The sequence below is a fragment of the Chitinophagaceae bacterium genome (assembly GCA_016717285.1).
Taxonomy (GTDB): domain Bacteria; phylum Bacteroidota; class Bacteroidia; order Chitinophagales; family UBA10324; genus JACCZZ01.
Genome location: JADKFU010000002.1, coordinates 115,343 through 173,013, shown reverse-complemented (window position 1 = coordinate 173,013; position 57,671 = coordinate 115,343). Strand labels below are relative to the sequence as shown.

Genomic DNA, 57,671 nt, shown 5'->3' with positions numbered 1-57,671 from the left:
AAAGATGCTTCCTCACAACCAGACACAGTCACAGCAATTACAAAGAATCCATTGAAGGATTGTTATTTCGGTGATCTGCATTTGCATACTGCTTATTCGCCTGACGCGAATTTCTTCGGTACCACATTGTTGCCTGAAGATGCTTACAAATACGCAATGGGTGAGGAAGTAATTTACTTCGGTAAAAAAGTAAAACGCATAGCACCACTTGACTTCCTTGCAGTTACTGACCACTCTGAATACCTTGGTGCAATTGCGGCAGTAAAAGATCCGAATGGACCGTATAAGGGAACGGAATTGTATAAGCAATTTACCAGCACAGATCAAAAGGATGTAGCAAAATCATTTGCTGATTTTTGCACTGATATGTCTGCTAACAAGCCCAATCCTGAATTAAATAAACCAGAAGTAATTAAAGGTGCGTGGCAGCATGTAATTAATGCAGCCAATACATACAACAAGCCCGGAAAGTTTACAACATTTGTTGGTTATGAATGGACTTCCGCTCCCAATGACGTAAACATGCATGCTCAGAATTTACATCGTTGTGTAATCTTCAAAGGTGACAAAGTACCTGAATTACCTTTTTCTTCATTCGATTCCCAGGATCCGGAAGACCTTTGGAAGTACATGGAAAACGCACGCAAGACCGGAAGTGATGTGTTGGCTGTACCACACAACGGCAATATCAGCAATGGGTTGATGTTTGATACTAAAACCTTATCGGGTAAACCGTTGACAAAGGAATATGCAGATGCAAGAATGAATAATGAGCCATTGGCAGAAATGAACCAGGGAAAAGGACAAAGTGAAACACGTCCTGAAGTTTCGCCCAATGATGAGTTTGCAAATTTCGAAGTGTTTGAAATTTTGTTGAGCAGCACAGCCAAAGCAAAAGATAAAACCGGTAGTTATATCCGTCAGGCCTTTGGTGTCGGACAGGAACTTCAGACAAAGATTGGAACCAACCCATTTAAATACGGACTGGAAGGTGGTACCGACTATCATTCGGCAATTTCTTCCAGCGAAGAAAATAATTATCCGGGCTCACATGGTACGCAGGATGACCTGGCAAAAAATTATAAAAGCATCTTAGAGGCAACAGAATCTGTTGGCGGTGAGCCGGTAACTAAAATAAGCGCTGCAGGCCTTACCGGTGTTTGGGCTGAAAGCAATACAAGAGATGCCATCTTCGATGCATTGAAAAGAAAAGAATGTTTTGCTACCTCAGGTACCCGCGTTAAAGTCAGAATGTTTGCCGGTTGGGATTATACCGCTGATGTGGTGAAGGAAAATGATTGGGTGAAACTTGCTTATGCTCGTGGTGTTCCTATGGGCGCAGATCTGGTTGCAACATCTTCTGCAGGCAGCCCAAAGTTTTTAGTGCAGGCCATCAAAGATCCCAACTCCGGAAACCTCGACAGGATTCAGATTATTAAAGTGAGCACCAAAAACGGTAAGAGCACAGAAAAAATTTACGATGTGGTTTGGAGCGGCGACCGGAAAAAAGATGCCAAAGGAAAACTGGAAACAGTAGGTAATACAGTTGATGAGAAAGCAGCTACTTATACCAACACTATCGGTGCAGCAGAGTTAATTGGTTATTGGGAAGATACCGATTTCGATCCGCAAGCCTATGTAACGTATTATGCGAGGGTAATTGAAATACCTACACCAAGATGGACTACTTATCTCTCGGCTAAATACAATATGCCCCTGAATAAAAGCGTAGCAGCGACCATCCAGGAAAGAGCATGGACGAGTCCGGTCTGGTACACGCCGGTGAAATAAATCAAGCCTCATTTTCAAACACATGCGAAATAAATCTCTTCGCATGTGTTTTATTTTTACCAATTGCTCAATATGCTCAAAAAGTTTTTTGCGGAACCGCTTATCCAGTTTCTACTGTTGGGAGGGCTTTTGTTTTTACTGGTTTATTATGTCCAGAATCAAAATGATTTACAGCGCCGTGAGATAACAATTGATAATGACAGGATTGCCCTGATGATCGTGAATTATAAAACGCAAACAGGCATCCTGCCGACGAAAGTGCAACTAGATGCAATGATAGATGATTTTATTAAAGAAGAAATTTACTATCGTGAAGCAAAGAAACTGGGACTTGACAAAGACGATGAAATTATCCGGAGACGCCTATCGCAGAAATTTGCTTTTATGCAATCCGATCTTGCCGAAATTAAAGAACCGACGGAAAAGGAATTACAAGCCTACTACAACAGTAATCGATCATTATTCTTACAAGATGCTGATGTGAGTTTCTCGCATGTTTATTTCAGTACCGATAACAGCACTGACAGCATTGCCAGGCAACGTGCGCTTGTTGCTTTACAAAATCTAAAAAAAAGCAGTTTGCAACGTGCCGCTGAAATGGGTGACCGCTTCCCATTGCAATATGATTATGCCTCACAATCAGTTTTAGATATTCAGCAAAATTTTGGCAACACTGCTTTCGCGGATTCATTATTTCAATCACCTATGCATACATGGACCGGACCCGTAAAGTCCGGTTATGGCTGGCACCTTTTGTATATTTCCAATCGTAACACCACAACAGAAAAGCCATTTGAATCGGTTAAAGCAGAAGTGAAAGAAAAATATCTTGATGCTGCAAAAGAGGAACAGAATAAACACACATACGAACTACTGAGTAAACAATATATTATTAACCGGGCATACCTCGAAGTAAAATGAAAAAGCATGCACTGTTAGCTGCATTTGTTTTATTGCTGCCGTTGATTTCATGGGCACATGAAATTCGTCCCGGTTATCTGGAGATAAAAGAAGCCAGAGATCACACACTACAGATTACCTGGAAGCAACCATTGATGGGTGAGTATGGAATACCATTACATCCTGTTATTTCAGCCGGCTGGCTGGTTGACTCGCTTGCTGAAATAACTTATACGGAAAGCTATCTGATCAAACGCTGGCAAGTGCCGTCGAATCACGCAACCTTAGATGAACAAACCATCAGCATCGGTGGTCTTGAAAAAACAATAACGGATGTGTTGGTACAGGTAACACTGCTCAACCATACTTCTTACACTTTCCTGTTAAAACCGATTCAACCCTTTGTAAAACTGAACTTATCCAAACCTCAACCACCACCGGTATGGCAATATATTCAATTGGGCATGTATCATATCTGGTCAGGCTTCGATCATTTGCTATTTATTTTTGGCTTGTTGCTGTTAGTTAAAAAAAGATCAAGGTTGATCTGGACCATCACCGCTTTCACCGTTGCGCATAGTATTACATTGGCGCTGGCAACATTGCATATTATATCAGTGTCAGGTTTATTTACGGAAGCAGCTATTGCGTTGAGCATTGTTTTTTTAGCGGTTGAAATAGTACATCATAGAAACGGCAGAAATGGTTTTGCCTTTCAGTATCCGTGGTTAGTTTCCTTTCTTTTCGGACTCCTGCACGGACTTGGTTTTGCAAGCGCATTACAGGATGTTGGCTTGCCCCAACACAATATTCCACTGGCATTATTCCTCTTCAATGCAGGAGTGGAAGTCGGGCAATTGGCATTTGTATTTGCTGTGCTATTGATAGTTGCAGGGTTAAAAAGATTTTCGTTTTCATTTCCGGAATGGACCTATAAATTCCCGCCCTATTTCATTGGCACCCTGGCAATGTATTGGTTCATAGAAAGAGTGGCCGCCATTTTTTGAAGGAAGTTCACCGATATTTTTTTTGGATTCAACCCGAAATAAGACAGAACCATCTCTATTCCATTCTGGATTCATTCTCTTATTTTGTGTGATCGCTGGCAAAGCCATGCAGTTCACAACCCGTTCGCTCAACACAAAAAAATTACCTTATGAAATCAATCTGGTTTTTTCTGAAAACAACAGTAAAAGGAGGAGCACTATTTTTTCTCCCCATAATTTTTTTAATTATTGCAGTTGAGAAAGTAATCAAAATATTCACCGGAATAATATCACCTGTTGCAGAAAAATTAGGCATAGATACCATCGCCGGCAAAGCAACTATCAGCATACTGATTGTAATTGTTGTATTGCTTATTTGTTTTTTGGGAGGAATGCTGATGAGAATAAAAGTGCTGCAAAAGTTAAATCAAGTGCTTGATGAAAAGCTTGCGACGTTAGTTCCGGCATACAGTGAATTAAAATCAAAAACTACCGGAAAACTGGATTCATTGGCTGAAGCATCTCTTAAAGAGAGCAAAGCTGCTGAAAAATGAAAAGCAAATCCGGATGATGCTCCAATAGCAACAGTGAAAGAAAAGATATTTTCCTGCATTAATCACAACATTGATTTCAAGGTTTATTAAAAAACCATTCCAATTTACACCACTTTCCCCGAAGTTACATTTATGTAAAAAATGTTCAGGAAATAACTCCGTTCTTGTGCCTGTTCATTCCAGAAAAAATGGCCACTAGAAATAAAGGGCGTTTCAATCACTGAAACTATGCTGGAAATAAAATCATTTACCATTGAAAAAAAACAAATCAATCGAGGCACCAACAATGAAAAGATCAATTCGACTCCTGTTCGCAATTACAATACTGTTGTCATCATGTACATCGCCGGCTAAAAAGGAAAGCGCAACAAATGCTGCTGATATTATTTATTATGGTGGTGACATTATTACAATGGAAGGCAATGAAGCAGCATATCCCGAAGCCCTTGCCATTCAAGCCGGAAAAATCGTTTTCGTTGGTTCCAAAGCGGAAGCCGAAGAAATGAAAGGTGACGCTACTGTTATGGTGGACCTGCAAGGTAAAACGATGCTGCCCGGTTTTATCGATCCTCACAGTCATTTTATCAATGCGCTTTCAATGGGTTCACAGGCAAACTGTTTTGCACCACCCGTAGGACCCGCAAAAAATATAGATGGAATTATAGCCGCTTTGAAAGATTTACAGGCAAAGAAAAATATTCCTAAAGGAGAAATAATTATGGGATATGGTTATGACGAAAACCAGATGCCGGACGGAAGCATGCTTAACCGTGATGATCTTGATAAAGCATTTCCGGATAACCCTGTGATTGTTGGACATGTTTCGTTGCACGGTGGTGTATTGAATTCCATGGCGTTGAAAAAATTCGGGTACAGTGACAAAACAGCTACTCCCGACGGTGGAATTATTATCAGAAAACCAGGAACCAATGAACCTTATGGACTAATCATGGAAACCGCTTTTCTTCCTGTGTTTGCCAATCTTCCAAAGCCAACAACGGAGCAGCAAATGCAGGGATTAAAAGATGGTCAGATGATCTATGCCTCGGCAGGTGTTACTACTGCGCAGGAAGGTGCTACACACAAAGCGGATCTTGATATACTTGTTAATGGTGCAACGCAAAATGCGCTGTATATTGATGTGATTTCTTATCCCTTTATTCTTGATCTCCGCAATGTTTTAGCGGATCATCCATTCTCTGAGTTTGGTTCTTATCACAATCATTTAAAAATCGGTGGCGTAAAAATTACATCAGACGGATCACCCCAGGGAAAAACGGCACTTTTCAGCACTCCATACCTGACCGGTGGACCCGGAGGAGAGAAAAGCTGGAAAGGCGAACCAACGTTCCCGCAGGATTCATTGAATGCGTGGCTAAAATGGTTGTACGGAGAAAAAATCCAGGTGCTGATTCATGCAAATGGTGATGGTGCAATTGATATGATTTTGAAAGCACATGAATTTGCAATGGGCAGTGACACATCAGGAGACAGGCGAACCACGGTGATTCATTCCCAGTTTGTTCGTCCCGACCAATTAATAAAATACAAGACATACCATATTATTCCATCCCTTTATACTGAGCATACTTTTTTCTTTGGTGATACACATATTCAGAACCGTGGAATGGAACAAGCCTCCTTCATCAGTCCACTCAATACTACTTTAAAAATGGGTATCACAGCAACCAATCATACCGACTTTAATGTACTACCGATTGACCAGATGATGGTGGTTTGGAGTGCCGTAAACCGTATTACACGCACGGGAGTTTTGCTTGGCGCTGATGAACGCATCACACCTTATCAGGCTTTACAGTGCATAACCATCAACGCTGCCTATCAGTATTTTGAAGAAAGCAGCAAAGGCTCTTTAAAAGCAGGCAAGCTTGCCGACCTGGTAATCCTGGATAAAAATCCATTGAAGGAAGATCCAATGGAAATTAAAAATATTAAAGTAGTGCAAACCATTAAAGAAGGTCAGACGATCTATAATAAAAATTAAATCCTGGCCAAAATAACCTTGTAAGTAATCCATCCTCTCTTTAGCGATATGCTGTTTTACGTTTTAGGAATGTAATTATGCCGGCAAAACCAGTTATTGGCCAAAGGAAGCAAGACGGGATTTTTCTATTGAAAAGTGAAGATCATCTCCTGAAAATTGTCCAACAGGTCGTTTGATGGACACGTTGCAAGCGATAGCTTATCAATATTGCAGCGTTGCTGGATACATTTGCGGGCATTTTTTCAATAAAGTGCATTTAAATCACACTGCATTCTCTATCGAATTAATACTACAATTTAAGTTCTTAAACACTTGCATCTTTGATTCAAAATGAAGCCAATAAAGGCTGATCAGAAGTTTTTTTCAAAAGATGCTTTGTTCACCCTGATAATCCCATTTTTTAATCTAACTATTTTAAACCAACCCTCCATTAATCATGAAAAAAGTAATGTACCTGACACTTTTCCTTGCATTCGCAGGAACACAATTCAGCAATGCACAAGTAACTGCAGAATCAGCAATGAAAACGTTTACAAAAACCAAGGACCAATTTGACGGACTTACGGCCAAATACAAGCCGTATAAGGACATGGCACTTCAAAATGCCGACATGTTGAGTCCTGAATTGAAGACCAGCATGAAAGATCTTGATACTCAAATGACAGGTTTAGGCGGCAAGCTTGATGCTTTTCCTAAGGCTTCTTCTACCGAACAAATAGCTATGGCTTCTTCACTTACGAGTGATTATGCTGCTGTGAAAACTTCCACGAAAGCGGTAACCAAATCTATTAAAGCCTTGAAAATGCCTGCAATGCCCAAGCTTTAAATGCGAAAGGAGTGTTGATTTTGTGTTCTGAACAATAGTGCATGAACGTCAGCATAAAGCTTGCTCTTGCAGTGGGTTGCAGGGGTGAGCTTTTTTATTTTTATAATTGATGGTGATTATTTTGCATAAGCAGTTTCCGCTTTCCACTCTAAAATGCGGATCAATTAATGCTGAAATGGAAGACTAAAAAAAATGCAGTGGAATGAAACTTCAGGAACAATAATTCATTTCAAACTATTACTTCCTTCTTCTTGCTGAATTGCAATTCATATAAATTCCTGTAATGGCCATCCAATGCCAGCAATTCTTCATGCGTTCCCATTTCCTTCACTTCTCCTTTTTCCAGCACCAGAATTTTATTTGCATGCTGAATAGTGGACAAGCGATGCGCAATGATAATAGAAGTTCTTCCTTCAATCAGCTTTTCTATCGCATGCTGAATGAGTATTTCCGATTCTGTATCAATGGAGGAAGTAGCTTCATCCAGTATCAAAATTTTCGGATTAAAAACCAAAGCCCGTACAAACGAAATCAGTTGCCGCTGACCGACGGATAGCGTTGCGCCGCGTTCCATTACATGGTAATCATAACCACCGGGTAATTTTTCAATCCACTCTTCCACGCCACAAAGCATGGCTGCGTGTTTAACCTGCTCACTTGTAATGTTAGGGTTGCGCAACGTAATGTTGTCCATCACTGATCCTGAAAACAAAAACACATCCTGCAATACGAGTCCTATCGTGCTTCGCAGTGAGGAAAGCTCATACTCTTTTGTGTTTACATCATCCAGGTAGATGGCACCCTTTTGAATTTCATAGAATCGGCTGAGTATATTTATGATGGAAGTTTTTCCCGCTCCTGTTGCTCCGACAATGGCAAGCGTTTGTCCGGCACCTACTTTAAATGATACATTCTTCAGCACAAAATTCTCATCGTCATAAGCAAAACTCACCTGATCAAAAACAAGTTCGCCGCGCACATTTTCCGCTGACTTTTTACCGGTATTTTCCATTGCGTCTTTGTTATCCAGCAACTTAAATACACGTTCACTCGCCACCATACCCATTTGCAGCGTGTTGAATTTATCCGCCAGCATGCGGATAGGACGAAACAATAAATTGATATAAAGAACAAATGAAATCATTACACCTAAAGAAGTGCGATCATCCAACACCTGGTAAGCTCCATACCATACCAGCAATCCCAATGCAATGCTCGAAATAATATCCACTACCGGAAAAAAAAATAGAATAGTACCAGATGCCGCGGATGTTTGCAGTGCGGTGTTCCTTGTTGATGAGCTTGAATTTTTTCATCTCGCGCTCTTCCGCATTAAACACCTGCACCACACTCATGCCACTGATATGCTCCTGCATAAAAGCATTGAGTCGTGCCACCTGGTTGCGCACATCTGTAAATGATTTACGAATGCCTTCTTTAAAAATGTAAGCAGCCACCAGTAAAATGGGTAGCACAGACAAGCAAACCAATGTCAGTTGCCACGAAGAATAAAACATCACCGAAAGCACCGCTACAATGGTCAGCAAATCACTGAGGATGGTGATTACACCTTCCGCAAAAATATCATTGATGGCTTCCACATCGCTGATGGTTCGTGTGGTGGCTGTTCCCAAAGGTGTACGATCGAAGTAACGCAGGTTGAGATCAATTACATGAGCATACACTCTTTCACGAAGATCACGCACAATAGACTGCCCCAACCAGTTCGTGTTATAGGTAAAAAAATAAGTGAGGCCCGCCTGAAAAAATAGTATTCCCATCAATATGCACGACATCATCAGTAATTTATTCCAGTCGCCGGCAAGAATATAACGGTCGATGGTTATCTGAATCAGGAATGGATTAACAGGAGAAAGTACTGCCAGTAAAACTGCAATCAGGAGTGCGAGATAAAAACGCTTTTTATACGGTTTTACCAGGCCCAATACACGCCGCAGCAGGCGGAAGTCAATAAGTTTGTTGAGTATTTTTTTCAATCCTGATTAATTCGGCTGCAAAATACAAATTGTGTGACGTCAGCCTGTCTGACGGCAGGGCTTTAATCCTGAATTTAAGTTCAAATCCATTATTTCAGTATTTTTTGGTTGATTACCAAAAATCAGTCATCAATATTCACAAGCAATCCATCCGGATATTTCACTTCCAGCAATGTAAGACCTTGTGCCGGTGCTGAAAAATCTGTTTTGTGTGGCTGACGGCTTTCGATGAGTTGTGACAATTGATCCATCGTTAATTTTTCACGGGCATAACGGATGGAAGTAGCAACAAGGCCACGTACCATTCCACGTAAAAAACGATCTGCTGTGATACGGAAACGCAAAAGATTTTGTGTTGCTTCCAGTTCCCATCGTGCTGATTGTATCGCACATAAAGTTGTTTTTACCTGCGTTCTTTTTTTACTGAAAGCAGCGAAGTCATTTTGCGTTGCAAGAAAATCAGCGGCTTCATTCAGTTTTTCCGCTGACAATTCCGGGTACGGATAAAACGAAGTAAAATCGGTGAGGAATGGATTTTTATCATAACAAATCAAGTATTCATAAGTGCGGCTGATAGCAGCAAAACGTGCGTTGAAATTTCCGGGTACGGAAAAAACATTTCGTACTGCAATATCTACCGGCAACAAAAAATTCAATCTCCGTAGAAAATGTTCGGGTAATGATTTCTCCAGATCAAAATGGGCGAAATTCTGAAATGCATGTACACCTGCATCCGTGCGTCCTGAGGCTGTTACCATCACTTGTTCATGCAGCAATACCGACAACTTTTCATTCACCACCTGCTGAATAGTGTTGGAAGTATTTTTCTGCACTTGCCAGCCACTGTAAACAGTGCCTTTGTAAGAGATTTCAAGAAGGTAGCGGGAAACCACAAAAATTACAGGTGAGATTTTATCAGGAAATATGAACTTGCCTCAAACTTAGTCAAACTCAGGAATAACCTGTTTGTATGCTGAAGAAAAGCAGTTCATTTTTTACGCGCAGTTGTTGCGATTGATTTGGAAAAGATTCAAAATAATAAACACAAACCCGGTTGCTCGCGGATCCTTTCCAAACCTTAACTCAGATTGGTAATGCATCTTGAAGAAGATGCTTTATCTGATTCTTGAAATCTTCAGTATTTTACGTTCGAAATAAGAAGTTCATTTTTTAAGAAAGCACATCCATTCAACTGGTTAACCATAACGGTAAAATATCATAAAGCAGCCAACCCGATCTATGATCCAACGCATCCAGACGCTTTACCTTTTTCTTTCCCTGATTTGTGCTTTGCTTCTTTACCTGTTCCCCATCTGGCAAACAACTGCTGAAAGCATCGATGGCGGAATGCAGGTGATTGGTGCCGGAACACATTTGCTGTTACTGCCAATTCCGGTGCTAATGGCGATATCACACCTGGTGGCCATTTTTTCGTTTAAGCACAGAAAAGACAGAAGCAATTTTGTACCGGCAATATCCTGCTGTACATCATTTTTTTCCTGGGTGGCTTGCTCATGATTCAGCTCGAACACCATTTCTTCCAACATTTTGATTTGTTTGAATTCCGGTTGGGTGTGGTTTTACCTATTGCAGGCATCGCCTTCAATATCCTGGCACGTAATGGTATTAAAAAAGATGAAGCATTGCTGCGATCGATGGACAGGTTGAGGTAAGGGGTTTAATGATTTGTAAATGAATATTTGGCAATTCTATAAAAGCCGAACTACCATTAACAAAAAAATCAGTATGCTACCTCAATTCAATTTGTTTATCTACATTTAACATCGTTATTCATATCATTTCTATCTGTTGAAAAATAAATCCGTCTGATATAATTTATTATCTGAAATCTTTATAGAAATTCGTTTTTTATTCTTTGATCATTAAACAATCCAAACAATTATGGCAACTGCAAACCAGGAGAAGCTGAAAGCCCTTAAGCTTACCATGGAAAAAATCGACAAGACATATGGCAAGGGCACCATTATGAAATTAGGCGATACAATGATTGAACCTGTGGAAGTGATTTCGACGGGATCTTTAGGATTAGACCTTGCACTCGGCGTTGGCGGACTTCCGAAAGGCCGCGTAATAGAAATCTATGGCCCGGAATCATCCGGTAAAACCACGTTGGCTATTCATGCCATCGCACAATCACAACGGAAAGGCGGCATCGCAGCCTTTATTGATGCGGAACATGCTTTTGATAAGTTGTATGCACAGAAACTGGGCGTGGACGTAGAGAATCTCCTGATCTCGCAACCAGACAATGGTGAACAAGCGCTTGAAATTGCTGATAACCTGATTCGCTCCGGTGCAATAGACATTCTCGTTATTGACTCTGTGGCCGCACTGGTCCCCAGAAGTGAGATTGAAGGGGAAATGGGTGATTCCAAAATGGGACTACATGCACGGTTGATGTCGCAGGCATTGCGGAAATTAACAGGCACCATCAACAAAACCGGATGCTGCTGTATCTTCATTAATCAGCTCCGCGAAAAGATCGGTGTGATGTTCGGAAATCCCGAAACAACCACCGGTGGTAACGCATTGAAGTTTTACGCTTCTGTTCGTTTGGATATACGCCGTTTGGGGCAGATTAAAGACGGCGATGTGGTAATGGGCAATCACGTAAAAGTGAAAGTGGTGAAGAACAAAGTAGCACCACCTTTCCGCTTTGCTGAATTTGACATCATGTATGGAGAAGGTATCTCCAAAGCCGGCGAAATCATTGACATGGGTGTTGATCTGAACATCGTTCAGAAGAGTGGTTCGTGGTTCAGTTACGATGGTAACAAACTCGGACAAGGTCGTGATGCGGTAAGACAACTGTTGATTGATAACCCTGAACTCTCTGAAGAAATTGAAAAGAAGGTAAGAGAAAAAGTGATGGTTGCGGAGCATGTGATGCCGGTGGAGAAGGAGGAAGAGGATTGAAGGGTTTTAAGGGTTTGAAATGTTTAGAAAGTTTATAGGGTTTATATTGTTTTTGGGTTCATCTTGAGTGAGCGGACAATTAAACAAGGTGCCATTTAACCAATTAGCCATTCAATATTTAAAACATCTTTCGACAAAAACTAAAATAAACCAATAACAAAATGAAAAGATCAAGCAACGCCGTTTGGAACGGCACAGGGAAAGAAGGTAGCGGAACCATGACTTCGGAAAGTAAAGTGCTCAACAATGCCAGCTATTCCTGGAGAACACGTTTCCAGGATGTAGAAGGAACAAGTCCTGAAGAATTGATTGCTGCAGCCCATGCCGGTTGCTTTTCCATGAAACTTAGCTTCGTGCTTGGAGTAGCTGGATTTACGCCGGAATCTATTGAGACCACTTCCACCATTAGTCTTGAAGGTGGAGCAATTACCGGTTCACACCTGCAAGTAAAAGCTAAAGTCCCGGGTATTACCGCTGAAAAATTCCAGGAATGTGCGGAAGATGCAAAAACGAATTGCCCGGTTTCCAAAGCGCTGAGCGTACCAATCAGTGTGGAAGCAACTTTGTTAAGCTGAGAGGATTAATTTATTTGCAGGCACCCTTTGCCTGGAGAGTAATTTCTGCAAAGGGTGTCTTTTTGTTGTATATTATTTATATGTTATTCAAAGCAAGCTCTTCCTATGTATGAAGAAGAAGAATCTATAGAAACATTCGAGTCCGACGATCCAAGAAGTTCACTGGTAAAAACATTTGGCAGTGCCGTGAATGGCATTGATGCGCTTACCATTACCGCTGAGGTGAGTGTAGGACAAGGCGCCAATTATTTCCTGGTAGGCTTACCGGACAATGCTGTAAAGGAATCCCTGCATCGTATTGAAGCAGCCATCAAATACAGTGGCTATCGGATGCCACGAAGAAAAATTGTGATCAACCTCGCTCCTGCCGATATCCGCAAAGAAGGTTCGGCCTATGATCTTACCATGGCCATCGGCATTCTCGCAGCATCAAACCAGGTGGATGCTTCACGATTGCATCGCTTTATTATTATGGGTGAATTGTCGCTCGACGGTTCACTGCAACCCATTAAAGGTGCGTTACCCATTTCGATACAGGCACGTAAAGAAGAGTTCGAAGGATTTATACTTCCCAAACAAAATGCGCGTGAAGCCGGCATCGTAAGTAATCTGAAAGTATATGGCGCTGAAAGCATCCTTGATGTGATCCATTTCTTCAATGGCGAAAAGAACTGGAGCAAACCATTGTTGACACGCGCAAAGAATTTTCGGAACAGCAAAATCATCTTGATATAGATTTCTCCGATGTAAAAGGACAGGAGAACATTAAACGTGCTTTGGAGATTGCAGCGGCCGGTGGACACAATGTAATTTTGATTGGTCCGCCTGGTGCAGGAAAACAATGTTGGCCAAACGATTGCCTACTATTCTTCCTCCACTCTCATTGCATGAAGCATTGGAGACCACAAAGATTCATTCCGTAGCCGGGAAATTACCTGCAGAAGCTTCGTTGGTTTCTATACGTCCATTCCGTTCGCCGCATCACACCATCAGTGACGTTGCTCTTGTGGGTGGTGGCATGAATCCGCAACCCGGAGAAATATCACTGGCACACAATGGTGTTTTGTTTTTGGATGAACTGCCCGAATTCAAACGAACGGTGCTCGAAGTTTTACGTCAACCGATGGAAGAACGACGTGTCACTATTTCCCGTGCAAAATTTTCTGTTGATTATCCTGCCAGCTTCATGTTGATTGCTTCGATGAATCCATGTCCATGTGGCTATTACAATCATCCGGAGAAAGAATGTGTCTGCGGTGCAGGCATCGTTCAAAAATATCTGAATAGAATTTCAGGGCCGCTGCTGGATCGTATTGATCTGCATGTTGAAGTTACACCTGTTCCTTTTCGTGAACTCTCTAACATCAAACTATCAGAAAAAAGTGACCAGGTAAGAGAGCGCGTTATTAAAGCACGCGTGTTCCAGGAAGAACGCTTCGCAGAACATAAAGATGTTCACTCCAATTCACAGATGACCACGAAGATGATGCGGCAGTATTGTTTGCTTCCACCGGCAGGTGATCAATTGATAAAAACTGCAATGGAGAAATTGGGATTATCTGCACGGGCTTATGATCGCATTCTCAAAGTATCGCGCACGATTGCTGATCTGGAAGCAAGTGATGATATTAAAGTGGAGCATTTGGCAGAAGCGATTCAGTATAGAAGTTTGGATAAGGAGAATTGGGCGGGGTGAGTATTTTACAATAGTATTTTTTAAATTTCCGATGGCTTTGAATTAAATTTTTCCATAGCAGACGAGAAGAATTCTTATCATTTCAAACACCACAATCTCTGATCTAAAAAAATTCTAAAAAACTTTTATATTATTGAATAACATATTTATATAATCTTATCTTAGTAACGAAAAAATTGGTTTTTGCTATTTCAATCCCTGATTTCAGTGATACAATAATTGCCTGATTTCAGTGATGCAGCAATGTCACCATGAAATTAATTTTGTCGGGTACTGATTCCATGCCTGAACAAAACTTTAAGAGAAGGGTCAGAAGTTTCGAGCACATGAAAACTCTCTCCGAAAATAATACAAAGAAGTTCAAAGAAATTATTGATCTCCTTAGTGAGAAGAAGGTGGAAAAACTATACTTCCTCATTGGCCCTGAGAAATTTTCATTTGCTGCCCTTCGACACTTTATTCGTGATGAGAAAATTAAGAATGCAATTAAAGACGGTTTACCGCGTCAAAAGATTGCAACTACATATGGGGTTTCCAAAATGACCGTTTACAGGCATCTGAAAAATGGGAAGAAAAAAAAGTAACAGATTGTCAGGAAATGTTACAAATTCTTTTTGATTTTGTCTGCCCAATAGTTAAAATAATAGATTTATGTCCCCTAGTTATGAAGCCCGCTGGTTCATAAAATCATCAGAACCTACTCTTGAAGGGTGGTTTGCAACAAAAAGAGTTGACTCAAAGAATTTAATTTTTTATCGGGATAAGACCTTTGAGCGCGTTGATTTTTACTTGGCTAGTCCAGCAATGCACCAATTGGGGATAAAGTTAAGGTAAAGCAATATAGAAATTAAGCACCGTTTGGAAGATTCAGTTGAACCAATGATGAATATTCCAGGAAGGGTCGAAATCTAGCAAAAGCTAATTTCTTCAAAAGTAACGGATGATGATAGGATAGCGTCCAAGGAAAGACTTGGTTTCAAATATCGCTTTGACCATCCTTCTCAAGTTTCCGAAGTTTCAATTGATGACAAAACGCTTTTCGAAGGTTGCCAGGTTGAGTATACACGTTTTGAAGTAAGCAACAAGGAGTATTATACGTTTGACTTTGAATATTTCAGTACCTCAGAACAGCAAAAACAGAATTTTCAAAGGGTGCTGAACTGTCAAGTAAGATTAGCAAAGATGAAGAGGATCTGCAAACAAGAAAAAAGAAATTAATGAGCACGAACTACGTCGTGAAAATGCAGTAAGTACTTACCGGCGGCATGGATGAAAAACGTGTCTATTTATATAGGAATAAAAATTAACTCTTTTGAATAATGGTTTGAATTGAATCTTTTGTTTGGAAATCGCAGTCTCAAATGAAAACAAAAAATAATATAGGGATCAATTCACTTCCGGATTTCGACATACCAAGAACCTTCAAAATACAAAAATCAGCCTTATGAAGTACGAACAATTCGATCCAACAGCAAATTGTAACCCTGTGTTGCCATTAAATTCGATTACAAATCGAATGAGTTTCTATCAGATTAATTTATTTGATCTAAAAATTGAAGTTGAACAATATAAAGAAGATGGGTCTGTGATAAACAAAAATGAAATAGGCAAAGCAAAGTACTACAGGCTAGGATTGCCCTTGGCATTGCTTTTTCCCGAATTGAAAGATTCTAACTATTTAAAGGAATATAAGTCGAAAGAAATTGAACCTTTTTGCCTTGGGATTGAGAATATTTACTTGCCCACATCTGCTCCCGAGAAGAAAGCGAAGGAGCCTACCTTAATATTAGTATATATAGAAGATTTAATAACCAAACGGGTAACATTAAATAAGGGTGATTTCATTGAGTTGGACTTAAGCCAAGTTAATCTAATCCGTCGAAATGGTGAAATAATAATCAGGAAAGAGGAAGAATATTATCTATTAAGGTTTGCAGGGAAAAGGTCAATAGCTGCCGACAAAACAGATGCAAAAACGGGTACAATTCATACGAAATTAGGTGAACATAAAATTTCTGAGGGAGAATTTAAAAATCTAATTTTAAAAGGTACGATACCAATTAGGTATGAAACAACAAATATTAATATAGAATTGAAAGCTGACTCCTTCCAAATGATAGGGATCCGCTTAATTTCCCAGGTCAACAATTATTAACAGGCATAAAGGAAAAGGGAAACACATCCGAACTTTCCGATGAAAACTATAAAAAGGCATTAGAATTTTTGTTTAGTGATAAAAGGTGTCCTATTGAGGGGGGAGGAAATCATTTTACTTTGCCTTATTTATCTATTGAAGATTATGATTTAATATTTTCTTATGTGAAAGTTGATGTTCGATTTATATTAATTAGTGAGGATGTCATGCTGAAAAGAAAGCAACAACGGTTTTTTGATATATTTAATGACGTAATTTCAGGATCGATTTTTGGTCATAATCCCGGCACTACTTGGTTAACAGCTGAATTATATCAAGAGTGCTTAATGGTTTTATTAAGTGACGCAAGATCATCTGTTAAGAATTTAGGCACAAGGTCATTAGAAGGTTTAGTTGCAAGATATCCTTTTTTTGATAAAGTATTTTTAGAGTTTAGAAAGGATAGAAGATATAAAACTACAATAGAAAGTTTAGAAAAATTAAGAGAGGGAGAAAAGCCAAGCGATCCGCCAGATTATACAGTAGGACCCAAACTCCCAACATATCAGATTGGCATTTTCTCTAATTATGCCCAAACCTGGAACTTAATGGGATATTCTAGAGGCACTCTACTAAACTCAATAACGCTTGCTCCGCAAGAAGAATTAACTATAGAAGTATTTTCTTTCGATAAATTGAAGATAGAAGATGAAACGGTAACTGCAACCGAATTTGAGACAAATTCTGAGATCAGTTCTTTCGCAAAGGCCAGTGCACAAGTTGCAAATGAAAGTAGCCAGACTACCGGGGCTAATGCAGGAGTCGGTTTAGGGATTCCCATACCTGTGGGTACCATTCCAATCTCTGCAAGCATCAATGCCGATGTAAATACGGAAATAAAAAATAGCCTGCAGAATTCTGTGGACCTAATTCATGAAACGACAAGAAAAAGCATTGAGAAGATTAAATCCACTACTCAAGTTAAAATTGTACAAACTCATGAGATCGGAGAAGAAACTCGTACAACCAGAAAAATTCGGAATCCAAATCAGTCGCGAACCGTTACCTATAACTATTATGAAGTTTTGGAAAATTATTCCGTAACAACCAAGCTTGAAAAATGTAAGCGTTTCTGTGTTCTGGTAAAAAATCCACCCTTTAAAATCGACGAGTACTTTATATTAGCGTATGAAGATAGACTGAAAAAGGCTTTGATGACTTCTCTATATAAGGATGGATTCGAAGCAGCTAGGAAGATTATAGCTCAAGATTGGTTTGATAAAGTCTCATCAATTAAACCAGAAATAGAAAAAGCAAAAAATGATAATGCAAGCAAGGAAAACAATATTAAGTCTTTAATTGTCCAAACTGCTACTCAGCTAAAAGATTGCTTGCAAAAGTTCATTCAAGTGGATGTCGACAAAGCTCTACGCGTTATGGCCGACAATGTTAACCCTTTCGTTGGTGAGGATGATAAGCCTTCTGCAAGACAGCTTTCAAAGGCTGATGCTGATTTTGGTTTATTTATGTTCTGGTCAAAGTTTAAACTTGTCTATCCAGGTGTTGATTTAAAAGCTGCGGATTATGTCGACTTTTTTGCTGCTAATCCAAACCCCTCTGACGATGATGCTTTCAGACAGATGGAAACATTATTAGCAGGTTTGGATGATGAGTGGCTCACAAACCTTAAAACATTGGGAGCTTCTATCCTGTTCGACCTCGTGGCGGTAATTATTACAGTAACAAGCTTTCCTATACTACTACCCTTTGCGCATATGATAGCTTTTTATGATAATAATAATGGATTACCGAAGCTTATAGAAAAATCAAAAAACAATTGCTTCAGTTTCAATCCCAAACCGAAATTCAGATACCGAATGCTCCCGGAGGAATTGAACCTCCAGCCATAATACCTGGATCCGGCCCCCTCAGATTTTTACATTACAAGAGTTGGCCTTAGTACAAGCAGACTTCAAGAAACTAATTCTTCATATTCAGGCGAATAAAAACTATTATATAAATAGTATCCTACTTTATGAAGACACCAGTGATCGTCTAATTCGATTAAAGGCACATGGACTTTTAGACTATGTAGAAAATGAATTATTAGGATTTACGGGCGACTTTTCTGTTTTTCCTTTAAATATTGAAAATTTAGACGCTTCGACCAAAAGATCTTTGCTCTTGAAGTTTTCTCAGTTTAATCCTGATGATGAAAAGCTTGGTCCTTCAATTAAAGAAAAAGCTGAAGAGTTTAATCTTCCCACAAGTGGTGTTTACATAGAATCGATTTTAGGTAAGTGTGATGCTTTAGAACCTTACCTTCTGGAAAGACGAGAAATAGAAAAGGAGATGGCGAAAATTCAAAATAACATTGCTGCAGAAAAATTGAATCAATTGAAAAAGGAAACTGAACGAATGCAGAAAAGGCTTGAGTCCGACCAGTTAAGCAATCCTAATCTTGATTTGAAATGAATATCGGGAATGTTAGTGAATTTATTTCAAACAAAACTCAAGAAGTTGACCTTGATAGTTTCGATAGTTCTTTCAAGTTCACAGATGCTGAAAACCCTGAAGGGCCATTTAAAATTACTGCTGTTGAATTAGCAAACTCTTCAGTTGAATTACCTAACTTTTTAATGGGTGATGACAAGACTGTGTATAAAGTAGGTCATAACCAATTGGGTGATATTACTTTGTATAAGGATGTAGATGTAGTAATTGCAGACATAGATGAATTCCAAGAGTCGATCACAACAGGTAATTTAATTGGACTAAATAAAGAGGAGTTATTGAGCTATTTAAAGCAGTTGTTGGTCCTGGCAGAACTGAATTGTTATTACACTAGTCTTGGCGCTCGGCTACACAAAGAAGCAGTTCAGGATGCAGTTGACATTGTTCAATTCAAGAAAATTGAATTTACAAATGCTAAATTAAATGAGATAGACTGGACAGGAATAGTACTTGTAATTGTTGTCACTGTATTCTTTGAATTGGGAATAATAGGGGCAATTGCAGGGACAATTTTTGGATCCCTGTCTTCAAGAATGTTCAATTCCATATTGTATAAGCTTGGTAAGGGAATGATAGAGAGGAATAAGAAATCAGCCTTAAAAATTGTAAATGGTAATATTGAAAGATTAGAGAAATCAATTGAAATATTAACAGAATCCAAATTCCTAAAGCTCCAGGAAATATTGAAACGGAATAAAGGTAGAAAAGAACTATCTCGCGGTCAAAAAGGAAAAATCCAAGCTTTCTCTAGGCAAATTGAAATAGAAAATGAAGAGCTTATTAATCAACGGAAAGCTATTGATGATCTCATAAGCTCAAAAGAGCTAATGCCCGATTTAATTAAAAGAGGCAAAGAAATCTGGGATAGAAAGCTCGATAATTTGAAGCCTGATAAAAGAGCTATAATCAAAGATCCAACAGAGGTGATTGCAGGGGAAACTATAAAGGCAAGTCCACCATCAAGCAGTATAGGTCAAGGCAAAATTCCCATGGAAATATATCTAAAAACTTACTTTCAAAATTTTTTTGAATCGGATGTATTAATTGCTGAACGCAGTGTTCTGTTGATTAAAAAACTCATTGCAAAAATTGAACTTTTTGAAGAATTTCCGGAACAATTACAAGATATAGTTAATGATATGTCAATTTGCTTTGATTTTGAGGCAGCTAACAAATCATTTGAAATATTTTTCAATGAGTCATTTAAGTATGAAATAGAAAAAGAAAATATTACGAAAGAATTTGAGTTTTTAATGTGGAGCCTGATTCACTTATACGGGAATTTTACCAAATCTACTTTAACTGGGCCCTCGCAAACCTCTAAAGATCTTGATATGTTTAAAAAAGTCACCGTAGAATTCCCTTTCAGTACAAATGAAGAATACTATTTTAAGGAAAGATTTAATATGAATAGGATTGTTCTCTTTGAAGAAATGACAAAAGTGATTATGAAATTTAAGGCCGAAGGAGAATTTGTTAATAATGTTCTAGCAAAAGAAAAAGATATGAAAATATATCAAATTATTATTGACTCTAGGGTTAAAGAATAGCTTTGTAAACACCCTCAAAAACAGGACAGGTTGAAATTAGACTTTAAGCACTAATTTCAACATTATGAAAAGAGGAAAGTTTTCAGAGACACAAATTGTAAAAGCCCTTTAAGAAGAAGGAGCGGGTCGCAAAGCAGATGACATTTGCCGTGAGCTGGGCATTAGCCGTGCTACTTCTATAATTGGAAGAGTAAATATTCGGGGATGGAAGTAAGCCAGCTTAAAGAATTAAAAGAACTGCAGGAGGAAAACCGGAAACTCAAAGCGATGTATGCAGATCTCGCTCTTGATCACCTGATATTAAAGGAGATCATCGAAAAAAAGTTGTAGGGTTCTGCCGCAAACGGCAACTGGTGGAAGAAGTGAAAACCGACGCATCCATCAGCATGGTCAGAGCCTGTCGCATAGTTGGACTGTCGACGTCAGCTGCCTATTACAAAAGTTGTAAGGATGATAGTGAAGTGATCACTAAGCTGCAAAGCTTAGCTGAGAAACATCCCACAAGGGGATTTGGAGTGTATTATGGACGCATCCGCAATGAAGGAATAAAATGGAATCACAAACGGGTAAAGCGAGTCTATAATTTAATGGGACTTAACATTCGCCGCAAACACAAACGAAGATTACCGCATAGAGAGAAAATAGCATTAGAGCAACCTGAGGGAATCAACAAAAAATGGAGCATGGATTTATGAGTGACGCACTTACTGACGGAAGAAAGTTCCACACCTTTAACCTGATCGATGACTTTAACCGGGAAGTACTGGCTGTTGAAGCAGACACATCACTTCCTGCCAGGCGTGTAGTGCGAATATTGGAACGGGTTATCTGGGGAGAAAGGTAAACCAGAATCGATACGTGTAGATAATGGTCATGAATTTATCAGCCATACACTGGAATCATTCTGCAAAGAGCATGAAATACAACTTCAATTTATCAAACCCGGCAAACCCATGCAGAATGGATATGTAGAACGCTTCAACCGCACGTACCGTGAAGATATTTTAGATGCGTATCTGTTTGAAAGCATCAAAGAAGTGAGAACTCTCAGTGAAGAATGGATACAGGATTACAACCATTATCATCCGGACGGGTCGCTGCACGGCTATAGTCCAGTTAGCTATCGCCATGCTGTGGAAAGTGGAAAACTCGCTGCCCGCAATTACCCTGCGGAGTTTACCACATGCCACAGCAGTTTTAATAATAATACCAATGATCAGGTAAACATTTTAACTTCAAACATTCTTAACCCGCAAAAGTCTAGTTCAGACCTGTCCTAAAAATGGGGTGCTTACAAAGTATTAAGCCTGCGACAAAATTCTTACAAGTTTGTATTGGCTTAGTCCATCTTGATTGAGAGGATGTTGACAAGAAAAAACCATTAAATCGTTTCTTGCCGACAACTGGAAACTTTTAGAGACTGTTTGTTAGTTCAAGTACTAATTATCACAGATAAGGAGAATTGGCTAGGAATATCCCTTTCCTCTTGAAAATACTCTATTTTGGATAAAATATATAGTTAATTTTATTTATCAGGAATATCTTTTCAAGGAGGCAATTATTATTTTTTCAATGGTAATTTCATAAGGTTCTCCATTAAACTGATCCAATAAAGTCTTTGGACCAGGCCTTAAGTTGGAATTGCAATTCATCGATAATGAATACTTCCTTGTCGCTGTTAATGCGCATATCTATTCTTGCATAATCCTCAGTTTTAATATCCTGAATACCCTTGCTGCAATCTTTTTAACTTTTAAAACAGTCGCTCTATCTTCATTTAAAGGCATCGAATACAACTTTAATTTATCTCTTAATTTCTTATTGTTTTTAATTGGTTGAGAAAGGATACTCAGTCCTTGTGTTTGTTTTTCCAGTGGAAACACCACTTCCCTGGGATGATAAACACATAAATCGGCGCCGTTACCTACGATTGCTACGGTAACTTCTTTTCCCATAATAAAGGATTCTACAACAACGGAGTCGTATTGCTTTAGAAAAAGCTGCCGAATTATTCTTTGCAGTTGAGTGTGACTATTTACTATGTTCTTCAGGAAAATGCCGTCCGATCCACCTTCAAAATTTGGTTTAATGATTACTGGAAACTGCATTTCGGTTATTTTCATGCTGTCGTTGCGGAATATCTCACGGCAAATGGGTGCCTGTAAACCGTTTTGAATTAAAATATCCTTACTTATTTTTTATTCATGGTTAAAAATACCGGCACTGTCTGGTCCAGTATATCTTATACCGAGCATATCCAGTACTGCTGGGATAAAGAGCTCACCTTTTCTGTCATTTTTGTAATGCTGCACCATATTGAATACCAAGTCATATCGATGAGCCTTTAAATCCTCGATGAGTATTTCTATCGAATTTTTGAATGGAATGATTTGTACCTTGTAACCTAAAGTTCTTAAAGCGTCAGCAATATAAAATTCCATAATGTCATTTGACTTAGCCGTAAGGCCTAAATAGAGGGGGTCATTATTAAAAAAGCATTCATCATCTATTAACAGGCCGACCGTAATAGCATTTGCTTGCTTTGGTTTTTTCTGACTGTGTTTTCTAAAGTTCAATCCTTTTGTGCGCATGATTTGAGCTAGTGGACTTGAGATTTTATAATTTTCCTGCAAAATAAAATAAGTCTTTGTTCAGTAATCTTTTCTTCTGTATTTTAGATAGATAATAAGACGTTTATGAAAAAATGGAAAATCCTTGGCTTTCCTTATGAAGAGGGCACTTATTGGAGAAAGGGAACAAAATGGGGACCTTCAAAGATAAGAGAGCAGCTTTCTAAAATGAGGGAATACAGTGTTAATTCGGATAAATATATGCCCTTCGATTTAAATAGTATTGATGAAGGTGACATACTGTTGGATCCTTATTCAAAAAAAACCAGTTTAAAAAAAATAGAGGACGAAGTTGATATAGTTTTGAGTAAAGGAGTGCAATTAGTAAGTCTTGGGGGTGATCATTCAATCACTTTACCGATACTGCGTTCCTATCATAAAAAACATAGAGATTTCGGAATAATTCATCTTGATGCACACTCCGATACATTCGAACCAGTAAACGGGTACAAATATCACCATGGTGCATTTATCAAAAACGCAGTGGAAGAAGGTTTGGTCAATCCGCAAAATATTTATCAATTGGGTTTGAGGGGGCAGCTCCGGAAACCGGGATTTGAATTCGCAGAAAAGCAAATGATCAACCTTATAAAAATGGCTGAATTCAGGAAACTGGATTTTTCAATCGTGAAGAGATTAAGGAACAAATCCATACCTTACTATCTTTCAATAGATATTGATGTTGTGGATCCCGCTTTTGCACCGGGAACGGGTACACCTGTTCCAGGGGGAATGACGAGTTTTGAAATATTGGAACTAATGAAAGAAGTAAGCAATTTTAATATCATTGGGGCAGATATAGTCGAGGTAGCTCCGGTATATGATACGTCGGAAATAACAAGTCTTTTGGCCGCAAATATTTTATTTGAACTGCTTTGTAATCTATAAATATGGTAACAGGCTTTTCAGGGTTCATCAGCAAAAAAATATTTCATCCAAACCCTCCTGCTTTTAATAATCAAGATCATAAAAAATACCTGGAATTCTCTTTCGAAACCATAAACTTTTCGGAATATGGATTTCAGAAAGGGGTCATCAGATGACCTGTATCATTCAGATAGGGCCTTGTTTATGGTTATGGGCTATTGTTTTATATCTGAAAATAAGTCTGGAAGAAAGAAATTAGCGGGGATAGACATATTCTTATTGTGGGAAAAATTTGGACTGGATGTTTTCAAATTGTTAGAAGGTTCCTACTCGATCATTATTTGTCATGAGAGTACTTTGTATTTTGGATCAGGCAAAGTACCCGGCCCGGTGTTATATTATTCCAATAACGAAAATGGTAACTGCTATTTTTCTTCCGAAGTAAAATATTTTTTATGCGATATAGAAATAAAACCATTTAAAAAGCACAGCGAACGATTACTATTTTAAAACCAGAAAGAACCGTATTCAATCAGGTGGAGCGGGTGTATGCCGGAAGCTATTTGTTCTATAACAAAAGTTCAAATAAAAGCAATTCTGATTCCGTATTATTCAGTATTTAGATCAATTGATTGTCTTGCTGAAGAAAGAGCCAATGAGTTAATAAGTTCAGTACTGGAAAAAGTGATAAAATATCTGCCGATAAAGAATAAGCCGGCCTGTCTTATATCCGGTGGCGTGGATTCAAGCATTGTTGCAATTCTTGTTTCTAAAAACTTTGGTAAACCACAAACCCTTTCTTTAGGATTTCCAGATCATAACGAATTTCCGGAAGCATCGCGTTTTGCTAGATCGAGAAATTTTGATTATGATGAATATATTGTTAATGAAAACGAACTTGAACAATCTTTTATCGAAGTGATTTCCTGTGTGGAGCACTATCATTCTATCTATGTTGAATACCTGACGCCAGTTCATATTGGGAATAAAGTTTTGTTAAAGGATTTTGATTCCATTGTTTCAGGTTATGGTTCTGATATAATTTTTGGGGGCTTTGCAAAAAGAGGGAATAGCTTTTCTGATATATCAACACAAATAACAAGTGAATACAAAACCTCCTTGTGGTCAGCTGAAACGAGCATGGCGCTAGCAAATTTTTATAATAAAGAGATTTACTATCCCTACTATGATAGTGAGGTTATAGATCTCGCTTTTCGGATCTCAACGAATTTAAAATTTAAGAACAATATTGAGAAATACATTCTTCGTACTTCGTTTAAAGACGTATTACCTGCTGAAACGGCATGGAGAGAAAAAATAGGTATTCATCAAAGTTCGGGCACTGAAAATTATTTCTCCAGCATAGCAACATCTTTAGTGGGCAAAACACTTAAACGAGAACAACTAAGGGTTGTAAAGGACCGAATTGCATTTGAATGTCTTAAACTTTTAATGGAAAATAAAATACACCACTCATCTATAGACTTTTCTGAAATTAAACGCCGATTCAATGAAGTTATCTGAAGTATTATTAAGTGAATTTTTAAAAAGGGGTATCAGAAGAGTATTTGGTGTTCCTGGCAGAGAAAATAAATATATTTTTTTTAATGAGGTTCCGGAGATAGAATTCATCACCTGCCGTGTTGAATTCAACGCCGGAATAATGGCGGAATTTACAGGAAGGATGACGCGTCGTCCTCAGGTTTGCTTTGGAACCATGGGTCCCGGGGCTACAAATTTAGTAACAGCCGCAGCTTCCGCAATTCTTAATAATTCACCGCTGCTGATCATAACTGCCCAACTCGAATCCGATGACAGATTTTACAACCTGACACATCAGTGTGTGAATCAAAAAAATTTTTAGTGAGGTGACTAAATTCTCAGAAGAAGTCGAACATGCGAATGAGCTGGTGCCATTATTGGAAAAGGCATTTGACATAATAATGACAGAACCCCCGGGACCAGTCCATATTAGTATTCCAGTAGATCTGTATAATAAGGAGATAATATATCAAAAGCTGAGGAACATCAGCGAATTTCCTATACCGAAAATTATCAGGCTTTATGATCAGTTTACACCAGACGATCTTCAAAAAGCCCGGGATTTGATTGCTCATTCCAACTGTCCATTATGTTTAATAGGGCAGGAAGTAATAAGGCTGGATATACATGATGACGTTAGATCATTTTGCGAAGTTTTGAATATTCAGACTATTTCATCAGCGAATGCACAAGGTATATTTCCCCGGGAACATGATTTAAATTTAGGCTCAGCGAGTCCATATATGGAAGGGATTTTAGGTTATCCTGCACTGGAAGAAATCTTTAAGGATGTTGATTTACTTATTTGCATAGGATACCAGTATGCTGATGATTTACTACCCAAAATGTGGGCTTATGGGGAGGAAAAACAATCTTGCTTTTATCCGGCATTGAAATGAAGGAAATCGAAAGTAAGTTTAATCCTGACCTGAAATTAATTGGGCGTATCGAAATAATTCTGAAAGCACTTTTGATGGAAAAATATGAAAAGAAGGTTTTAAGGAGATTTTTAGGACTGCAAGAAAGATTTCAACTACTCTATAATTATGACGATGGATTAATAATGTCACCAATCAATATTATTAAATGTATTAATGAATATATAAATGCGGGCATTTTAATTTCTGATATTGGCTATTACAGACATCATACAATAATTTTTTCAGCACCCGAGACCCATCGTAGTTTTTTTACTGATTCCGGGTTATCCAGCTTTGGAAGCGGCTTGCCATCAGCTGCTGCAGCAAAGCTGATTGATAAAGATAGAAGAGTAGTGTTAGTTTGCGGGGACGGTGGGTTTCATTCCGGAAGTTGTGATCTGGAAACCCTGGTCAGAAATAAAATTCATATCATAATTGTGATCCTTAATAACTCAAGCTTCGAATTAATAAAATTATATCAAAAGCAGGGCAAGCCTGATATTTCAAATCAGAACATATTGAATTTTTCAAAAGTGGACTTTGCTTTAATTGCTGAAGCAAATGGCTGTACCGGAGTGAAAGTAAACTCTATTGAACACCTAAAAAACATACTGGAAAATTATAATGATGATTGCACGTTGGTACTTGATGTGCCTTTTAAGTATTCTGAGCAAGATACATTCAAAGAATCTTTTTGAAACAGGTTCAAATAGCAGTATAATCCATATTTAAAATATCCTATGACCGTCCTTCATCGAAGGATCATCTCCGATAAAGATTTCAGAGGCATCATGCATCAGTCTTTTATCGTCAATAACGATTCTATCCAGTGGGCCTAATAAAGTGAATTGGCTGATAATATTTTTATCGTTGTCTGCAATCCTGCTTATGCCTCCCGTAATATTTTTTCTTTCCATCAATTGTACGGTAACAAAATCCACCCCATCTTTATGCAAGCCTCCCGGGGTAGGTAAGGCAGAAGTTTCTTTATTGCATAGAACACGAAAAAAATGAACGCTTACTTCCCAAGGCCTTAAAAAGTTATTAAATCTGTTTAAAATAGTAAAATTCGATAATAATAGTTTTTTGAAAATTTGGTTATTTATTGCGGTGGATGGTATCGGATCAATAATTTTTTCAATCCCTCCTGTAATTTTATTGACTTCGGTTGATTGAAAGTATTTAGTTGGGGGCAAAACTGAAATTTGTCCAGCTGTGCTAATGTGAAATTTACTAAAACATCTCTGGCGATATTTGCCATTGTTAGGTAAGTAGTTGTCGGGACCAAGGTTGTTCCATTCTTTTCTGAATTTTTCGAATTCAGCGAACTCTGTGCCAGCTAAAGTCTGATCCCTTTTATAAATTAAAGTATATCCTTTTCCTTGTATGTCTTTAATTTTTGTCAATAGTATATTATCAGAAATCATGTGTTTTGAATTGCAAAGTTTATTTTTCAGTTATAAATATATCACTTTCTCATTAGAATAGTTCCTCGGAAAGGAGGTTAATACATCTCTTATAGAGATACTGAAGTTTAATTAAGGTTATGTCTTGACACAACCCTTCCTTACCACCCAACTCCTGTTATCGCATCTACACCAAGGATTTTTCCAATCGTCTTATAACACAACTCATACCTGTGTAAATACTCTTAACCCATAAGACTTTTTCCGAATAGTCTGGTAAGCCTCCTCCAAAGTAGGATAGGTTAAAAATATACCATTGGGAGATTGTATAGGGAAAGATAGTTAAATAATTCGCCGGGAAGGAGAGATTTTTGCTGAAAAACCGACAAATATTTTTTATACTTTCGCTTGAGAAAAACGTTGGCAATTTGAGTGATGAAAGTGTAGTAGAGCAATGGATTGAACGCGTATTACCAATGTTTTAGCGGAAAAGATGTTTGCTTGTGGACCATCGCGCGAAGCATCAAAGTTGGTTCATTTTCATCATCGTATTGGTGAACGGGCATCGAGTTCATTTTAAAGGAGAGTATCCGGATCAATGGTGATGATTTAATGCATCTTCTGCCTGTATTCTTACCCAAGGAAAAAAAAAGTTAATTTACGCTGATTCAAAACTTTAAACTCTTATAATCTTAGTCAATGTAACTGCGATGCCAATACAAAAATTTTCACCTCCGGCCTATATCCAGGATCTAAATGAAACGCTCAAGGATGCATGGAGCAATATCATTGATAATTGGTATAAACAGGCGATAAGGTACCTAAGAGAAAGCCACGGCATTCCCAATCCATACTTGTTCAATCTACTAGAACATCCTGAAGCGGAAAACGGTCCTGTAAGAGAAATCCCATGGAATGGCTACCCCAGAAAGTATAAACTTGTATTCCCAAACCAGGATGAACGGTGGAGAATGACGGAATCGGTTGTGAATAGAGATCTGAATGGCAGATCAACTCCGTACCGTTATCTTGTTAATGGAAATTATATTAAGGCCACTGATATTTTTTTCAGGGACCAGGATGAATACTGTGAATGGAAATCTTTCTACGATCCCGTAAGCAATCATCTGAAGAAAATAGTGTTTACCTGCGAAAACCCTGAGTACTGGACTTTTATTGCTGAAAATGACCGCCAGCTACTTTTGGCCAAATACAGGGAAATAACCGGTGAGAACGTGGTTATGGACGATCTTTTTTCAATAAGGATATTTACTATCCAAACGATGACGGACAGTATGAAAATCAAAACGGCAGGTATAATCCGCATAATAAATGGAATAGTACGCATGGCATACTTCATCTAAGCCATCCCGCCAACTCCCTTTCTGCAGAGATATATCTTGCGGCCGATGCCACCGTGGTGAGAACAGACAACAGTGGATCCATTATCACTGATGATAAGACCTTGATTTGTTGTTCGGCATACGGTAGTCCCAACCGATTTAGCGATCCTACCATTGGGTCCAGAATAAATACATTGGTAAGAAATAAGATCTCTGTGACGGTTAATGATCCTGTCGGTCTCTATATCCACAGCCTAGACACAGGAGCCATCGAATTTCCACAGGGACTTTCATTTGAAGACTGCTGGAAAATTGTACGTGGCAGTGGGAATATGATCCTGCGGGCTGAGTTTTCGGTGCCAGACAATAGCGGACATACAATGGAAGACATCATGGTGGGTGGGAATAGCTTGAAATTTGGAAGCCAACTTGCAGAATATATCAATATGGTGATTTATGGCAAGGGCTTCAATTTCCAATTACCAGATCCAATGCCAAGTGATTGCGTCGCTCATTGTTGCACTGTTCCCGCTTTTCCCAATCTAGTTCAGCCAGTTGACATTAATCAATCCTGTACACCAACACCCGCGAGCCTTATTTTATCCCGTCCGCTTGAAATCTTCCAAGCTGCTGATGCCGAAACAATATTGCTGACAAACAAAAGCATGCTCAAGCACAAATTTGTGAAGAAGAGAATATAACCACTCAACCATGGATGAACCGTTACTAGATGTTTTCGACATTCAGGCCAATATTGCGCCTGGATTTAGGTTACCACATCAATGGGTAATGGGCTTTGCAGGAAGCTTTATTTCACTGAAAGAAGTATTGAAATATCTTGCTCCCAAGCTTACTTCAATGCAACAGGCATATGAATACCATAAGGTGCGGAAAAGACTCTCTATCGAAAAAGGAATATTTGGTTTAAAGAGCTTCAAATTGCATGAAGAAGCTGAAATATTATGGTTCAACCTTGCAATAGGAAGAGATTTGTTAAAAGAACTGAAACTTCTTGCGCCTGAAATGCAAGATGCTTCTTTTGCAGCAGGAATGTACAACCGATCTTTTCATTTGGGCGATCCGCGAAACGAAGGTGAACAGGGACATAGAGATGGCTGGAAATTCGGAAACCCTGAAAAAACCATAAGCCTTTTGTTAATTGTTGGATCAAGCAAGGAAAGTTCATTGCTTGAACAAGCAGATATCTTTGAAAAAAAATTCCATAAGCTCATCATCTACTCTGAAGCAGGGAATAGGCTTGAAAACGATACCGAGCATTTTGGTTTTAAAGACGGTGTATCGCAACCTAGGCATACGCGGATTTGTTTATAATGATGGCACTTCATATCTCGATGAAAGAAGGGTAATAAACAGCATCACTGGTCCTGAATTCTCTATACCGGGGGCTGTTTTAGTCTGGCCCGGCGAATTCATATTTGGATACCCGAAACAAAGCAGCAATAATTATAGACTCCCGGATCCTTTTTCAACAGAGGGGGACCCTGTTTTGAAAAACGGTTCCTATTTGATTATTCGCCGCTTGTCGCAAAACGTCCGCGCTTTCTATGAGGAAACAGCACGAATTTCAACTGAATTACAGCAATTACAAGGCTTTCAGAAATTCAATGCGGAATATGTGCGCGCAAAAATGGTTGGGCGGTTTAAGAATGGGGTGCCACTTACAAAAGAGGATACCCGAAGTACTGCAGTATTTGATCTTTTCGAAGATAATAATTTTCTGTACAAGGAAGGAGCTCAATCCGCCAAACTTAATATTGGGACCATAGTCTCTGGAAGCAAAAGTGATTTTATGGGGATTAAGTGCCCAATGTTTGCGCATATTAGAAAAGTCAATCCAAGAGACCTTTCCACTGATCAAGGTTCGGAAACAGATACTTCAAAATTTAGGGTGTTGCGGAGAGGTATACCTTTTGGCAAGCCATATGATTTTATTAACTCAGATAATCCAGTGAACAAGGAGGATCGGGGATTGTTTTTCATTTCTTATCAGACTAACATTGCCCAACAATTTGAACTCCTTCAAAACCGATGGGCTAATACGGCTATTAATCCCGAAGAAAACAAAGGATTTGATATGGTTATAGGTCATAATAATTCTGCTGAAGATCATAATATTTGGAGCATATTTGAGAACGAGCAGTTAGAAGGGAAAAAAGTAATGTCCATCAACAAATGGGTTATACCCACTGGAGGCGATTACTTTTTTTGTCCTTCTATATCCCTCGTGCAAAAGATAGTAGCTCTAATTCATTCATGAACTTTATGTTTAGCTATTATTAATCTGGCCGAGATAACCCACATTTTTCGAAGATTTTCTTAAAAAATGGTAGCAAGACTAAATTAATCTATTCAGTACCTTTATATAGACCAAGAATTTCTATAGTATCAGCGAGACAAAGAGATCCTTGAACGGTATTCGGTATGTTCATGTGCCTTAGGCAGGAAATCCCTCAGCAATTCGTAAAAGTTCAAGGAATGTAAAACAAGTGCTTGAAATGCCGACTTTCCATTTTCCCAATAGTGGTTTTTCTACGAAAAATCAAATTCTTCATCACGTCCAGTTGAATTTGGTCGGTGTCCTTGGAAGAATGGATTACAAAAGTGACATTGCAGGAAGCACATCAATTTTTAGGATAGGTTGAAATTAAGCATGAATGGAATCTTTTCGTGAAAAACCGAATCATGTGGTTGACAAAATCTCTTCGAGTCTCCTTTGGATTTTTCTATTTGGTTTGAATTTCCCCATTTCCCAACTCCCTACCGTTGAAGCATCAACTCCAAGGATTTTGCCGAGACGCTTGTGACTTAGTCCTCTTTTTATCCGGTATTGTTTGACCTTAAAACCCAAGCCATCTCCATCGGCTTGGACTGGGTAATAACCGAGAAACCTCACAATTTTGGGCATAAATTGGATTCGAGGTGTAGATCTCCCATTTCCCCAATAGGTTATGCAATCGGTACTAACTCCAATTATGCTGGCAACCTCCTTCTGAATTAGCTGGAGTTCCAGCCGTTTCTTCCGGATATGATCCCCAATTTTCACAGGATTTTTCGGAAATCCCTTACCAAATGGCTTTTTCACCAAATTTGCGGTTCGGGAAAAAGGCAACGCATGTATGTCCGTGTGGTTATTACAATCACCCGGAAAAAGAATGTGTATGCGGTGCAGGTGTTGTTCAAAAATATCTGAACCGCATTTCAGGTCCGTTACTGGATCGGATTGATCTGCATGTTGAAGTTACTCCCGTTCCGTTTAGGGAATTATCGAATATCAAACTATCAGAAAAAAGTGACCAGGTAAGAGAGCGCGTTATTAAAGCACGCGTGTTCCAGGAAGAACGCTTCGCAGAACATAAAGATGTTCACTCCAATGCACAGATGACCACGAAGATGATGCGGCAGTATTGTTTGCTTCCACCGGCAGGTGATCAACTGATAAAAACTGCCATGGAAAAATTAGGACTGTCTGCTCGTGCTTATGATCGCATTCTCAAAGTATCGCGCACGATTGCTGATTTGGAAGCAAGTGAAGATATTAGAGTAGAACATTTGGCAGAAGCGATACAGTATCGAAGTTTGGATAAGGAGAATTGGGCTGGGTGATTCGCATTGAATACATTCGTTAGTGCTGATTTTTTCACGCGAATACTTTCTTCCTTGCATTCTCTTAATGTTATACATTGAATGTGATTGAAGACTGTATCTTGCGTCAAATGGAAATCATCCGGCAAAGATTTTTTGCATTGTGCCCAATGTGGTTCACGACTGGTGAGACTGATAAAAGCCATCGCTTCCTTAACAAGTGGTGTTGTGCAACCAGGCATAAAAATCATTTTTGACTGGAAAAACTCATTGAATCATTCTTTGCTATCATTTTAAATTCAACCTCATAGTTAAACGGCCAATGGCATTTTCAGCTCCAATAAAGTCAACAGGCGGTATGGCAAATACCGGCGAAACCAACTACACACCTGCCCTGGTGGTGCTCACTTCACTTTTTTTTTGTGTGGGGTTTTATTACCTGCCTGAATGATATCCTGATCCCTCATCTGAAGACCATCTTCGACCTGTCCTACACGCAGGTGATGTTCGTACAGTTCACTTTTTTTACAGCCTATGCAATCGTATCCCTTCCTTCCGGCATGCTGGTGGAAAAGATTGGTTATAAAATGGGAATAATTGCCGGCCTGCTTACAGCGGCGGCTGGAACAGCGTTGTTCTATCCCGCAGCCGGATTTCGTTCATTTGAGATCTTTCTGTTGGCGCTTTTTGTACTGGCTTCCGGCATCACGCTCTTGCAGGTTGCAGCCAACCCTTACGTGGCCATCCTGGGCAAACCTGAAACAGCGTCCAGCAGGTTAAGCCTCTCGCAGGCATTTAACTCGCTGGGAACGACAGTGGCTCCGGTTATTGGCTCCATCCTGATCCTTTCTGTTGCAGTGTTAGGTGCAGATGAACTGGCAAAACTTTCTTTGTCAGACCAGGAAGCATACAAATTGAACGAAGCAAGCGCTGTTCAAACTCCTTATTTGATTTTAACAGGGATGCTGGTGCTGATTGCCATCATCATTGGCTTCTTTAAGTTGCCTAAGATTGAAACGGCTTCCCAGTCATCGGGTTTGCCCATTGAAGGAAATTATGAGCATCAGCAAAAAAGCGCATGGGGTTACCGGCATTTGGTTTTGGGGGCCGTTGCAATTTTTGTTTATGTAGGCGGCGAGGTTTCTATTGGCAGTTTCCTGGTAAACTATTTCAAGGAGCTTTTGAACATGCCGGAAGCGGAAGCAGGAACTTATGTGGCAATGTATTGGGGCGGTGCCATGATCGGAAGATTTTTCGGTTCGATAACGCTCTCAGGGATGACGGATAGCAGAAAGAAAAACATCTATGCGACAGGTGTGTTTGTGCTTGCATTTGCGCTTGCCTTGTACATCACCAAAGAGTATCAAAACCTTGCTTCATTTTCTCTTGCAGGGTTCAATAAGTCGATGATATTCCTTGTGCTGGTAGGTTTGAATTTCATGGCATTTAATTTAGGAAAACAAAAGCCGGGCAGAACGCTTGCTATCCTGGCCTTTTGTGCTGCAACTTTGGTGATCATATCCATGCTTACAAACGGGTCATTCGCCATGTGGAGCATCTTAAGTGTTGGATTATTCAACTCCATCATGTTTCCAACCATTTTTACGCTGGCGATTGATGGATTAGGCAAGCATACAGGGCAAGGTTCCGGAATACTTTGCACAGCCATTGTGGGTGGAGCAATTATCCCAGTGATACAGGGGATTTTTGCGGATAACATCGGCATTCACCATGCATTCATTTTGCCGGTACTCTGTTACATGTACATCGCTTATTATGGACTGAAAGGACACATTCCTGTAATGGCGAAGGGTGCCTGATGAGGGGCATTCATGTTTCATGGATGGATGAAGGGATTACATTGCAGCAGTGCTTACGCCTCAACCATGAGAGGGGAACAAAAGCAATGTCACACTGAGCGCAAACTATTTTATATCGAGTTCTTTGAGAATGACACTTTTAATACATCTTGAAAATTAATTGATCAAACCAAATGTCATTAGCAATGCATCGTCCAATCAAAGCGTCATCCAATCAAAGCGTCATCCCGAATTTATTTCGGGATCCCCAATAAGTAGAAACGATGTCACTATGAATCTAAAAACTGCAACTCAAAAAAAACAATCCAGGCCTTTGGATACGAAGTTCAAATTGGATGGGATGCCGAAATAAATTCGGCATGACAGCCCCGTAGCGAGAAACGCTCTATCAACCCTTCATCAAGAATCAACCATCGTCCAATCGTCGCCTCATCATGATGCAAACTATTCAGCGCAATACCAGTCAAACAATTATTGGAATTAATTCCCGACGCGCAATTGGAAATACTTGCTGCTGAAAGCAAGGTGGGTTTTCAGGTAAAGAAACTCACCGGCAAGTGTATGTTCCAGTTGATTCTGTTTTCGATGATTAATAGTGAACGGGCAAGCCTTCGTGTTATGGAAGCAATGTTTCATTCCATGCAATTCAGGCTGGTGGCACGCTCCTGCCCCATTGCTGTTGTGCAGCCAAAGTTCTTTCTTCATTTCTCCATTTTCGAAGGGACCTGTTTTTGCAAATACAGATTGTCCGAGTGTATTGTATACCTGTACGATTGCATTACCATCTATCTCCTTTTTCATATCCAGGTGAAGAACGAATGGCCATCAGTTGGATTCGGATATACATTAATTGCTGCTGATGGTTGTAATTCAGCATTTGATTTCCAGGAACTGAATACTGCCAGCACATCTGATAACGTGAAGCAACCCTGTAGTAAGATTGGGAACAAGAACAGGAATAGCACCCGCACCGCAACAGGTGATGCTATCACCTTCAGTGAACCTGGATCAGCTTTGGTTAAAACTACCTATAACCAATATGCAAGATTGATATGACTAAATTACGGTTAGTAAGAATTCAATTGAAATATGTGTTTTTAATTGGATTAATAGTTTATATGTTTGATTCTTCAAGGCGTAACTCTCAGCCTTAATAGAACAACAATTATTACCGATTATTTATCAGGAGGCGTGTGAAAAAAGGCTATATTTTTCGATAGCATTTATTTATCAAATTTTTAAAAATAGCAAACCAACAATTTCAAAAGGCATTGCTGTAAACCACCACGGCATTTAGCGCCAATGGTATGATGTAACTTTCTTTCCCGTAGCCGGAAAAGGGAAAGTTCCCGCTGTTGACAGCCCTGTTAGCAATTGAATATGATTTGTTTGATTCATAAAAATAAAATCAAAGAATATTATTTGATTTTAAAAGTATTGATAAACAAATAATTGAATAGAAATATTATTAATTCCAAAAGACATAAAATTCAACAAGCAAAACCTATGTTAAGGGTTAAAGCGCTGTTTTAATAGTACAGATTACACAAATAAATAGATAGATAAATAAGTAAACAAATATTATTAGTCTCTAATTACCTTAAACATCAAACTATGAAAAAGAACTTCTACCGCAGCACTAAGCTGAGCATCCTGGTTACTCTACTTCTTTTTATTGCCAGTCAAAACGCGCTTGCACAATTATTTCAGCAGGATTTTACCGGAGGTAACCCCTTATCGCAATATGTAAGCGCGACTCCGAACAACCATCAGTTTACTGCTATCAGCGTATCCGGTGGCGCGTCGGCTTCAGCAGCTTCGAATGCGCTTGTTTTCACACGGTCTGCAGGGAATGCTACTTTTTCCCGGATTGCAAATTTCTCCGGACCTCCCACATCACTCAGTTATTCATTTACACTTTCCACCACGTCATCTGGACTTACCAACAGTGTGGCACAGTTGAAGACCGGTCAGGACTTCAGCAACGCTATTACTCCGGAAACCAACCCCAATACCTATTCCCGCATCGCGATTGACTATGGATCAACCAGTGGTCAGTTCCGGTTACGTGATGTTACCTCCGGTGCGGTATCAGCCTATTTTTCAAGTCCGCAAAGTATTACCTGGACAATGAATAATTCAGGCACCCTTATTACTTATATCAGTCCGTCAGGATCCGCCGAGACTATCGGAGACGACAAGATGGATGTTTGGGTGGGAACCACTAAAGTATTTGATGACAAAGCGGTTACCACGCCTGGTGCTGTAATATCAGATCTTAAATTCCTTCTTGCTTCCGGCAGCGGCTCTATATCATTGGATAACATTTTAATTGATCCGCTGGCGTCCGCAATTACCTGTGCAAATGATCCTGCAAGTGCTGCTACTGATCCCGGAACCTGCAGCGTTTTTGTAAATGTGGGTTCGCCTGTAGAAAATGGTCCATGCAATGAAGTAAGCATTACCAATGATTGGAATGGCACGGACGATGCATCTGATTACTATCCGGTGGGTACAACCATTGTAACCTGGACCATTACCGACGATTGCGGCAATATGCTTTCCTGTTCCAATATGATCACTGTCAGTGATGATGAGTTTCCGGCATTTACGAATTGTATCAATAAGAGTGGTTCCACTGATCCTGATATATGCACCTATACGATACAAAACAGTGAGTTCGATCCGGAAGTGAGCGACAATTGCTTTCTTACGTCATTAACATATACCGGCACTGGTGCCACAAGCTTAAGCGGAGGTGGCACCCTTTCAGGTGAAATTCTTAATAAAGGAACTACACAAATTACCTGGACAGCCATAGATGCCAGCGGTAATACTGAAGAATGCATGTATGATATCACCATCACTGATAATGAAGCACCTGATTTTACGCTATGTCCAGGAAACGCATCCCGAAATAGTGATACGGGAGCTCCAACATATACCTCCGTTGGCAATGAGTTCAATGCTATAGCCACGGATAATTGTGGCACCGTTACTTCTTTAAAAGCCAGCTTATCAGGAGCTTCTTCAGGAACCAATTTAAGTTCCTTAACAGGCCAGGTATTTAACTTCGGAATCACGCATGTTAAATGGATTGCTATAGATCCCGTTGGGAATAGAGATTCCTGCGAATTTGATGTAACCGTAATCGGACCTGTTCAAAATCTAAACACGTCCGCATACTATGTAACTATCCAATCTGCAGTAAATGCAGCTACTGCAGGCGATGTGATCCAGGCAAGCGCGGGTACCTATAACGAGCGGGTAGTATTGAATAAATCACTTACGGTACAAGGTACTAATAAAGTAACCTGTATGCTTGATGGGACAGGTTTAATCGGTAACGGTTCGGGAATTATTATTAATTCAGGAATTACCAATGTGACGATTAAGCACCTTACTGTTAAGAACTACGCTGGCAACGCTCCTAACTCTTACGCGGGTATTTATGCAGTAGGGCAGAATAATAATCTTACGGTGTTGGGCTGTATTATAAAGGATAACTTAGGTGGAAGTGGTTTATATGCAAACGGACCAGTCAATACAGTGACGTATGATAGCTTGACTGTTTCCGGTCACACGGCTGTAGCCGGAGCTGCCAGGGGTATTGTAATCTGGAACGGACTCAAACAAAATATCTCGATTACAAACTGCGAGGTATTTGGAAACAACTGTTGTGGTATTGAGTTACAGGATGGAACGGCATCGGGGGTTACAATGACCAACAACAATGTTCACGACAATAGTGACAATGGATTTGGGGTCATCGGCTTTACCGGTGGTACAGGACCTAACCTGATATCGGCCAACACGATTTCGAACAATGGCCGTTTTGGTATCGAATTGAAGAACCCGAATGGCAATGGAGAAACAAGTGGTACAGGAAGCATTGTTATTCAAAACAACAATGTAACATTCACCGCTTCACCTATAATGAATAACCGCGATCATGCTGGCATTTCCGTTTATCGCCGCGGATTCGAATCAGGAAATCCCAGTGGCTATCCGGACGTTCCAACGGGAGTGGTGGTAACAGGAAACACTGTCGATGGGTACAAGCAACTAAATCCCGGCAGCGTTGAAAGTAAAGGATATGGTATTGTGATTGAAGGAACCAATCATTCAGTGGTTAGTAATATTATTAACAACAATGACGTAGGTGTGCAGGAACAAGGTGGCGCCCATCCTAATGCAAACTATGTGGTAAACAATGTTGGTGATGCTAATCAGAATGATGGCTCATCGGCCAATTATTTCGGACGTGGCAATGCTCCCGTGGCTTGCGGCAATACTATTGACGGAACCAATACCTACAGTGGCAACACGGTAAACAACAACACCGTTACCGGAAGTGGTTCTTATGGTCTGGTGATGAACACCACCACCGGTGAACTATTCTGTTCTATCCAGGCTGCCATCAACGATGCGCAAACACTTAACGGAGATACACTCGAAGTAAATCCGGGCAACAACTACAACGAACAGGTGCTGGTTAATAAAAGTGTAATTATTAAAGGTGTTGGCCTGTCACAACCTACCGTCAATTTTACAGGTACGGTAACGGGTAAACCAACATTGTTTGATGTATCAGCAGATGGGGTTACCATTGATAACATTCATTTTAATGTAGACCTTTCAAAACTAAGAAGTGCTGTTATCGCAAGCGCCGTTACCCTTGATAACATTGTTATAAGCAACAACGTCATTGATGCCTATGGCACTCCCGCAGGATCCTATGGAGACCGAAACGCTGTGAGCATCAACTATACAGGCACTACAAATTACAGGGTAGCATCTGGAGGCGTAAACAGCATTACGTTTGAAGGCAATACGGTGAACGGTTCACTTCCCGGCAGCTTTTTCAGATCTGCCATTTCAGTGGATGAAGGTGGTGGAACCTTTTCAGGCAACACCTTGCAGACCATCAATCACGACATACTGGTACGATTTGGCAGCAATGGAAATATAAATGTTACCAATAACAATTTCAACGGCGGTGGAATCGAACTGGTCGAACACAATGCAGGTGCAGGTAATATTAACGTTACCGCAAACATATTCGATGCAACCTTCGCCAATACCTCAGCTCCCGGTACTGCAGTTTTAAGATTAAAAAATAATCAGCAGGCGAAAACCACCACGGTTCATGGTAATACATTTATAAATCACCAATGGGCGGTTAGTTTAGAAAATTACCGGTCAGTGAGTATTGACAGCAATTCCTTTACCCCTCTTGCAGGATCTACCAGCTACATTCACATTGCTGAGAATACAAAATCGATCAGCTCCAATTCCAACACCATTGTACAAACTACAGTTGACGGTTCCTTTACGAGAAACACTTTCAATGGATCAGGAACGAGTGGCGGAACAGCTATAGGATTTTATAACCACGACAGCGATGCCGCTTCTTTTGGCACCTTTACCATTGGTGGAAGCATGGCCAATGCCAATGAATTTAATCCAATGATCGCTCAGTTTATCCGCCTTGATAATCAAACCGGAAGCAGCAATGCGGCCACCAATCCAACCGATTATCCCGATACAGGTGGCTGGCCCACTACGATGGCTTGCTGGAGCCAGGGGTATGATATCCAAAACAATAAGTTTGATGTAGGTTCAGGATTGCAGTTTCCTTCTGCCATGAACTTTACACAACGCACTGCACTGGAAGGTGCATTGTTCCACAAGCCGGATGCGGCATGTACAGGTGAGCTGATCTATTTCGTGCCCGTCCATAACCTTACACAAAACACTTTTTATCAAACGATCCAGGCCGCTGTGAATGCAGCTACTGCAGGAGATGTGATTGAAGCAAGTGAATTTACCTACAATGAAAGAGTGGTCATCAATAAATCACTCACACTTCAAGGTGTGAATAAAAATAATTGTGTGCTTGATGGCACAGGCTTAGCAGGCACAGGTTCAGGTATCACCATTAATTCCGGCATTACCAATGTTACTATAAAACATCTTACTATAAAGAATTATGCAGGTGCAAGTCCAAATGCGTATGCAGGTATTTATGCGGTTGGATCAAATAACAACCTGACGGTAACAGGTTGTATTATAAAGGATAACTTAGGTGGAAGTGGTTTATATGCAAACGGACCAGTCAATACAGTGACGTATGATAGCTTGACTGTTTCCGGTCACACGGCTGTAGCCGGAGCTGCCAGGGGTATTGTGATCTGGAACGGACTCAAACAAAATATCTCGATTACAAACTGCGAAGTATTTGGAAACAACTGTTGTGGTATTGAATTACAGGATGGAACTGCTTCAGGGGTTACAATGACCAACAACAATGTTCACGATAATAGTGATAATGGATTCGGGGTCATCGGCTTTACCGGTGGGACAGGACCTAACCTGATTTCCACCAACACGGTTGCAAACAATGGCCGTTTTGGTATCGAATTGAAGAACCCGAATGGCAATGGAGAAACAAGTGGTACAGGAAGCATTGTTATTCAAAACAACAATGTAACATTCACCGCTTCACCTATAATGAATAACCGCGATCATGCTGGCATTTCCGTTTATCGCCGCGGATTCGAATCAGGAAATCCCAGTGGCTATCCGGACGTTCCAACGGGAGTGGTGGTAACAGGAAACACTGTCGATGGGTACAAGCAACTAAATCCCGGCAGCGTTGAAAGTAAAGGATATGGTATTGTGATTGAAGGAACCCATCATTCAGTGGTTAGTAATATTATTAACAACAATGACGTAGGTGTGCAGGAACAAGGTGGCGCCCATCCTAATGCAAACTATGTGGTAAACAATGTTGGTGATGCTAATCAGAATGATGGCTCATCGGCCAATTATTTCGGACGTGGCAATGCTCCCGTGGCTTGCGGCAATACTATTGACGGAACCAATACCTACAGTGGCAACACGATAAACAACAACACCGTTACCGGAAGTGGTTCTTATGGTCTGGTGATGAACACCACCACCGGTGAACTATTCTGTTCTATCCAGGCTGCCATCAACGATGCGCAAACACTTAACGGAGATACACTCGAAGTAAATCCGGGCAACAACTACAACGAACAGGTGCTGGTTAATAAAAGTGTAATTATTAAAGGTGTTGGCCTGTCACAACCCACCGTCAATTTTACAGGTTCGGTAACGGGTAAACCAACATTGTTTGATGTATCAGTGGATGGTGTTACCATCGATAACATTCATTTTAATGTAGACCTTTCAAAACTAAGAAGTGCTGTTATCGCAAGCGCTGTTACACTTGATAACATTGTTATAAGCAACAACGTCATTGATGCCTATGGCACTCCCGCAGGTTCATATGGAGACCGAAACGCTGTGAGCATCAATTATACAGGCACTACAAACTACAGGGTAGCATCTGGAGGCGTAAACAGCATTACGTTTGAAGGCAATACGGTGAACGGTTCACTTCCCGGCAGCTTTTTCAGATCTGCCATTTCAGTGGATGAAGGTGGTGGAACATTTTCAGGCAACACCTTGCAAACCATCAATCACGACATACTGGTACGATTTGGCAGCAATGGAAATATAAATGTTACCAATAACAATTTCAACGGCGGTGGAATCGAACTGGTCGAACACAATGCAGGTGCAGGTAATATTAACGTTACCGCAAACATATTCGATGCAACCTTCGCCAATACCTCAGCTCCCGGTACTGCAGTTTTAAGATTAAAAAATAATCAACAGGCGAAAACCACCACGGTTCATGGTAATACATTTATTAATCACCAATGGGCGGTTAGTTTAGAAAATTACCGGTCAGTGAGTATTGACAGCAATTCCTTTACCCCTCTTGCAGGATCTACCAGCTACATTCACATTGCTGAGAATACAAAATCAATCAGCTCCAATTCCAACACCATTGTACAAACTACAGTTGATGGTTCCTTTACGAGAAACACTTTCAATGGATCAGGAACGAGTGGCGGAACAGCTATAGGATTTTATAACCACGACAGCGATGCCGCTTCTTTTGGCACCTTTACCATTGGTGGAAGCATGGCCAATGCCAATGAATTTAATCCAATGATCGCTCAGTTTATCCGCCTTGATAATCAAACCGGAAGCAGCAATGCGGCCACCAATCCAACCGATTATCCCGATACAGGTGGCTGGCCCACTACGATGGCTTGCTGGAGCCAGGGGTATGATATCCAAAACAATAAGTTTGATGTAGGTTCAGGATTGCAGTTTCCTTCTGCCATGAACTTTACACAACGCACTGCACTGGAAGGTGCATTGTTCCACAAGCCGGATGCGGCATGTACAGGTGAACTGATTTATTTCGTGCCGGTTCATAACCTGACCCAAAACACCTTTTATCAAACTATCCAGGCCGCTGTGAATGCAGCTACTGCAGGAGATGTGATCGAAGCAAGTGAATTTACCTACAATGAAAGAGTAGTCATTAATAAATCACTCACACTTCAAGGTGTGAATGAAAGTAATTGTGTGCTTACCGGCACAGGCCTGGTTGGAACCGGCAGAGGTATTTTGATCAACAACGGAGTTACAGATGTAACGATCAGAAAATTAACTGTTCAGAATTTTGCAGGTGCCAATGGAAACACAGATGCAGGCATTTATGGGATTGGTGGTAACAGCAACCTCCTGGTTGAACACGTCACCATTAAAAACAATGTGGGTGGCAGTGGATTTTATGCAAACGGTCCGGTAGATAATGTAACGATTGACTCCGTTACTTCTACTGGCCATACCATTGGTGCACGTGGAATTGTAATCTGGAATGGATTGAAGACAAATATTACCATCATCAACTGTCATGTATTTGGCAACAACTGTTGTGGTATTGAATTACAGGATGGCACTGCTTCAGGGGTTACAATGACCAACAACAATATTCACGACAACGGCGACAACGGTATCGGATTGGTGGGACTGCAAGGCCCCGGCGAAAACCTTGTCAATATGAATACGCTTTTGAACAATGGCCGCTTTGGTATCGAAATTAAAAACCCGAATGGTTCCGGTGAAACAACAGGCGCAGGTCGCATAGTAGTGGAAGATAATGATGTATCCAGAACTACGGCAATAGTTGATGCACGTGATATTGCCGGTATTGCTGCTTTCCGCAGAGGTGTATTGCCAGAAAATGTTGATATACCAACTGGGGTTGTAATACAGAACAATACCGTCTCAGGCTTCACGCAGCCCAGCACCAGTGAAGGGTTTGGAATTGTGGTGGAAGGAACAAATCATACCGTAAGCTCCAATGATGTGAGCGGTTGTGATGTTGGTATTCAGCGCCAGGCAGGTCATACTCCTTATCCCGGTGACGGAGATCAAAATAATGTAGCGGATAGCTACTTTGGAAGAGGCAACTCTCCTATCGCCTGTGGTATCACCTTATCAGGAAACATTTTAAGCAATACAATCAATACGCGCGATGTTGGGCCCTTGGGTGGTGATGGTTACGTTTATAATTCAAATTCAGGCGAGACATTCTGTACGATACAATCAGCGATTGATGATGCACAAACCCTGGGTGGTCATTCAATCACAGCAACCGCAGGAACATTCCTCGAAAATGTAACCGTGAATAAATCAGTTTCGCTGAATGGTGAAGGTGCCGGCAATACGATTTTGAGAGCAACTTCCGCATGTAATGGAAATGGAATTACTATTTCATCACCCAATGTTGCTGTGTCAGATTTAACAGTGATTAAATTCACCCGCGGAATCCTTACGTCCGCTGCGGGAATCGACCTTGTCAACCTGGTTATTGATTCGAGTTGCACCAGTGCAGTGGATTTGTCCACCGGCACCAGTGGGCTTGATATCCTTAACTGCACATTATCCAACACCATTATCGGTGTCAGAATTGGATCAGGTGTAGGTGTTACTGACTTTTTAATGGATGGTTGCGAAGTTCACGGAAACACGCAGGGATTTTATGCCTCCATGGAGACTGTAGGAGGCACACCCATTTTTGACGATGTAACCATCCGTAACTCAGACTTCAGCTATAACAGGCAGAAGGGAATGTACTTTGAAAAACTAAGTAATGCGCTGATTGAAAACATCCGAATGGATTCAAGTGGTTATGATCCTACCTATAACTTTAATGCAGGTATAGATATTAACCTCAAGTTTTCAAGTTATTCAAATATCACTATTCAAAATAATGAAATTACAGATTGCGGTGCTCCGGGTCCTTCTTCTCACGTGGAGTCACCATGTGCCGTAACAATTAAAGCAAGGGATGACAGTCCCTCTTACAATACATTCCCTGCCACACTAACGAATGTAGATGTATTAAATAATGTAATAAATGGCCCACAGAACGGATTGCGTTTTGGTGAATTCGGAAAAATAAACAGCACGCCAACAGCGGTTGATGTTCATGAAAATGATCTGAGTGGTTCCTTTGCTAATAAAGCCATCATCAACAACACACTCAGTACAGTAGGCGCTACCTGTAACTGGTTTGGAACAACCGATGCTCCTACTGTTGCATCAAAAATTTCCGGCAGTGTTACCTATTCTCCTTATCTCACATCTGGTACTGACGGAGATGCAGATCCTGGATTCCAACCTTCAGGGTCCTGTACAGGATCATGCACTATTGCCATTACCGGAATTGATGTATCCAATGCTACGTGTTTCGGAGGAAATAATGGTTCAGCTACTGTGAATGTCAGTGGTGCTGTTGGTACAGTTACTTATTCATGGAATACCATGCCGGTGCAAACCTCGGCCATGGCAACAGGACTTTCAGACGGGGAAACCTATACCGTTGCGGTAACAGATACTAATGGCTGCGTAGTCATTGATTCAGTTGTGGTATCCCATGATCATGAATTACCGGTTCCAACTGTATCCGGAGATAACGATGTGTGCGAATTTTCAACCGGTGTGATTTATACTACAGAAGCCGGCAATTTTGGATATTCCTGGAGTGTCTCAGGAGCCGACAACTATACTCCAACAGACAACACCGTGAGTGTTGATTGGGGTGCTGCCATACTTGGAATTATCGCAGTAACTTATACAGATGAGTTCGGATGCGAAGGAACTTCTGCAAATTATGAAGTAGATGTTAATCCTTCCCCAACTGTTGCCAATGCGGGTCCGGATCAAACAGGATTCTCTACCTGTGGTCTGACAACTGTAACACTTGCTGCCAACGATCCTTCAGTAGGAACGGGTCAGTGGAGTGTGGTGTCGGGTGTGGGTGGTTCATTTGTGGATGACAGCGATGAAGGAACTGCGTTCAGCGGAACAGCAGGATCAACTTATGTATTGAGATGGACCATCTCCAATGCACCTTGTACTGCTTCTACCGATGATGTTACCATTACTTTCAATCAAAATCCAACTGCTGCCAATGCAGGACCCGATCAAACAGGAGCATCAACCTGTGGCCTGACTTCCGTAACGCTTGCTGCCAATGCTCCTTCAGTAGGAACGGGTCAGTGGAGTGTGGTGTCGGGTGTGGGTGGATCATTTGTGGATGACAGTGATGAAGGAACTGCATTCAGCGGAACAGCAGGATCAACTTATGTGTTGCGCTGGACGATTTCTAATACACCTTGTACTGCTTCCACCGATGATGTTACCATTACTTTCAATCAAAATCCAACTGCTGCCAATGCAGGACCGGATCAAACAGGAGCATCAACCTGTGGCCTGACTTCCGTAACACTTGCTGCCAACGATCCTTCAGTAGGAACGGGTCAGTGGAGTGTGGTGTCGGGTGTGGGTGGTTCATTTGTGGATGACAGTGATGAAGGAACTGCATTCAGCGGAACAGCAGGATCAACTTATGTGTTGCGCTGGACGATTTCCAATGCGCCTTGTACTGCTTCTACCGATGATGTTACCATTACTTTCAATCAAAATCCAACTACTGCCAATGCAGGACCCGATCAAACAGGAGCATCAACCTGTGGCCTGACTTCCGTAACACTTGCTGCCAACGATCCTTCAGTAGGAACGGGTCAGTGGAGTGTGGTGTCGGGTGTGGGTGGTTCATTTGTGGATGACAGCGATGAAGGAACTGCTTTCAGCGGAACAGCAGGATCAACTTATGTATTGAGATGGACCATCTCCAATGCACCTTGTACTGCTTCCACCGATGATGTTACCATTACTTTCAATCAAAATCCAACTGCTGCCAATGCAGGACCGGATCAAACAGGAGCATCAACCTGTGGCCTGACTTCCGTAACACTTGCTGCCAACAATCCTTCAGTAGGAACGGGTCAGTGGAGTGTGGTGTCGGGTGTGGGTGGATCATTTGTGGATGACAGCGATGAAGGAACTGCATTCAGCGGAACAGCAGGATCGACTTATGTATTGAGATGGACCATCTCCAATGCACCTTGTACTGCTTCCACCGATGATGTTACCATTACTTTCAATCAAAATCCAACTACTGCCAATGCAGGACCCGATCAAACAGGAGCATCAACCTGTGGCCTGACTTCCGTAACACTTGCTGCCAACGATCCTTCCGTAGGAACGGGTCAGTGGAGTGTGGTGTCGGGTGTGGGTGGTTCATTTGTGGATGACAGTGATGAAGGAACTGCATTCAGCGGAACAGCAGGATCAACTTATGTATTGAGATGGACCATCTCCAATGCACCTTGTACTGCTTCCACCGATGATGTTACCATTACTTTCAATCAAAATCCAACTGCTGCCAATGCAGGACCCGATCAAACAGGAGCATCAACCTGTGGCCTGACTTCCGTAACACTTGCTGCCAACGATCCTTCCGTAGGAACGGGTCAGTGGAGTGTGGTGTCGGGTGTGGGTGGTTCATTTGTGGATGACAGTGATGAAGGAACTGCATTCAACGGAACAGCAGGATCAACTTATGTATTGAGATGGACCATCTCCAATGCACCTTGTACTGCTTCCACCGATGATGTTACCATTACTTTCAATCAAAATCCAACTGCTGCCAATGCAGGGCCCGATCAAACAGGAGCATCAACCTGTGGCCTGACTTCCGTAACACTTGCTGCCAACGATCCTTCAGTAGGAACGGGTCAGTGGAGTGTGGTGTCGGGTGTGGGTGGTTCATTTGTGGATGACAGCGATGAAGGAACTGCGTTCAGCGGAACAGCAGGATCTACTTATGTATTGCGATGGACCATCTCCAATGCACCTTGTACTGCTTCCACTGATGATGTTACCATTACTTTCAATCAAAATCCAACTGCTGCCAATGCAGGACCCGATCAAACAGGAGCATCAACCTGTGGCCTGACTTCCGTAACACTTGCTGCCAACGATCCTTCCGTAGGAACGGGTCAGTGGAGTGTGGTGTCGGGTGTGGGTGGATCATTTGTGGATGACAGTGATGAAGGAACTGCGTTCAGCGGAACAGCAGGATCAACTTATGTGTTGCGCTGGACAATCTCCAATGCGCCTTGTACTGCTTCCACTGATGACGTTACCATTACTTTCAATCAAAATCCAACTACTGCCAATGCAGGGCCCGATCAAACAGGAGCATCAACCTGTGGCCTGACTTCCGTAACGCTTGCTGCCAACGATCCTTCCGTAGGAACGGGTCAGTGGAGTGTGGTGTCGGGTGTGGGTGGATCATTTGTGGATGACAGTGATGAAGGAACTGCGTTCAGCGGAACAGCAGGATCAACTTATGTATTGAGATGGACCATCTCCAATCCTCCGTGCACGGCTTCTACCGATGATGTTTCCATTTCATTCAACCTGGTACCGGATGCAATATCAACTCCTTCCAGTCAGACACTCAACTGTTCAGGTACTTCCATCACTCCAATCGTGCTCAGCGGATCAGTGGGCGGAACGACCTTCAACTGGACGCGTAACAACACGTCGAATGTGACGGGTATTGTATCCAGCGGCAGTGGGAATATTTCAGGAATTCTTTCCAATACCACTCCTACAAGTCAGATGGTGACATTTACTGTTACACCATCTACTGCCACTTGCACAGGTTCGTCTATCAATGCTACGGTAAACGTGTTAGCACCTATCGTTCTAACTACCAGCCAGGTTAATGTGAAGTGTCGCGGACAAAGCAATGGCAGTGCTAATGTTTCTGTATCAGGTGGCACTTCTCCCTATTCGTATTTGTGGAGTAATGGCAGAACTGTTGCGAATATTATCAACCTCGCAGCAGGAAATTATACCGTTACAGTTACCGATGCCAATGGATGCACTGCGCAGACGGTTGTTACCATTACTCAACCTGCTGCTTCACTCACTGTTTCCATTTCAGGAACGTTTGCAGGCGGATCACTTACCGCCAATCCTGCCGGTGGCACGCCGGGTTATAGCTACCTCTGGAATACCTCTGCGACAACCCAATGTGTGGGAACCTGCAACGGTGTACCATTGGTGCATCAAACCTACCTGGTAACAGTTACGGATGCCAACGGCTGCAAAGCTTCCGCAAGCAAGGCCGTGAAGTTTGAAGATGAGAATGTAACTGAAGAAGCATTCACGGCAATTGTTTATCCGAATCCTTCCAAAGATCAGATCACCCTTGAATTCAGTGGATCCTACGACAGCAGGTATCTGGTTCAGATTCGGGATATCAATGGAAGGCTGATGATGGAAGATCAAGGTGCTTCCGTAATGGGGCCTAATCAACTCCATTATGACCTGAGTCAGTTTGCAGCAGCTACTTATTTCATATTCCTGGAGAATGCTGAAAACAGCAAGGTGCTGAAAGTAGTTTTGCAGCAGTAAACTGTGAATCAATACCAAAGAGGCGTGGTGAGAACTGCGCCTCTTTTTTAAAATTTCCGTGATAACGATTAAACATGATCTCTGTAACACCAGATACAACGGGATGCAAAGTCAATATGCTGATTTTCGCATTGATTATTTCCAACCTGTTCATCAGCAGGCAGGCGAACTCACAGGACTGCAGCTTTTCGGTAAATGCGGGTCCCGGCATTGATGTATGTTCCGGTGGCCAGGTAAACCTTGGAGGTACTATTGGAGGCGATGCTACGAAAGCCGGTTGGCGCGGTGGCAAAGGAATATTCGAACCCAATCGTGAAACCCCAAATGCGCATTACACTCCTCATGCTTCAGAAGCCGGAACAACAGTACTACTTATACTGGTGGCCAGCAATCCTGATAAGCCTTCGTGCATGCCGGTAAGAGATGAAATAAAAATTGTTGTGAACCAGGAAATAAAAGCCAATGCAGGAGTCGACCAACGAATCTGTTCAGGAAATACTGTGTCACTTCATGGTTCGGTTACTCCGGGCAAAGCAAAAGAGACGACCTGGATAACCAACGGAACCGGAACATTTGACGCGCCGCATAAAGCGGATGCCGTTTATACGCCTTCTTCCGATGACATAAAAAATGGCGGATGCTCCATTATGCTGGAGGCGCAACCTTTCGGTGTTTGTCTGCCGGATTCTGATGTAATGATACTTATGATAGATGCTTCCCCTGAAATTTATACGAAGGAATTGATAAATGTTGATCCAGGAAGCAATGTGAATCTTGTTGCCACCGGTGCAGAAAAAGCAGTTTTTCAATGGCGCTCAGCAGGCAGCGGTGCTTTCACCCATGCAAATGAAGGAAACACGGTTTACAAACCATCTTCCGGGGATATTGCAAATGAAACAGTGAAACTGCATGTGATGATGACTTTGCCTGAAAATAACTGCCCTGCGGAAAAAGAGGTTACCCTCCGGATTAAACCTGCAGCAAAAAAATAATAAAGGAGAACTTATCTATAAAGTGAGTTCTGCATTTTAATTAAATACCACCATTTAACTAATCATTAAATCAACCGTCAATGCGACAACCATTACACTACGCGCTAATAATTTCATTCCCTTCATCCAAACATTCAGCAGATCAACCATTAACCATGAAAACATCTACAAAAAATTATTCGTCATTTATTACGGGAACTGGTTTTCACGGTAGTAAAATAGGGAAGGCAGTTCGGTTGATAGCAATGGTTTATTCTATTATTGCGATCATGGGAAAATGTGCTATGGCTCAGGTTCCGATATTGTATTATGATTTCGAAAATAATATTACACGAACCACTTTTGAAAACCTTGTTGAAGCGCAAATAAATAGTGGTAGTGCAGCATTAACTTCTGCTGGAATTGCGTCAGTAGGTGGTGTTGCGGGAGCCGGCACTTTTAATGGAGGCAGTGCAAGCGGTCAAGCGATTACAGGAAATACATGGTCAGCTTCTACGACTGATCCCGGAACCGCAGCTACTAACTATCAACAATTTGTAGTTAATACTTCCGGTTTCAGCACTATAACTATTTCATTTGATAATCAGGCATCAGGTACGGGACCGGCAAGAGTTGGAATTTTGTACAGCACGGATGGTACAACGTTTAATGTAGCTTCCACTTCACCCGTTTTAACTGGAAACAATACCTTATCTGCCTCAGGAAGTTTTTCACTTCCCGCAGGTGCTGATAACCAAAGTTCTGTTACAATAAGAGTATATGCTTATGCGGGAAGTGCGGGTGACAGAACTGGAAGAGGTGTGTTTGCTGCTACTGGTACTTTTCGTATTGATAATCTGACAGTATTCGCAAATACAATAACTGCCTCTAAAAATTTGCTGAATCATCCGGCAATCGGATTATCGATAAAATCAGGCACTGCCTTCACGCCTACCTATTCTACTTTAACAGTTAACAATAATGCTACAGTTACTAATATAGCGGCTTCAATTTTTTCAGGATCTATTAATATTGCTGCCGGTTCTACATTAATTACATCGTCTACCATTACAGCCAATGGTGCAGTCGCTCTCAATGGATCTTTCCAGATCAATCAAGGTGGTTTCGCCGATGGTACCGGAACCTGGACATATGGGTCAGGCGCTACCTTAATTTATAATAATTCAACTGGTTCGTTCGGTGAAAACGGCGGCTCTTATTGGCCAATATCAAACGGTCCAATAAACGTAACAGTTGCCGGAGCAAGTGGAATTACCATGAATGTGGCAAGAACGATAAGCGGTACTTTTCAAACTTCTTCAGGTGTAACAAATGCCAATAACCTCACTTTAAATGGCACCGCCCAAATTAACGATGGAGGATTTCTAACCGGTACTCCAACTTATGGAGGATCATCAACTTTAATCTACAACACAACTTCGTACACAACTACTAACAATGAATTTCCTTCCACAGGCGTAAAAAATGTAACCATCACCGCACCGAGTGGCACCAATACCATCACCTTAAATGGAGATAAAACCATCACTGGTACACTCGCAGTTGGAAATCATACATTAAATGGCGGTAAAAGTATAAACGCGGCCACCATTACGATTGGAACAGGTTCCATGGTGATGGGTGATATCACTACCAGCAGCGCTTTTACCTGCTCAGGTGCTTCAGGCATCAGCTTAAGCGGCGCCTGGAGTGTAACAGGTTTTACAAAATCTACAAGCACTGTCAGCTTCACTTCTTCGGGTAACCTGAACAACATTGCTGACTTTTATAACCTCACCAATTCAGGCGGCACCAGGAGCATCCTCGCTAATTTCGACGTAGAAAATACGCTGCTGGTGAGTGGCGGTGATATGCGTGTTTCAGGAGGCACTGGTAAAACACTCACGATGTCGGGCGCATCTTCCACCATCAATATCACTTCAGGATCTATTACCGGAACGGATGCAGGAACAGGAAATGATCTTAGTCTGGTGATCTCCGGAAATCTCACGACGCTCACCGGTAATGCCACCATCAATGATGATCATGAAAAGAAGTTTTTCAATGTAACCGTGAATTCAGGAAAAACACTTGCCTTATCACGCGGCATACTTTGCAGGTATGGATTATTCAACGTGTTTGGAACATTGCAAATCAATGCCAGTGGATATGTGCAGGCAAATCCTGCAAGTAGTGTAAAACCTGGTTATGGTGCATCGGCTTTGCTTGTTTACAATAGCGGCAGCAGTTATACCGTGTCAAATGAATGGATTATTGGTGATGGACTCAACAATGTAACCATCCAGAATGGAACTGCCGTTACGCTTGGCCAAAGCAGGACGATGGGCGGCAATCTTACTATCACCAGTGGATCGCTCAGTACAAACAGTGATCTCATGGTAGGTGGAAATGTGTCACTCGGTTCCAACTTTATTACCACAACAGGGGCCAGCAAGCTTATTCTCTCCAACATGGCCGGTTCGATTTCAAGAACTTCCGGTTACGTGATCGGAACATTGCAACGAGCCTGCAGCGGCACCGGCACTTCGGCAGTGTTCGATATTGGTGATGCCACTAACTATACGCCTGTTACTTTTGATTTTTCAGGTAGCACTTCCGGAGGTAACCTGGCAGTAAGCACAACAGTGCCTGGAGGCGCACCGGCAGCAGGAAATATTCCAACAGGTTCGGGAATCAGTCAAACCAAATATTTGAAAAGATTATGGACTGTCACCAACGTTACTATTTCAAATCCTACGTATGATGCGACTTTCACCTTTGTTCCCACCGATGTGCAGGGTGGTGCAAACACGGCCAGTTTTATTGTTGCAAAAAATTCAGGCGGCATATGGACGCATCCTGCGGTAGGTGCCAGGACTTCAACCAGCACGCAAGCAACCGGACTAACCGCATTCAGTGATTTCCAGCTTGGAGAAGAAGCTTGTACTGACCCTGATGTTCCCGGGATTACGGCTACATTAAATCCAATTTGTAATGGTAACAACACTACGCTGAATATTACGTCAGGCAATCTGAACAGTGCCATCAACTGGCAGTGGTATACCGTTGGTTGTGGAGGCACTTCTGCTGGAGCTGGAACTTCCATTGTGGTAAGTCCATCCATCACCACCACTTACTATGTGCGTGGTGAAGGTGGATGCGTTGCGCCGGGCACCTGTGCAGAGGTCACCATAACTGTTGATCCAATTTCTGTGGGTGGATCTGTTGCAGGAAGCACAACAGTTTGCTCAGGAACCAACAGCGGTTCTGTTACACTCAGTGATCATACCGGAAGTGTAGTGAAATGGCAATACTCCAGTGATAATTTCGCAAGTGATGAACATGACATTGTAAACACAACTACAACTCAATCGTATACCAATCTCACTTCAACCACTTCTTATCGCGCTGTGGTACAAAGTGGTGTTTGCGCTACCGCAAATTCTTCTTCTGCAACTATTACGGTAAATGCGAATGTTACGTACTATCAGGATCTTGATACAGATGGATTTGGGAACCCTGACGTATCGCAGGTTTCCTGTAGTGGGGCTCCGGGTGGATATATACTTGATAATACAGATTGCAACGATGCCAGTGCAGATGAACATCCGGGACAAACATGGTATGCTGATGTGGATGGTGATGGTTTCGGAGATGCTGCAATACCACTCGTTTCCTGTTTACAACCTGATGATTATGTTTTGGATGATACGGATTGTGATGATGGACTTTTCATGTATGCCGATAATGACGGTGATGGAGCAGGCGCAGGAGATCCTGTTGCATGCGGAGAAATTTCCAGTTATGATTGCAATGATTCCGATCCCGAATTCCAGTCCTACATATTTTATGCTGATGAAGATGGAGACGGATTCGGTGATGCCTTCTTTGCCCTTTACACGTGTGATAACATGATTCCCGACGGCTTTGTAGATAACAGTGATGATTGCGATGATGACTTATTGCTGTACGCAGATGCAGATGAAGATGGCTACGGATCGGACATTTTTGCGGCTTGTGCAGGTGCCACGGTAGTGACGAACACAGATGATTGTAATGATGGCAATAACCAGGTTTATCCCGGAGCAATAGAAGTATGTGCTAACTCCATAGATGATGACTGCGACTTTTCTATTGATGAAGGATGTTCAGGTGTTACGCGTTACTTCGTAAATGATAACAGCACCGCCGGCGACATCTTTACAACAGCGGTTGGCAGCAATGCGAATGCAGGAACCAACAGCGCACCATTTGCGACGTTAGCTTTTGCTATTAATACTGCTACTACAAATGATACTTTGTTCGTGGATAATGGTGCCTACACAGAACAGGTTCAGATCAATAAATCACTGGTCATTATTGGATCAGGAAGCACCAATACCACCACTATCCTGGCTCCTGCTTCGCCAACCAATGTGAGCAATGCTAATGGTACTTATCAACCAATAGTATATGTAAGTGGTGTTGGAAACAATGTTGAAATCCACGACATAAAAGTGGATGGCGACGGCGGCAGGAATGTCAGCAATTTAATAGGCATCTATTATTTTGAAGCATCCGGTTTGATCGATGATTGCCGCGTAACCGGCATTCATGATGCTCCATCTGTCAATGGTAACCAACGCGGACAAGGAATATTCGTAAATCACAGTTATGATGTAAATCTTTCACACACAGTAACAATCAGTAACAGCAAGGTGGATGATTATCAGAAAACAGGAATACTCATCAATGAATTGGGAACAGAAGGTATTGTGATCAATGACAGTATTATCGGATCATCAGTTTCAGGTATCATAGCACAAAACGGAATTCAGTTTGGCTATGGAGCATGGGGAACTATTCAGGGGAATGTTATTTCAAACAATTTATACAACACAGTTGCACCGCATACCGATGTTTCGTCCGGTATTCTGCTGGCCGGAGCGGGAATAGATTTCAATAATACGCCAACAGGAAATTCCATTTTCATAGGAGGCGCCGGTGCGTTGGCAAATACCATCATCGGAAATGAAACCGGTCTGTTTACTGCAGGAGGTGGATTCGGATATGATTCAAATGCAGGAATGATTTATGGCGCGAATAATTTTTCAGATAATAACATACATGTACAACTCGAAGATCCTGCTACTGTTCCTTCAGCGTCTTTTGTATATGACAAACGCGTCGACAATTCTTCGATTACCAATGTTGTGTATGGATGCATTCAATATGCAGTGGACTTCGCTGCAAATGGTGATGACCTGAATGCAGGTTCAGGCACCTTTATAGAAAATGTGACGGTACATAAAGAAGTTAATATCGGTGGTGCCGGACAGGGAAGCACTTTTGTAATTCCAGCAATTTCGAATCCCGTGTGTGGCGGCGGATCGTTGTGTGGAGGATTAGCCAGCAATATATTTTTAGTTCAGGCCAGCAATGTAACGATACACGATCTCACAATTGATGGAGACAATCCATCACTCAACAGCAGTGTTGTAGTAGATGGCGTTGATATTGATGCCAGAAACGGTATCATCACCAATCATTCAATGGGTGTTTATCAGAATCTTGAAATACACGATGTCACCCTTAACAATATTTACCTGAGAGGTGCTTATGCTTCCACTGGAGGTTCGTTTAATTTTCATGATAATACAGTAGATAATGTACAGGGAGAGGCAGCTTCCATTGGCATGTTCAACTTTGGAGGTACCGGAATATTTGATAACAACACGGTAAGCGATTGTAATGATGCGATAGCAGCAAACAATTCCACGGGTACTGTCTTCAAAAACAATACTGTCACAGGTTCAGCCAGCGGTATTCATACAGATAATAATGGAAGCAGTGGCGGCATAACAGACACCATCAAAAACAATATTGTTTCCAACAGCACAGCATCTGGATATGGTATCTGGGTATTTGCTCCCTATCGTGATGTAGTAGTAAAGGACAATACCGTAAATAATGTAGTGGTGGGTATGGCGCTCGCAGGTCAACAGGCTGCCGTAACACCGGTTTTTATGGGCAACACAATTGATGGACAAGGCAATGCCAGTGCTACAGGAGTTTATGTTACCACCAGCTTATTTGGTTTTGGTTCATCTGATGTCAGTGGTGTATTCAATAATAATTATATCATCAATAATGCGGACGGATGGTACCTTGAATCAGAAGGAGGACAAACATTAACGATTAGTGCAAACAACAATGCAATTGCAGACAATAGCAACTCCAACGTTTTCGATGCAAATGCGGGCGGAACGTTAAATGCCGGCATGACCTGCAACTGGTGGGGAACAACAGTTCCCGGAGATGTTGGAGCAACCATTTCAGGATCGGTATCCTATATTCCTTATTTGAAGAATGGAACGGATAGTCAGCCTGGTTCACCTGGCTTTCAGACTAATGAAATTTGCAACGGAATCTGCCTTGCATTTACTCCCGCCATATCAGGAGCGGATACGGTTTGTGCATATACTACGGGTTCAATTTATACTACTGAAGAAGGAATGTATGATTACAACTGGAATGTATCAGGCGGCATAATCACCAACGTGGCTGCTAATGTGGTAACGGTTGACTGGGATGTAGCAGGAATAGGAATTGTTTCGGTTATCTATACTGATAGCACAGGTTGTACAGATACATCGGCAAACTTTGAAGTAATAATAATTGACGCTCCTCTTCCAACTGTTGAAGGCGCTGATACGGTGTGCGCATTCACAACGGGTTCAGCTTATACTACGGAAGGTGGAATGAACAATTATAACTGGAATGTATCAGGTGGAGTTATTAGTAGTGTAACCGATAGCATCGTATATATAGATTGGGATGCAGCGGGTATTGGTATCGTGAGTGTTACCTACACCAATGATCCGGGTTGTGAAGGTGCTTCACCAGCTTTCGAGGTGACTATATTGGAATCTCCCCTGCCAACAGTAACAGGTGCGGATACTGTTTGCGCATTCACAACCGGTTCAGTTTATACTACGGAAAGTGGAATGACCAATTATAATTGGAATATATCAGGTGGTGTTATAAGTAACGTTATGGACAGCATTGTATATGTTGACTGGGATGCTGCCGGTATTGGAATCGTGAGTGTGACTTATACCAATGAAGCAGGTTGCGAAGGTACTTCACCTGACTTTGAGTTAATAATTCTAGAGTCTCCCCAACCAACTTTATCAGGCTCTGATACTGTTTGCGCATTTACAACTGCTTCTATTTATACGACTGAAAGCGGAATGACCAATTATAACTGGAATGTATCAGGAGGTGTTATCAGTAACGTGACTGATAGCATTGTATATGTCGACTGGGACGCTCCAGGTATTGGAATCGTGAGTGTTACCTATACGAATGATCTGGGTTGTGAAGGAACATCTG

General features: G+C 41.2%; 35 protein-coding genes and 3 pseudogenes (2 of these 38 running past the window's edge). 32 read left to right on the top strand and 6 right to left on the bottom strand.

Going from position 1 to position 57,671, the window contains the following annotated elements:
• From IPO83_03960 to IPO83_03935, 6 genes are all read left to right on the top strand, one after another.
• Positions 1 to 1,791: the 3' portion of a DUF3604 domain-containing protein gene (locus IPO83_03960; protein MBK9730434.1), read on the top strand. The gene continues 81 nt to the left of window position 1, outside the view; only the last 1,791 of its 1,872 coding nucleotides appear in the window; its start codon lies off the left edge, out of view; its stop codon occupies positions 1,789 to 1,791.
• 72 nt (positions 1,792 to 1,863) lie between these two features.
• Positions 1,864 to 2,712, top strand: coding sequence for a peptidyl-prolyl cis-trans isomerase (locus tag IPO83_03955; GenBank protein MBK9730433.1), 849 nt, complete (start codon positions 1,864 to 1,866; stop codon positions 2,710 to 2,712).
• The gene (locus tag IPO83_03950; GenBank protein ID MBK9730432.1) at positions 2,709 to 3,698 is read left to right on the top strand and encodes a HupE/UreJ family protein; all 990 of its coding nucleotides are present in this window, start codon (positions 2,709 to 2,711) and stop codon (positions 3,696 to 3,698) included. The genes IPO83_03955 and IPO83_03950 overlap by 4 nt, the downstream gene beginning before the upstream one ends.
• Before the next feature lie 149 nt (positions 3,699 to 3,847).
• Positions 3,848 to 4,231, top strand: a complete 384-nt coding sequence (locus tag IPO83_03945) for a hypothetical protein (GenBank protein ID MBK9730431.1) — start codon at positions 3,848 to 3,850, stop codon at positions 4,229 to 4,231.
• A gap of 412 nt (positions 4,232 to 4,643) precedes the next feature.
• The gene (locus IPO83_03940) at positions 4,644 to 6,236 is read left to right on the top strand and encodes an amidohydrolase (GenBank protein ID MBK9730430.1); all 1,593 of its coding nucleotides are present in this window, start codon (positions 4,644 to 4,646) and stop codon (positions 6,234 to 6,236) included.
• A gap of 436 nt (positions 6,237 to 6,672) precedes the next feature.
• Complete coding sequence (locus IPO83_03935; protein MBK9730429.1) at positions 6,673 to 7,062, top strand: hypothetical protein; 390 nt, start codon at positions 6,673 to 6,675, stop codon at positions 7,060 to 7,062.
• A 229-nt stretch (positions 7,063 to 7,291) separates the two neighbouring features.
• Here IPO83_03935 and IPO83_03930 read toward each other — a convergent pair.
• Together IPO83_03930 and truA are read right to left on the bottom strand one after the other, a co-directional pair.
• A pseudogene (locus tag IPO83_03930) lies at positions 7,292 to 9,059 on the bottom strand (ABC transporter ATP-binding protein).
• Between the two features lie 122 nt (positions 9,060 to 9,181).
• Entirely contained in the window at positions 9,182 to 9,952 is a 771-nt protein-coding gene (gene truA, locus IPO83_03925) for a tRNA pseudouridine(38-40) synthase TruA (GenBank protein MBK9730428.1), read from the bottom strand.
• Positions 9,953 to 10,298: 346 nt separating this feature from the next.
• Here truA and IPO83_03920 point away from each other — a divergent pair, with 346 nt between their 5' ends.
• The 11 genes and pseudogenes from IPO83_03920 (at position 10,299) to IPO83_03870 (ending at position 21,541) form a co-directional block, all read left to right on the top strand.
• A complete protein-coding gene (locus IPO83_03920; GenBank protein ID MBK9730427.1) occupies positions 10,299 to 10,577 on the top strand; it encodes a DUF4293 family protein in 279 nt (92 codons plus the stop codon).
• A complete protein-coding gene (locus tag IPO83_03915; GenBank protein MBK9730426.1) occupies positions 10,535 to 10,732 on the top strand; it encodes a DUF4293 family protein in 198 nt (65 codons plus the stop codon). The genes IPO83_03920 and IPO83_03915 overlap by 43 nt, the downstream gene beginning before the upstream one ends.
• 229 nt (positions 10,733 to 10,961) lie before the next feature.
• Positions 10,962 to 11,996 (top strand): recombinase RecA, encoded by a 1,035-nt coding sequence (gene recA, locus IPO83_03910; protein ID MBK9730425.1) that lies wholly within the window; start codon positions 10,962 to 10,964, stop codon positions 11,994 to 11,996.
• A 161-nt stretch (positions 11,997 to 12,157) separates the two neighbouring features.
• Positions 12,158 to 12,571, top strand: a complete 414-nt coding sequence (locus IPO83_03905; GenBank protein MBK9730424.1) for an OsmC family protein — start codon at positions 12,158 to 12,160, stop codon at positions 12,569 to 12,571.
• Between the two features lie 105 nt (positions 12,572 to 12,676).
• A pseudogene (locus tag IPO83_03900) lies at positions 12,677 to 14,267 on the top strand (YifB family Mg chelatase-like AAA ATPase).
• A 251-nt stretch (positions 14,268 to 14,518) separates the two neighbouring features.
• Positions 14,519 to 14,851, top strand: coding sequence for a hypothetical protein (locus IPO83_03895; GenBank protein MBK9730423.1), 333 nt, complete (start codon positions 14,519 to 14,521; stop codon positions 14,849 to 14,851).
• Positions 14,852 to 15,711: 860 nt separating this feature from the next.
• Positions 15,712 to 16,422 carry a hypothetical protein gene (locus IPO83_03890; GenBank protein MBK9730422.1) on the top strand — a complete coding sequence of 237 codons (711 nt, stop codon included), beginning with the start codon at positions 15,712 to 15,714 and terminating at the stop codon, positions 16,420 to 16,422.
• Between the two features lie 68 nt (positions 16,423 to 16,490).
• Positions 16,491 to 18,311 (top strand): hypothetical protein, encoded by a 1,821-nt coding sequence (locus tag IPO83_03885; GenBank protein MBK9730421.1) that lies wholly within the window; start codon positions 16,491 to 16,493, stop codon positions 18,309 to 18,311.
• Between the two features lie 40 nt (positions 18,312 to 18,351).
• Positions 18,352 to 18,876: a hypothetical protein gene (locus IPO83_03880; GenBank protein MBK9730420.1), complete on the top strand. Its 525-nt coding sequence runs from the start codon at positions 18,352 to 18,354 to the stop codon at positions 18,874 to 18,876.
• Positions 18,873 to 20,465, top strand: a complete 1,593-nt coding sequence (locus IPO83_03875; protein ID MBK9730419.1) for a hypothetical protein — start codon at positions 18,873 to 18,875, stop codon at positions 20,463 to 20,465. Before IPO83_03880 ends, IPO83_03875 begins: the two co-directional genes overlap by 4 nt.
• 64 nt (positions 20,466 to 20,529) lie before the next feature.
• Positions 20,530 to 21,541: pseudogene (locus IPO83_03870) on the top strand (IS3 family transposase).
• Positions 21,542 to 22,156: 615 nt separating this feature from the next.
• Here IPO83_03870 and IPO83_03865 read toward each other — a convergent pair.
• Positions 22,157 to 22,588 carry a hypothetical protein gene (locus tag IPO83_03865; protein MBK9730418.1) on the bottom strand — a complete coding sequence of 144 codons (432 nt, stop codon included), beginning with the start codon at positions 22,586 to 22,588 and terminating at the stop codon, positions 22,157 to 22,159.
• 75 nt (positions 22,589 to 22,663) lie between these two features.
• Entirely contained in the window at positions 22,664 to 23,056 is a 393-nt protein-coding gene (locus IPO83_03860; protein ID MBK9730417.1) for a hypothetical protein, read from the bottom strand.
• Positions 23,057 to 23,161: 105 nt separating this feature from the next.
• Here IPO83_03860 and speB point away from each other — a divergent pair, with 105 nt between their 5' ends.
• The 5 genes from speB to IPO83_03835 all read left to right on the top strand — a co-directional run bounded on the left by speB (position 23,162) and on the right by IPO83_03835 (position 27,122).
• Entirely contained in the window at positions 23,162 to 23,983 is an 822-nt protein-coding gene (speB, locus tag IPO83_03855) for an agmatinase (GenBank protein MBK9730416.1), read from the top strand.
• Between the two features lie 528 nt (positions 23,984 to 24,511).
• Positions 24,512 to 25,486, top strand: coding sequence for a hypothetical protein (locus tag IPO83_03850; protein MBK9730415.1), 975 nt, complete (start codon positions 24,512 to 24,514; stop codon positions 25,484 to 25,486).
• Complete coding sequence (locus IPO83_03845) at positions 25,473 to 25,826, top strand: hypothetical protein (GenBank protein ID MBK9730414.1); 354 nt, start codon at positions 25,473 to 25,475, stop codon at positions 25,824 to 25,826. Before IPO83_03850 ends, IPO83_03845 begins: the two co-directional genes overlap by 14 nt.
• Before the next feature lie 4 nt (positions 25,827 to 25,830).
• On the top strand, positions 25,831 to 26,403 hold the full coding sequence (locus IPO83_03840; GenBank protein MBK9730413.1) for a thiamine pyrophosphate-binding protein: 573 nt from the start codon (positions 25,831 to 25,833) through the stop codon (positions 26,401 to 26,403).
• Positions 26,400 to 27,122, top strand: coding sequence for a thiamine pyrophosphate-binding protein (locus tag IPO83_03835; protein ID MBK9730412.1), 723 nt, complete (start codon positions 26,400 to 26,402; stop codon positions 27,120 to 27,122). The genes IPO83_03840 and IPO83_03835 overlap by 4 nt, the downstream gene beginning before the upstream one ends.
• 30 nt (positions 27,123 to 27,152) lie before the next feature.
• On the opposite strand, the gene IPO83_03830 is transcribed toward IPO83_03835, so the two are convergent.
• Positions 27,153 to 27,851 carry a 2OG-Fe dioxygenase family protein gene (locus IPO83_03830; protein ID MBK9730411.1) on the bottom strand — a complete coding sequence of 233 codons (699 nt, stop codon included), beginning with the start codon at positions 27,849 to 27,851 and terminating at the stop codon, positions 27,153 to 27,155.
• Positions 27,852 to 28,540: 689 nt separating this feature from the next.
• On the opposite strand from IPO83_03830, the gene IPO83_03825 reads away from it, so the two are divergent.
• The 4 genes from IPO83_03825 to IPO83_03810 all read left to right on the top strand — a co-directional run bounded on the left by IPO83_03825 (position 28,541) and on the right by IPO83_03810 (position 31,451).
• The gene (locus IPO83_03825; protein ID MBK9730410.1) at positions 28,541 to 29,194 is read left to right on the top strand and encodes a hypothetical protein; all 654 of its coding nucleotides are present in this window, start codon (positions 28,541 to 28,543) and stop codon (positions 29,192 to 29,194) included.
• Between the two features lie 194 nt (positions 29,195 to 29,388).
• Positions 29,389 to 29,874 carry a hypothetical protein gene (locus IPO83_03820; GenBank protein MBK9730409.1) on the top strand — a complete coding sequence of 162 codons (486 nt, stop codon included), beginning with the start codon at positions 29,389 to 29,391 and terminating at the stop codon, positions 29,872 to 29,874.
• Positions 29,875 to 29,884: 10 nt separating this feature from the next.
• Positions 29,885 to 30,505 carry a hypothetical protein gene (locus tag IPO83_03815; protein ID MBK9730408.1) on the top strand — a complete coding sequence of 207 codons (621 nt, stop codon included), beginning with the start codon at positions 29,885 to 29,887 and terminating at the stop codon, positions 30,503 to 30,505.
• Positions 30,432 to 31,451 carry a Dyp-type peroxidase gene (locus tag IPO83_03810; GenBank protein MBK9730407.1) on the top strand — a complete coding sequence of 340 codons (1,020 nt, stop codon included), beginning with the start codon at positions 30,432 to 30,434 and terminating at the stop codon, positions 31,449 to 31,451. Before IPO83_03815 ends, IPO83_03810 begins: the two co-directional genes overlap by 74 nt.
• A gap of 423 nt (positions 31,452 to 31,874) precedes the next feature.
• Here IPO83_03810 and IPO83_03805 read toward each other — a convergent pair whose 3' ends face one another.
• Positions 31,875 to 32,204 (bottom strand): transcriptional regulator, encoded by a 330-nt coding sequence (locus IPO83_03805; protein ID MBK9730406.1) that lies wholly within the window; start codon positions 32,202 to 32,204, stop codon positions 31,875 to 31,877.
• Positions 32,205 to 32,263: 59 nt separating this feature from the next.
• Between IPO83_03805 and IPO83_03800 the strand changes: the two genes are divergently transcribed.
• From IPO83_03800 to IPO83_03775, 6 genes are all read left to right on the top strand, one after another.
• On the top strand, positions 32,264 to 32,797 hold the full coding sequence (locus IPO83_03800; GenBank protein MBK9730405.1) for an ATP-binding protein: 534 nt from the start codon (positions 32,264 to 32,266) through the stop codon (positions 32,795 to 32,797).
• Positions 32,798 to 33,198: 401 nt separating this feature from the next.
• Positions 33,199 to 34,596, top strand: a complete 1,398-nt coding sequence (locus IPO83_03795) for a sugar MFS transporter (protein ID MBK9730404.1) — start codon at positions 33,199 to 33,201, stop codon at positions 34,594 to 34,596.
• Positions 34,597 to 35,070: 474 nt separating this feature from the next.
• On the top strand, positions 35,071 to 35,652 hold the full coding sequence (locus tag IPO83_03790; protein ID MBK9730403.1) for a hypothetical protein: 582 nt from the start codon (positions 35,071 to 35,073) through the stop codon (positions 35,650 to 35,652).
• 558 nt (positions 35,653 to 36,210) lie between these two features.
• The gene (locus IPO83_03785; protein ID MBK9730402.1) at positions 36,211 to 49,326 is read left to right on the top strand and encodes a right-handed parallel beta-helix repeat-containing protein; all 13,116 of its coding nucleotides are present in this window, start codon (positions 36,211 to 36,213) and stop codon (positions 49,324 to 49,326) included.
• A gap of 74 nt (positions 49,327 to 49,400) precedes the next feature.
• On the top strand, positions 49,401 to 50,318 hold the full coding sequence (locus IPO83_03780) for a hypothetical protein (protein MBK9730401.1): 918 nt from the start codon (positions 49,401 to 49,403) through the stop codon (positions 50,316 to 50,318).
• Between the two features lie 155 nt (positions 50,319 to 50,473).
• On the top strand, positions 50,474 to 57,671 hold the 5' portion of the coding sequence (locus tag IPO83_03775) for an HYR domain-containing protein (protein ID MBK9730400.1). The gene runs 2,894 nt beyond the window's last position; 7,198 of the gene's 10,092 nt are visible here — the first part of the coding sequence; the start codon lies at positions 50,474 to 50,476; its stop codon lies beyond the right edge, outside the window.

Bases quoted from the DNA above. Each gene is read 5' to 3' on its own strand.
- IPO83_03895 (MBK9730423.1), top strand. From the start codon at position 14,519: ATGAAATTAATTTTGTCGGGTACTGATTCCATGCCTGAACAAAACTTT.
- IPO83_03955 (MBK9730433.1), top strand. From the start codon at position 1,864: ATGCTCAAAAAGTTTTTTGCGGAACCGCTTATCCAGTTTCTACTGTTG.
- IPO83_03935 (MBK9730429.1), top strand. From the start codon at position 6,673: ATGAAAAAAGTAATGTACCTGACACTTTTCCTTGCATTCGCAGGAACA.
- IPO83_03940 (MBK9730430.1), top strand. From the start codon at position 4,644: ATGGAAGGCAATGAAGCAGCATATCCCGAAGCCCTTGCCATTCAAGCC.
- IPO83_03835 (MBK9730412.1), top strand. From the start codon at position 26,400: ATGAAGGAAATCGAAAGTAAGTTTAATCCTGACCTGAAATTAATTGGG.
- IPO83_03865 (MBK9730418.1), bottom strand. From the start codon at position 22,588: ATGAAAATAACCGAAATGCAGTTTCCAGTAATCATTAAACCAAATTTT.
- IPO83_03945 (MBK9730431.1), top strand. From the start codon at position 3,848: ATGAAATCAATCTGGTTTTTTCTGAAAACAACAGTAAAAGGAGGAGCA.
- IPO83_03890 (MBK9730422.1), top strand. From the start codon at position 15,712: ATGAAGTACGAACAATTCGATCCAACAGCAAATTGTAACCCTGTGTTG.
- recA (MBK9730425.1), top strand. From the start codon at position 10,962: ATGGCAACTGCAAACCAGGAGAAGCTGAAAGCCCTTAAGCTTACCATG.
- IPO83_03780 (MBK9730401.1), top strand. From the start codon at position 49,401: ATGATCTCTGTAACACCAGATACAACGGGATGCAAAGTCAATATGCTG.
- IPO83_03785 (MBK9730402.1), top strand. From the start codon at position 36,211: ATGAAAAAGAACTTCTACCGCAGCACTAAGCTGAGCATCCTGGTTACT.
- IPO83_03875 (MBK9730419.1), top strand. From the start codon at position 18,873: ATGAATATCGGGAATGTTAGTGAATTTATTTCAAACAAAACTCAAGAA.
- IPO83_03950 (MBK9730432.1), top strand. From the start codon at position 2,709: ATGAAAAAGCATGCACTGTTAGCTGCATTTGTTTTATTGCTGCCGTTG.
- IPO83_03800 (MBK9730405.1), top strand. From the start codon at position 32,264: ATGGCTTTTTCACCAAATTTGCGGTTCGGGAAAAAGGCAACGCATGTA.
- IPO83_03920 (MBK9730427.1), top strand. From the start codon at position 10,299: ATGATCCAACGCATCCAGACGCTTTACCTTTTTCTTTCCCTGATTTGT.
- IPO83_03905 (MBK9730424.1), top strand. From the start codon at position 12,158: ATGAAAAGATCAAGCAACGCCGTTTGGAACGGCACAGGGAAAGAAGGT.
- speB (MBK9730416.1), top strand. From the start codon at position 23,162: ATGAAAAAATGGAAAATCCTTGGCTTTCCTTATGAAGAGGGCACTTAT.
- IPO83_03850 (MBK9730415.1), top strand. From the start codon at position 24,512: ATGCCGGAAGCTATTTGTTCTATAACAAAAGTTCAAATAAAAGCAATT.
- IPO83_03815 (MBK9730408.1), top strand. From the start codon at position 29,885: ATGGATGAACCGTTACTAGATGTTTTCGACATTCAGGCCAATATTGCG.
- IPO83_03845 (MBK9730414.1), top strand. From the start codon at position 25,473: ATGAAGTTATCTGAAGTATTATTAAGTGAATTTTTAAAAAGGGGTATC.
- IPO83_03860 (MBK9730417.1), bottom strand. From the start codon at position 23,056: ATGCGCACAAAAGGATTGAACTTTAGAAAACACAGTCAGAAAAAACCA.
- IPO83_03830 (MBK9730411.1), bottom strand. From the start codon at position 27,851: ATGATTTCTGATAATATACTATTGACAAAAATTAAAGACATACAAGGA.
- IPO83_03825 (MBK9730410.1), top strand. From the start codon at position 28,541: ATGCCAATACAAAAATTTTCACCTCCGGCCTATATCCAGGATCTAAAT.